Source organism: Spiribacter curvatus, from assembly GCF_000485905.1.
GTDB classification, from domain to species: Bacteria; Pseudomonadota; Gammaproteobacteria; order Nitrococcales; family Nitrococcaceae; genus Spiribacter; species Spiribacter curvatus.
The window spans coordinates 169798-226488 of sequence record NC_022664.1 but is presented as its reverse complement, the minus strand read 5'-3'; the positions used below and the strand labels follow the sequence as shown (position 1 = coordinate 226488).

55 protein-coding genes, 2 tRNA genes, 2 pseudogenes and 1 riboswitch (2 of these 60 cut by a window edge) are annotated in these 56691 nt (G+C 63.7%); of the genes and pseudogenes, 23 read left to right on the top strand and 36 right to left on the bottom strand.

Translation table 11 applies throughout. The annotated features are described in order from the left end of the window. On the bottom strand, positions 1–912 hold the start of the coding sequence (ppc, locus tag SPICUR_RS01115; RefSeq protein WP_023365181.1) for a phosphoenolpyruvate carboxylase. Its footprint begins 1785 nt before the window's first position; 912 of the gene's 2697 nt are visible here — the first part of the coding sequence; it begins with the start codon at positions 910–912; its stop codon lies off the left edge, out of view. 133 nt (positions 913–1045) lie between these two features. Between ppc and SPICUR_RS01110 the strand changes: the two genes are divergently transcribed. Genes SPICUR_RS01110 through SPICUR_RS01100 form a run of 3 tightly spaced genes read left to right on the top strand, consistent with a single transcriptional unit; the run spans position 1046 to position 3687 of the window. Beyond that, on the top strand, positions 1046–2425 hold the full coding sequence (locus tag SPICUR_RS01110; RefSeq protein ID WP_051373222.1) for an AmpG family muropeptide MFS transporter: 1380 nt from the start codon (positions 1046–1048) through the stop codon (positions 2423–2425). Positions 2426–2449: 24 nt separating this feature from the next. Continuing rightward, positions 2450–3412 (top strand): thioredoxin-disulfide reductase, encoded by a 963-nt coding sequence (trxB, locus tag SPICUR_RS01105; protein WP_023365177.1) that lies wholly within the window; start codon positions 2450–2452, stop codon positions 3410–3412. Between the two features lie 8 nt (positions 3413–3420). Further along, a complete protein-coding gene (locus SPICUR_RS01100) occupies positions 3421–3687 on the top strand; it encodes a glutathione S-transferase N-terminal domain-containing protein (RefSeq protein WP_148291300.1) in 267 nt (88 codons plus the stop codon). Here the strand turns inward: SPICUR_RS01100 and SPICUR_RS01095 are convergent. Next, positions 3684–4463: an exodeoxyribonuclease III gene (locus tag SPICUR_RS01095; protein WP_041381973.1), complete on the bottom strand. Its 780-nt coding sequence runs from the start codon at positions 4461–4463 to the stop codon at positions 3684–3686. The genes SPICUR_RS01100 and SPICUR_RS01095 overlap by 4 nt on opposite strands. Positions 4464–4498: 35 nt before the next feature. Here SPICUR_RS01095 and SPICUR_RS01090 point away from each other — a divergent pair, with 35 nt between their 5' ends. Further along, positions 4499–5041 (top strand): hypothetical protein, encoded by a 543-nt coding sequence (locus SPICUR_RS01090; protein WP_023365171.1) that lies wholly within the window; start codon positions 4499–4501, stop codon positions 5039–5041. Here the strand turns inward: SPICUR_RS01090 and SPICUR_RS01085 are convergent. The 5 genes from SPICUR_RS01085 to SPICUR_RS01065 all read right to left on the bottom strand — a co-directional run bounded on the left by SPICUR_RS01085 (position 5014) and on the right by SPICUR_RS01065 (position 10977). Then, the gene (locus SPICUR_RS01085; RefSeq protein WP_023365169.1) at positions 5014–5775 is read right to left on the bottom strand and encodes an ABC transporter ATP-binding protein; all 762 of its coding nucleotides are present in this window, start codon (positions 5773–5775) and stop codon (positions 5014–5016) included. The two genes, SPICUR_RS01090 and SPICUR_RS01085, sit on opposite strands and share 28 nt — an antisense overlap. Next, entirely contained in the window at positions 5772–6755 is a 984-nt protein-coding gene (locus SPICUR_RS01080) for a FecCD family ABC transporter permease (RefSeq protein WP_023365167.1), read from the bottom strand. The genes SPICUR_RS01085 and SPICUR_RS01080 overlap by 4 nt, the downstream gene beginning before the upstream one ends. Beyond that, complete coding sequence (locus SPICUR_RS01075) at positions 6752–7624, bottom strand: ABC transporter substrate-binding protein (protein ID WP_077176378.1); 873 nt, start codon at positions 7622–7624, stop codon at positions 6752–6754. Before SPICUR_RS01075 ends, SPICUR_RS01080 begins: the two co-directional genes overlap by 4 nt. Further along, positions 7618–9498: a TonB-dependent receptor plug domain-containing protein gene (locus tag SPICUR_RS01070; protein ID WP_023365163.1), complete on the bottom strand. Its 1881-nt coding sequence runs from the start codon at positions 9496–9498 to the stop codon at positions 7618–7620. Before SPICUR_RS01070 ends, SPICUR_RS01075 begins: the two co-directional genes overlap by 7 nt. Before the next feature lie 145 nt (positions 9499–9643). Continuing rightward, positions 9644–9835: riboswitch (cobalamin riboswitch) on the bottom strand. A 32-nt stretch (positions 9836–9867) separates the two neighbouring features. Next, on the bottom strand, positions 9868–10977 hold the full coding sequence (locus tag SPICUR_RS01065) for a Fic family protein (protein WP_237220340.1): 1110 nt from the start codon (positions 10975–10977) through the stop codon (positions 9868–9870). Between the two features lie 162 nt (positions 10978–11139). Between SPICUR_RS01065 and SPICUR_RS09680 the strand changes: the two genes are divergently transcribed. Then, a complete protein-coding gene (locus SPICUR_RS09680) occupies positions 11140–11313 on the top strand; it encodes an AbrB/MazE/SpoVT family DNA-binding domain-containing protein (protein ID WP_023365159.1) in 174 nt (57 codons plus the stop codon). Positions 11314–11394: 81 nt separating this feature from the next. Here the strand turns inward: SPICUR_RS09680 and trmB are convergent, their stop codons facing one another. From trmB to thiS, 3 genes are read right to left on the bottom strand one after another with little or no spacing between them, the layout of a single operon-like run. Beyond that, positions 11395–12078 carry a tRNA (guanosine(46)-N7)-methyltransferase TrmB gene (trmB, locus tag SPICUR_RS01055; RefSeq protein ID WP_023365157.1) on the bottom strand — a complete coding sequence of 228 codons (684 nt, stop codon included), beginning with the start codon at positions 12076–12078 and terminating at the stop codon, positions 11395–11397. Further along, positions 12075–12872 carry a thiazole synthase gene (locus SPICUR_RS01050; RefSeq protein ID WP_023365155.1) on the bottom strand — a complete coding sequence of 266 codons (798 nt, stop codon included), beginning with the start codon at positions 12870–12872 and terminating at the stop codon, positions 12075–12077. The genes trmB and SPICUR_RS01050 overlap by 4 nt, the downstream gene beginning before the upstream one ends. A 17-nt stretch (positions 12873–12889) precedes the next feature. After that, a complete protein-coding gene (gene thiS / locus SPICUR_RS01045) occupies positions 12890–13090 on the bottom strand; it encodes a sulfur carrier protein ThiS (RefSeq protein ID WP_041381970.1) in 201 nt (66 codons plus the stop codon). A gap of 107 nt (positions 13091–13197) precedes the next feature. Between thiS and SPICUR_RS01040 the strand changes: the two genes are divergently transcribed. Continuing rightward, positions 13198–13271 (top strand) — tRNA-Gly (locus tag SPICUR_RS01040). Here SPICUR_RS01040 and SPICUR_RS09675 read toward each other — a convergent pair. The 10 genes from SPICUR_RS09675 to SPICUR_RS00990 all read right to left on the bottom strand — a co-directional run bounded on the left by SPICUR_RS09675 (position 13260) and on the right by SPICUR_RS00990 (position 22388). After that, positions 13260–13529, bottom strand: coding sequence for a 2Fe-2S iron-sulfur cluster-binding protein (locus SPICUR_RS09675; protein ID WP_202951829.1), 270 nt, complete (start codon positions 13527–13529; stop codon positions 13260–13262). The genes SPICUR_RS01040 and SPICUR_RS09675 overlap by 12 nt on opposite strands. Continuing rightward, the gene (locus tag SPICUR_RS01035) at positions 13526–14668 is read right to left on the bottom strand and encodes an NAD(P)/FAD-dependent oxidoreductase (protein WP_023365151.1); all 1143 of its coding nucleotides are present in this window, start codon (positions 14666–14668) and stop codon (positions 13526–13528) included. Before SPICUR_RS01035 ends, SPICUR_RS09675 begins: the two co-directional genes overlap by 4 nt. Then, positions 14655–15929 (bottom strand): NAD(P)/FAD-dependent oxidoreductase, encoded by a 1275-nt coding sequence (locus SPICUR_RS09490; protein WP_023365149.1) that lies wholly within the window; start codon positions 15927–15929, stop codon positions 14655–14657. The genes SPICUR_RS01035 and SPICUR_RS09490 overlap by 14 nt, the downstream gene beginning before the upstream one ends. Further along, the gene (locus SPICUR_RS01020; RefSeq protein WP_023365147.1) at positions 15929–16645 is read right to left on the bottom strand and encodes an ABC transporter ATP-binding protein; all 717 of its coding nucleotides are present in this window, start codon (positions 16643–16645) and stop codon (positions 15929–15931) included. The genes SPICUR_RS09490 and SPICUR_RS01020 overlap by 1 nt, the downstream gene beginning before the upstream one ends. Beyond that, positions 16642–17418, bottom strand: coding sequence for an ABC transporter ATP-binding protein (locus SPICUR_RS01015; protein WP_023365145.1), 777 nt, complete (start codon positions 17416–17418; stop codon positions 16642–16644). The genes SPICUR_RS01020 and SPICUR_RS01015 overlap by 4 nt, the downstream gene beginning before the upstream one ends. 14 nt (positions 17419–17432) lie before the next feature. Beyond that, a complete protein-coding gene (locus tag SPICUR_RS01010) occupies positions 17433–18404 on the bottom strand; it encodes a branched-chain amino acid ABC transporter permease (protein WP_023365143.1) in 972 nt (323 codons plus the stop codon). A 3-nt stretch (positions 18405–18407) separates the two neighbouring features. Continuing rightward, positions 18408–19322, bottom strand: a complete 915-nt coding sequence (locus SPICUR_RS01005; RefSeq protein ID WP_023365141.1) for a branched-chain amino acid ABC transporter permease — start codon at positions 19320–19322, stop codon at positions 18408–18410. Positions 19323–19396: 74 nt separating this feature from the next. Beyond that, a complete protein-coding gene (locus SPICUR_RS01000) occupies positions 19397–20515 on the bottom strand; it encodes a branched-chain amino acid ABC transporter substrate-binding protein (protein WP_023365139.1) in 1119 nt (372 codons plus the stop codon). A 72-nt stretch (positions 20516–20587) separates the two neighbouring features. Next, positions 20588–21694 carry a cis-3-hydroxy-L-proline dehydratase gene (locus SPICUR_RS00995; RefSeq protein ID WP_023365137.1) on the bottom strand — a complete coding sequence of 369 codons (1107 nt, stop codon included), beginning with the start codon at positions 21692–21694 and terminating at the stop codon, positions 20588–20590. Positions 21695–21707: 13 nt separating this feature from the next. Beyond that, positions 21708–22388 (bottom strand): GntR family transcriptional regulator, encoded by a 681-nt coding sequence (locus tag SPICUR_RS00990; RefSeq protein ID WP_023365135.1) that lies wholly within the window; start codon positions 22386–22388, stop codon positions 21708–21710. A gap of 93 nt (positions 22389–22481) precedes the next feature. On the opposite strand from SPICUR_RS00990, the gene SPICUR_RS00985 reads away from it, so the two are divergent. The 5 genes from SPICUR_RS00985 to SPICUR_RS00965 are packed head-to-tail and all read left to right on the top strand — an operon-like array spanning position 22482 to position 27951. Beyond that, positions 22482–23378 carry a dihydrodipicolinate synthase family protein gene (locus SPICUR_RS00985; protein ID WP_023365133.1) on the top strand — a complete coding sequence of 299 codons (897 nt, stop codon included), beginning with the start codon at positions 22482–22484 and terminating at the stop codon, positions 23376–23378. Positions 23379–23381: 3 nt separating this feature from the next. Further along, positions 23382–24383, top strand: a complete 1002-nt coding sequence (locus SPICUR_RS00980; protein WP_023365131.1) for a 4-hydroxyproline epimerase — start codon at positions 23382–23384, stop codon at positions 24381–24383. 2 nt (positions 24384–24385) lie between these two features. Continuing rightward, positions 24386–25333, top strand: a complete 948-nt coding sequence (locus SPICUR_RS00975; protein ID WP_023365129.1) for a delta(1)-pyrroline-2-carboxylate reductase family protein — start codon at positions 24386–24388, stop codon at positions 25331–25333. Between the two features lie 12 nt (positions 25334–25345). Then, positions 25346–26923 carry an aldehyde dehydrogenase (NADP(+)) gene (locus SPICUR_RS00970; protein ID WP_023365127.1) on the top strand — a complete coding sequence of 526 codons (1578 nt, stop codon included), beginning with the start codon at positions 25346–25348 and terminating at the stop codon, positions 26921–26923. Next, positions 26920–27951 (top strand): proline racemase family protein, encoded by a 1032-nt coding sequence (locus SPICUR_RS00965; RefSeq protein WP_023365125.1) that lies wholly within the window; start codon positions 26920–26922, stop codon positions 27949–27951. The genes SPICUR_RS00970 and SPICUR_RS00965 overlap by 4 nt, the downstream gene beginning before the upstream one ends. On the opposite strand, the gene SPICUR_RS00960 is transcribed toward SPICUR_RS00965, so the two are convergent. The 4 genes from SPICUR_RS00960 to modA form a co-directional block, all read right to left on the bottom strand. Beyond that, the gene (locus SPICUR_RS00960) at positions 27952–28134 is read right to left on the bottom strand and encodes a hypothetical protein (RefSeq protein WP_023365123.1); all 183 of its coding nucleotides are present in this window, start codon (positions 28132–28134) and stop codon (positions 27952–27954) included. It abuts the gene before it with no gap. A gap of 90 nt (positions 28135–28224) precedes the next feature. Then, positions 28225–29304, bottom strand: coding sequence for a molybdenum ABC transporter ATP-binding protein (gene modC / locus SPICUR_RS00955; RefSeq protein WP_023365121.1), 1080 nt, complete (start codon positions 29302–29304; stop codon positions 28225–28227). Beyond that, on the bottom strand, positions 29301–29972 hold the full coding sequence (gene modB / locus SPICUR_RS00950) for a molybdate ABC transporter permease subunit (RefSeq protein WP_023365119.1): 672 nt from the start codon (positions 29970–29972) through the stop codon (positions 29301–29303). The genes modC and modB overlap by 4 nt, the downstream gene beginning before the upstream one ends. Next, on the bottom strand, positions 29969–30775 hold the full coding sequence (modA, locus tag SPICUR_RS00945) for a molybdate ABC transporter substrate-binding protein (protein ID WP_023365117.1): 807 nt from the start codon (positions 30773–30775) through the stop codon (positions 29969–29971). Before modA ends, modB begins: the two co-directional genes overlap by 4 nt. On the opposite strand from modA, the gene SPICUR_RS00940 reads away from it, so the two are divergent. From SPICUR_RS00940 to SPICUR_RS00930, 3 genes are read left to right on the top strand one after another with little or no spacing between them, the layout of a single operon-like run. Continuing rightward, positions 30774–32312, top strand: a complete 1539-nt coding sequence (locus tag SPICUR_RS00940; RefSeq protein WP_077176286.1) for an AsmA family protein — start codon at positions 30774–30776, stop codon at positions 32310–32312. The genes modA and SPICUR_RS00940 overlap by 2 nt on opposite strands. Further along, the gene (mutY, locus tag SPICUR_RS00935; RefSeq protein WP_023365113.1) at positions 32312–33379 is read left to right on the top strand and encodes an A/G-specific adenine glycosylase; all 1068 of its coding nucleotides are present in this window, start codon (positions 32312–32314) and stop codon (positions 33377–33379) included. The genes SPICUR_RS00940 and mutY overlap by 1 nt, the downstream gene beginning before the upstream one ends. Continuing rightward, positions 33376–33651: an oxidative damage protection protein gene (locus tag SPICUR_RS00930; protein WP_023365111.1), complete on the top strand. Its 276-nt coding sequence runs from the start codon at positions 33376–33378 to the stop codon at positions 33649–33651. Before mutY ends, SPICUR_RS00930 begins: the two co-directional genes overlap by 4 nt. Here SPICUR_RS00930 and SPICUR_RS00925 read toward each other — a convergent pair. After that, a complete protein-coding gene (locus SPICUR_RS00925) occupies positions 33636–34721 on the bottom strand; it encodes a tRNA-queuosine alpha-mannosyltransferase domain-containing protein (protein WP_023365109.1) in 1086 nt (361 codons plus the stop codon). The two genes, SPICUR_RS00930 and SPICUR_RS00925, sit on opposite strands and share 16 nt — an antisense overlap. Before the next feature lie 68 nt (positions 34722–34789). On the opposite strand from SPICUR_RS00925, the gene SPICUR_RS00920 reads away from it, so the two are divergent. Continuing rightward, positions 34790–34865 (top strand) — tRNA-Phe (locus SPICUR_RS00920). Between the two features lie 20 nt (positions 34866–34885). On the opposite strand, the gene SPICUR_RS00915 is transcribed toward SPICUR_RS00920, so the two are convergent. Beyond that, entirely contained in the window at positions 34886–35830 is a 945-nt protein-coding gene (locus SPICUR_RS00915) for a DMT family transporter (RefSeq protein ID WP_023365107.1), read from the bottom strand. Beyond that, on the bottom strand, positions 35821–36156 hold the full coding sequence (locus tag SPICUR_RS00910; RefSeq protein WP_257719858.1) for a methyltransferase family protein: 336 nt from the start codon (positions 36154–36156) through the stop codon (positions 35821–35823). The genes SPICUR_RS00915 and SPICUR_RS00910 overlap by 10 nt, the downstream gene beginning before the upstream one ends. A gap of 312 nt (positions 36157–36468) precedes the next feature. Here SPICUR_RS00910 and SPICUR_RS00905 point away from each other — a divergent pair, with 312 nt between their 5' ends. Continuing rightward, positions 36469–37104: a LysE family translocator gene (locus SPICUR_RS00905; protein ID WP_023365102.1), complete on the top strand. Its 636-nt coding sequence runs from the start codon at positions 36469–36471 to the stop codon at positions 37102–37104. Between the two features lie 6 nt (positions 37105–37110). Here the strand turns inward: SPICUR_RS00905 and SPICUR_RS10045 are convergent, their stop codons facing one another. Both SPICUR_RS10045 and SPICUR_RS10225 read right to left on the bottom strand, forming a co-directional pair. Continuing rightward, a complete protein-coding gene (locus tag SPICUR_RS10045) occupies positions 37111–37365 on the bottom strand; it encodes an Lrp/AsnC ligand binding domain-containing protein (RefSeq protein WP_023365100.1) in 255 nt (84 codons plus the stop codon). Positions 37366–37432: 67 nt separating this feature from the next. Further along, positions 37433–37546, bottom strand: a pseudogene (locus SPICUR_RS10225) (AsnC family transcriptional regulator); the annotation flags it as partial. Positions 37547–37661: 115 nt separating this feature from the next. Between SPICUR_RS10225 and putA the strand changes: the two are divergent. From putA to SPICUR_RS00870, 6 genes are all read left to right on the top strand, one after another. Then, a complete protein-coding gene (gene putA, locus SPICUR_RS00895) occupies positions 37662–41159 on the top strand; it encodes a bifunctional proline dehydrogenase/L-glutamate gamma-semialdehyde dehydrogenase PutA (protein WP_076742124.1) in 3498 nt (1165 codons plus the stop codon). Between the two features lie 587 nt (positions 41160–41746). Next, positions 41747–42208 carry a type II secretion system protein gene (locus tag SPICUR_RS00890; protein ID WP_023365094.1) on the top strand — a complete coding sequence of 154 codons (462 nt, stop codon included), beginning with the start codon at positions 41747–41749 and terminating at the stop codon, positions 42206–42208. Positions 42209–42237: 29 nt separating this feature from the next. Continuing rightward, positions 42238–42699: a type II secretion system protein gene (locus SPICUR_RS00885; protein WP_023365092.1), complete on the top strand. Its 462-nt coding sequence runs from the start codon at positions 42238–42240 to the stop codon at positions 42697–42699. A gap of 2 nt (positions 42700–42701) precedes the next feature. After that, on the top strand, positions 42702–44408 hold the full coding sequence (locus SPICUR_RS00880) for a hypothetical protein (protein ID WP_041381545.1): 1707 nt from the start codon (positions 42702–42704) through the stop codon (positions 44406–44408). A gap of 5 nt (positions 44409–44413) precedes the next feature. Beyond that, entirely contained in the window at positions 44414–45226 is an 813-nt protein-coding gene (locus SPICUR_RS00875; protein ID WP_023365088.1) for a prepilin peptidase, read from the top strand. Between the two features lie 120 nt (positions 45227–45346). Next, positions 45347–47221 carry a bifunctional diguanylate cyclase/phosphodiesterase gene (locus SPICUR_RS00870; protein ID WP_023365086.1) on the top strand — a complete coding sequence of 625 codons (1875 nt, stop codon included), beginning with the start codon at positions 45347–45349 and terminating at the stop codon, positions 47219–47221. A 23-nt stretch (positions 47222–47244) separates the two neighbouring features. Here SPICUR_RS00870 and SPICUR_RS00865 read toward each other — a convergent pair whose 3' ends face one another. From SPICUR_RS00865 to SPICUR_RS00835, 7 genes and pseudogenes are all read right to left on the bottom strand, one after another. Then, a complete protein-coding gene (locus SPICUR_RS00865) occupies positions 47245–48921 on the bottom strand; it encodes a sensor domain-containing diguanylate cyclase (protein ID WP_023365084.1) in 1677 nt (558 codons plus the stop codon). Continuing rightward, positions 48918–49928 (bottom strand): ABC transporter substrate-binding protein, encoded by a 1011-nt coding sequence (locus tag SPICUR_RS00860; protein WP_158499819.1) that lies wholly within the window; start codon positions 49926–49928, stop codon positions 48918–48920. The genes SPICUR_RS00865 and SPICUR_RS00860 overlap by 4 nt, the downstream gene beginning before the upstream one ends. 22 nt (positions 49929–49950) lie before the next feature. Beyond that, positions 49951–50670: pseudogene (locus SPICUR_RS00855) on the bottom strand (Crp/Fnr family transcriptional regulator). A 423-nt stretch (positions 50671–51093) separates the two neighbouring features. After that, on the bottom strand, positions 51094–52185 hold the full coding sequence (locus SPICUR_RS00850; protein WP_237220339.1) for a serine hydrolase domain-containing protein: 1092 nt from the start codon (positions 52183–52185) through the stop codon (positions 51094–51096). Between the two features lie 64 nt (positions 52186–52249). After that, on the bottom strand, positions 52250–53098 hold the full coding sequence (gene fghA / locus SPICUR_RS00845) for an S-formylglutathione hydrolase (protein ID WP_023365074.1): 849 nt from the start codon (positions 53096–53098) through the stop codon (positions 52250–52252). 9 nt (positions 53099–53107) lie between these two features. After that, complete coding sequence (locus SPICUR_RS00840) at positions 53108–54217, bottom strand: S-(hydroxymethyl)glutathione dehydrogenase/class III alcohol dehydrogenase (RefSeq protein ID WP_023365072.1); 1110 nt, start codon at positions 54215–54217, stop codon at positions 53108–53110. A 70-nt stretch (positions 54218–54287) separates the two neighbouring features. Next, complete coding sequence (locus tag SPICUR_RS00835) at positions 54288–55154, bottom strand: LysR family transcriptional regulator (protein ID WP_023365070.1); 867 nt, start codon at positions 55152–55154, stop codon at positions 54288–54290. Positions 55155–55280: 126 nt separating this feature from the next. On the opposite strand from SPICUR_RS00835, the gene SPICUR_RS00830 reads away from it, so the two are divergent. Beyond that, positions 55281–56691 carry the 5' portion of an aldehyde dehydrogenase family protein gene (locus SPICUR_RS00830; protein ID WP_023365068.1) on the top strand. It continues 41 nt past the right edge of the window, so the window shows 1411 of its 1452 coding nt (coding positions 1–1411); the start codon lies at positions 55281–55283; its stop codon lies off the right edge, out of view.

Genomic DNA, 56691 nt, shown 5'->3' with positions numbered 1-56691 from the left:
CTCGTCGCTGGCGCACTGCAGCGATAGCTCCTCGACCAATTCGTTGATCTGGCGCTCGTAGAGCTCGACCGCCTTCCAGCGATTGAGCAGGCAGACCTCACGAGTGACGGTGGAGGTCACGCGGGGGTTGCCGTCCCGGTCACCGCCCATCCAGGAGCCGAAATGGATGGGTGCTGCATCCAGTGCCAGCGGCTTACCGGTCTGGCGCTGGAGGTTGCGGTCGAGGCGGCGCAGGAAATGCGGCACCACGTCCCAGAGGGTCTGTTCGATCACGGCCAGTCCCCAACGGGCCTCATCCTGCGGAGCCGGCCGCCGGCGGCGGATTTCATCGGTCTCCCAGGCGGCGGTGATCTCGCGCTTGAGTGACTGATGGACCTCTTCGATCTCCTCCGGTGTCGGATCGAGCCGATCGCCATCCCCGAGCAGCTCGGCGATGTGATTGTATTTCTGCAGCAGCGAGCGGCGCATCACCTCGGTTGGATGGGCGGTCAGAACGAGCTCGATGTCGAGGCTCGCCACCGTTTCGTGGAGGGAGTCGTTGTTGCCGGAGGCCTCCATGCGCTTGAAGAACTCCTCCAGCGATCCGCGCAGCGGTCCGGTCTGGGTATCCCGCACCCAGGCCCGGCTGCGGCGGATGCGGTGATGCTGCTCGGCGATGTTGGCCAGATTGAGGAACTGCGAGAAGGCCCGCACCACCGGGACGATCATCTCATCGGGCAGCTCGCCGAGCCGCTTCTCGAGCGCCCGGGCCGCCGCCTCGTCACCGGCACGCGCGCTCTTCGCGAGCCCGCGGATCTCCTCCACGGTCTCATAGACATGCGCGCCGGACTGCTCATGGATTGTGCTACCCAGGAGCCCGCCCAACTGGCGGATGTCCTCGCGCAATGGCGCGTCGCTGCGGTTTTCACTCATATTGGCGATCCCTCCCTTGATCGCGGCATTCTGACCAAACCGGCAAACCCGATCAAGAAAGCCCCCGCCGCCCGCGCACCGATCCATCGCGGTTACCCTTGCTCCGCCCGGCGCCTTCCCCGAGGATGCGCTCATGGAGCAAACCACTCGAAGCGGGCGCTGGCGCGAGGCAATCACGGTCTACCGCCGGCCCAGTGTCCTCGCGATGCTGTTTCTCGGGTTCTCGGCCGGACTGCCGTTCATGCTCGTGTTCGCCACACTCAGCGCCTGGCTGCGGGAGATGGATGTCAGCCGCTCGGCCATTGGTTTTTTCAGCTGGGTCGGCATCACCTACTCGATCAAGTTCATCTGGTCGCCGGTCATCGACCGTGTCCCCCTGCCCGCACTGACCCGATACCTGGGCCGCCGCCGGGCCTGGATCCTGCTCGGACAGCTCGGCATCGCCACCGGCCTGACCGGGATGGCCTTCGCCGATCCGGCGGCGGGACTCCTGCCGGTGGCACTACTCGCGCTGCTGGTGGCGTTTTCTTCAGCGACACAGGATGTCGCCATAGACGCGTTCCGCATTGAATGCGATATCGACCGCTTCCAGGGCGCACTGGCCGCGGCTTACCAGCTCGGTTACCGCGTCGCCATCCTCGCCTCCTACACCGGAGCCCTCTATCTCGCTGATCTGCTCAACTGGCGGGCAGCCTACCTCACCATGGCCGCGTTGATGGGCATTGGTATGCTGACCGTCCTGCTGCGACCGGAACCCGTCCGCGAGATCGATCGGCTCCGACGTGGCGATGATGCACACGCTCGGGCATTCATCGCCCGGCACCCGCAGATGCCGGGATGGCTGCGACAGACAATCGCCTGGCTGCTGAGCGCCGTGGTCGCGCCGGTGCGCGAGTTTTTCAGCCGCTTCGGGCGCTTCGCCCTGGTGATGCTGGCGCTGGTGGCGAGTTTTCGAATCACCGATATCGCCATGGCCAGTATGGCCAATCCGCTCTACATCGACCTTGGCTACAGCAAGGCGGTGATCGCCAATGTCAGCGGTGCCTGGGGCCTGGGCATGACCATTGTGGGCGCTCTGCTGGGTGGATCACTGACAGCGCGCTTCGGCATCATGCGCCCGCTGCTGGGCGGTGCCTGTCTCGCCGCTGTCACCAATCTGCTGTTCGCGTGGATGGCCGGCCAGGGCGGCGCGACCTCCGCCCTGGTGCTCACCATCAGCGCCGACAACCTCTCCGGCGGCATCGCCGGCTCAGTGTTCATCGCCTGGCTGTCGAGCCTGACCAACACGAGCTACACCGCCACGCAGTACGCCCTTTTCAGCTCGCTCATGACGCTACCCGGCAAGTTTCTGAGCGGATTTGGCGGTATGGTGGTCGACGCCATCAACTATCCGACCTTCTTCGTCATCTCAGCGCTCATGGGACTACCGGCAGTGGGCCTGATCGTCATCATCATGCGCCGCGAATCCGCACGCGGCACCCTAGACGCTGTCACACGTGACGGTGGAAAATAGCGTTTTATCTTCAGGGAGCCCGTCATGTCCGAAGCGCGCCATTGCCGCTTGCTGATCCTCGGCTCGGGGCCGGCTGGCTATACCGCTGCCGTCTACGCCGCCCGTGCCAATCTCGAGCCGGTTCTTGTGACCGGGCTGGAGATGGGCGGTCAGTTGACCACCACAACCGATGTCGACAACTGGCCCGGCGACGTCTCCGGGCTGCAGGGCCCCGATCTCATGGAGCGGATGCGCCAGCACGCCGAGCGGTTCGGCACGGATATCGTCTTTGATCATATCCATACCGCCGAATTGGGCGAGCGTCCGGTGAGGCTGGTTGGTGACAGCGGCGAGTACACTGCCGACGCACTCGTGATCTCCACCGGCGCCTCAGCCATGTATCTGGGCCTCGACTCCGAGAGCCAGTTCATGGGCAAGGGCGTTTCCGCCTGCGCCACCTGTGATGGTTTCTTCTACCGCAACCAGGATGTTGCCGTGATCGGTGGCGGTAATACCGCGCTGGAAGAGGCGCTCTATCTGTCCAACATCGCCCGCCATGTCACGATCGTCCATCGCCGGGATCAGTTCCGTGGCGAAAAGATTCTGCACGACAAGGTCCAAAAGCGCGTTGAGTCGGGGAATATCAGTATTCGCTGGAACAGCACGCTCGACGAGGTTCTCGGGGATGAGACCGGTGTGACCGGGGCGAGGCTCAAGAGTACGGTGGATGGCCGGACCGACGATCTCGCGCTTACTGGCGTATTCATAGCCATCGGTCACCGCCCCAATACCGAGCTTTTCCAGGGCCAGCTCGACATGAGCGGTGGATATATCCGTGTACACAGCGGCCTGGATGGTAACGCGACGGCGACGAGTCAGCCGGGAGTATTCGCCTCGGGCGACGTCATGGACCACGTCTACCGTCAGGCCATCACCTCCGCCGGCAGCGGCTGCATGGCCGCGCTGGACGCGGAGCGCTACCTCGACACCCTCGAATCCAACGAGTGAGCATCATTATGGAAAAACCCACCCATCTCGCCCTCTACGAGCATGACCTCTGCGGCTTCTGCCAGATGGTCCGCCGCTCCACCCAGGATCTGGGTCTGGAGCTGGAGTCGCGCAATATCCTCCGTGAGCCTGATCGTCGTCAGGAGCTCATCGACGGTGGCGGCAAGGGCATGGTCCCGTGTCTGCGCCTTGAGTACCCGGACGGGCGTGTCGAGTGGCTCTACGAGTCCGCCGACATCGTCGACTACCTCAAGCGCCTCGACGCCGAGGGCTAACCCGGCCAGTCGTACTCGATGGTCAGCGGCGCGTGGTCGGAGAACCGGTCAGCGCGATGGACGCGGGCATCATGGACCCGCGCGCCAATACCCGGCGTGGTGATCTGATAGTCGATCCGCCATCCGGTGTTGTTGGCCCAGGCCTGTCCGCGGAATGACCACCAGGTGTATTCATCGGCGGCGGCATTGACCTGACGGAAGGCGTCGACGAAACCCGCCTCGCCGAGGAGCCGATCCATCCACTCGCGCTCATGGGGCAGAAAGCCCGAGTTCCTGCGGTTGGATCGCCAGTTCTTCAGATCCTGCCAGGTATGGGCGATGTTCCAGTCACCGCCGATGACGTATTCGCGCCCATCCGCCGCCATCGCTTTCAGCCGCTCGAGCAGCGGCTCCATGAACGCATCCTTGATACCCTGGCGATGCTCGCCGGAGCTCCCCGAGGGCATGTAGAACGAGACAACGCTTAGATTGCCGAAGCGGGCTTCCAGCCATCGGCCTTCGCGATCGATTTCCTCAATGCCAATGCCCTTATGGTAGGCGTCCGGCTCCTGCAGGCTATACACCGCCACACCGCTGTAGCCCTTGCGCTCGGCATCGGCAAAGGCGGCGTGATAGCCGGCCGGGAAGTACGGCCCGCCCTCAAGCTGCGCCTGCTGGGCCTTGGTTTCCTGAATACACAGGACATCCGGGCGCTCGGCGTCAAGCCAGTCGAAAAACCCTTTTCGCTGCGCGGCGCGGATACCATTGAGGTTCGCGGTCATGATGCTCAGTGTCATGGCGTCCAGCATAACCGACCATAAGGAGATGACCCATGCAAAGGAGCCGCGATCTCGATGAGGTCTGCTACCCGTTCATCCACGAAACCTCGCCACTGTGCGATTTCGAGGTCATCACCGACGAGCTCTGCGGCAATATCGGCGCGGCGCTCTCGAGCCTGCCCGCGGAAATGAACGACCTGCACGCCGATCTCGATGCGCTCCAGCCGCTTGCCTTCCATCTCAACGGCTCGATCCGCGGACGACTGGCCATCGAGGAGACCGATCTCGACTGGGCGAAGGCGCGTCTCGGCCACTACCGCGACGAAGCTGCCGGCCGCGCTGATGGGTTCGTGCTGCCGCGCGGTGACGTGCCTGTCCCATTCCTCAACCTGGCGCGCTCCGGGGCCAAGAAGGCGATCCGGCAGATGGTGCGCATCGAGGCGGCCGGCATCGCCGTGCCCGAACTCCTGCCGCGGTTCTGCAACATCCTCTGCAATCTGTTTTTTGCCATGATCCTGGTGATCAACCAGCGGCGGGGCGACACCGAGGTGGCGTTCGTCTCGAAAAGCTACGGGCCGAGGACGCGCAGCGACTGAAAGACCGGGCCGTGATCGGTGGACTGCAGAAAGGCCTCGATGTGAAAGATGCGGGCCAGGTTGTCCGGGGTGAGCACAGCGGTTGGCGGGCCGTCAGCAATGACTCGCTGCTCGCCGACCAGGATCAGTCGTGTGCAATGGCGCGCGGCCAGCCCCAGATCATGGATGGAGACCAACACCGACCGGCCACTGGCGGCGATCTCTGAAAAGGTCTCCATGGTGGTGATCTGATGCGCCGGATCAAGCCCCGCGATGGGCTCGTCGGCCATGATCATGGGGGTCTGCTGCGCCAGCGCCCGAGCGATCAGTGCCCGGGTGCGCTCACCGGCCGACAGCCGGGTGACCGCACGTTTTTCAAAGCCCGTCAGCCCCACCTGATGAATCGCATCGGCGACAGACCGACGGTCGTCGGGGCTTGGTCGCTGGCCCGGGCCTCGATAGGGCATGCGGCCGAGCATGACCAGCGACGCCACCTGAATCGGCCAGGCCACCGCCCGCTCCTGCGGCATCCACGCCACGGTGCGGGCGCGGCTGCGATCATCGAGCCGGGCCAGCGAGCATGCACCCCGGGAGGGGATCAGCCCAAGCGCCGCCCGCATCAGCGTGGTCTTGCCGGCACCGTTGGGGCCGATCAGCCCCACCAGCTCACCGGGTTCGATCGCCAGATTGACGTTGCTGATCACCGGCGTACCCGCCAGCGCCACCGAGAAATCCTCGAACGTCACCCGTGTCATGCCAGTTCCCGCCGCGTCTGGTAGATCAGATGCAAGAATAGCGGCGCACCGATCAGCGCGGTGACAACGCCGAGCTTGAGATCCGATTCGGGCAGTATCACGCGTACCAGGACATCGGCGAGCAGGACCATCGCGGCGCCGCCCAGGGCACTGGTCACCAGCAGTCGCCCGGGCATGGCGTCCACCCAGGGGCGAATCAGATGAGGCACGACCAGCCCCACGAAGCCAATGGTCCCGGCGACCGCGGTACTGGCACCCACCACCAGCGCCGAGCCCACAATCAGCTGCCAGCGCACCCGCCGGATCCGCATCCCCATGGCCTCGGCGGCGTCCTCGCCCAGCGTGATGGCATCCAACGGTCGCCCGAGAGTGAGCAGCAGCAACGCCCCCAGCGCCACGAACGGGAGTGCCAGCAGGACATGCTCCATGGAGCGGTCGGCGAGTGATCCCATCATCCAGAACACGATTTCGCTGGTGGCAAAGGGGTTCGGCGAGAGGTTGAGCACCAGCGAGACCATCGCACTGGCGAGTGCGGAGATCGCGATGCCGGCGAGAATGAGGCTGAGCGTGCCACCCTGGCGGCCAGCCAGCAGGGTAATCAGCACCACTCCCGCCAACGCCCCAGCCAGTGCGGCGAGGGGCAGTCCCAGCGGAAAGGCCGCCGCCAGACCGGACTGAATGGCCAGTACCGCTCCCAGGGCGGCGCTGCCGGAGATGCCCAGCAGACCGGGCTCGGCCAGGGGATTGCGGAGATAACCCTGCATGGCCGCCCCGGCGAGCCCCAGGCTGCCTCCTACCAGGACCGCCAGAATGGCCCGCGGCAGACGGATCTCGCGCATGACCAGTGCAAGGGGCGTGTCACCGCCGGCAACGAGGGCCTGCAGACTGTTGAGGGAATCAACCGGTGCAGGGCCGACCACCAGCGAGGCCGCAAACAGACCAGACAGTAACAACAGCAGGACGCCCAGCAGTCGACTCATTCCACCACCGCGGCCCGGGCCCCAGACAGTGCGGCGATCCGCGCCACTGCATCGAGCACATGCGGCGTGCCACACACCCACTCGGCATTGCCCAACCCGCGATGGACACCAAATCGGGCAATTTCATCGAGGACGGGATGCTGCATCACAGCCTGCGAACGCGAATAGCCGGGACCGCGACTGGCCGTAATCACCCGGTCCGGCGTTGCCAGCACCAGCCGCTCCAGCGGCAGGTAGGCCCCATTCTCAATCCCCATCTCTGCGGCCATATTACGAAGCCCCGCTGCCTCGACGATATCGCCAATGAGGGTGTCATCGCCGCGTGTATAGCCGTTGGGGAAGTAGAGAGCGGTATCGGTATCCGTCTCATCTCGCTCGAGGGCACGGATCGCCGCCAGCCGGCGATCGAACGCCTCGATATGCTGATCCGCCCGCTCGGGCCGACCCAGCACCTCGCCCATACGACGGAGATTGCGCCGCACATCGGCGAGCGAGGTCGCAGGGTCGAACACCACGACCGGGATGTCGAGCCGCCGCAGCATCGACACGGTCGTCCCGGCGCTGAAGCGCCCGGCAATCACCAGATCAGGCTCGAGGAGATGGATCTCCTCGGCCCGGCCATGGTTGACGGGATACTGCCCGGCCACATCCGCCATCGCCGAGTTGGCCGGATCCTGCGCCAGCGCCGATACCGAGATCAGCTGGTCCGGCCCAGCCACCAACATGGCGAGCTGGTCGGTGCACAGGTTCATGGAGACAACCCGCTGGGGCGGCTCAGCGGCCGTCGCTGCCGGCGCGACCGGCGTGGCGACGAGGCCGACCAGGATAAGCATCCCGATCAGCCCATGGCGTCTCAATACAGTCACCATGATGTGCGGATACCGACGAAGGCCGCCCGACCGCGAGTCGCGAAGCCCCATACCTCCTGGTAATCCTCATCGAGCGCATTGGTGACACGCGCAGTGAGATCAACGTGCTCGGTCAGGGCATGCTGGGCCGCGAGGTTGACGACGGTGAAGTCCGGGAGCTCAGTCTGCGGATATCCCTCGTTCCAGAACTCCTTGCCAAAAAGCCCTTCCACGTATCGGACATCACCCGAGAGTGTCGTGGCCGCATTGGGAAGGCGCCACTCGGCGCGGGCGCCAAGCTCATTGCGAGGCCGGCGTGTAACCGTTTCATCGTCCGAGTCCGTCGCATCCAGATAGGTGTAACTGCCCTGCAGATTGAGACTTTGCGTTGGGCTGGCAGATACCGTCAGCTCCACACCCCGGCGATCGCTTTCCCCATCACGATTCCCGTACTCCAACGGGTCTGGGAACGTCCCACTTTTAAAGACAATCTCGTCTTCTAGAACGTCACGGAAAACGGTTATATCAGCGGACCCATTGATGCCTGGGAGCGGTGCTTCGAGGCCGACGTCAAAACCTAGGTTCTTTTCTGCCTCAAGATCGCTGTTATAGGCCTCATCTGTGCCACCGGTGAATTCAAAGAAACTCGGATTGACAACGGCTCGACCGCCTGACGCATGCAGGCGTAATCCGTTATCCAGGAAATAGCTGCCCGCAATGTTCCAGGTGGTCGCATCTTCAAAGAGGTTGTTATCGTCGTAACGCAGCCCCGCCTGCACGCTCAGGGCGTCGGACAGCCACGTCTGATACTCGAGACCGAAGCTATCGTTTTCGCGATCCTTGGTCTCGCTTTCATCTCCGTCGACACGCCGCTCCAGCAGTAAGCTCAGAAGTTGATCGCTGCTCTCGATGCGGGCCTGATCGAGTGCAACCTGAACACGGTATTGCCCAACCTCAGTCGTCGTATCGCTCGCGAAGTCGTTATCGGTCTGATTAGCGGTGCGGTCGAAACGAAGCCGATGACTGACCGTTTCATCAGGCGTGCGATGCTGTAGATAGACACTCCCGGCCCGTTCGGTGAGATCCCTTTCCTTGTCTGGATCATCGACGACATAACCGTCGACGTTATCCGCACCAGGGGCGAAATCGGAATAGTCATCCGTGTTGTCGAATTCGTACCGCGCATCAGCAAACCGAAAGCTGAAGCCCGCTGTCGTTCTGGCCGTCAGATCCACCGATCCCTTGGTATTCAGCGATTTCCAGCGGGTGCCATCTTTCTCACCACCGCTGCCGCTGAAGTCATAACCTTCGTCATTCAGGTTGGACACGGACAGCGATAGCTCGCTGTTATCGGTACCGCGGGTGATGTACGCGCTCTGGCGGTCACCCTCACCGAACTCGGCCGATGCCCCAAAACCGACGCCATCGCCCGCTTCACGTGTAATGATGTTGATAACGCCCGTCGCCGCGTCCGTGCCATAGGGGACGGACTGCGGACCGCGTAGGATCTCAATGCGCTCGATATAACTCGTGTCCAGACCACGCAGGAAAAATTCGTTATCGCCCGAGGCCGCGCGGACGCCGTCGATCAGCACGAGCGTGTGGTTCCCCTCACCGCCGCGAATGCGAATCTGCCGATCATTCGGCCCCGTCCCGTTGATCGAAACCCCCGGCTGCGCTTCAAGCGCCTGCTGGACGGTGGCGTAGCCGCTGTCCTCGATCTGACGGCGGGTGATGACAGTGTTGGAGCGTCCGAACTCATCGGCAGTGACCGGCGAGATGCCGCCGGAGACGATGATTGGTTCAAGCTCGGTGGTCTGGCTGGTTTGCGCGTAGGCGTTCGTCGACACACCGGCGGCCAGCGCCAGTGCGGTCAGAGGGATCGCTTTGTTCATTTGATTGAGGCCCTTGGCGTTCGGGCGGGATGGCTCCCGCCGACAGACACACGGGGTCTGCGAAGGCCCTCATCGGACAGCCCACCGCAGACCGGCGACTGTCACCGCTGCGGTAGTGCCGCTTCCCTGGTGCGCCCCGCACCGGAAATGGGTGATCGCTCTGGCAGGTCTCCTGGCTCGCGGGTCAACGCTTGGCCCCACCTTCCCATCGCCGTCGCGACAGTGGCATATCAGGGCTTCGCTCTCCGCTCACAGTTGCGGGGGCAGCCGCAGTCTCGCACTGCGTTCCCTTTTAATCGGGTGCCGTAGCACCCAAACCAGAGTGCCGATAAGTCTGCAACAAATGGATCAAGCCTTCAATGCGGCCCTTCACAGGGGCTCTGCCCCCTCGTTGAGGATATTCAGGTAGCGGCGATAGACATAGACACGATCACGCTGACGGCCCGTGACCTCGTCGACGACCCCCATTTCTTCGAGGGCATCAACCGCCCGGCCAACGGTTGGCGCACTGAGTTCGCTACGAAGACGGAGGTCTTTTATGGATGCCACCGGACGCGAACGAAGTGCGTCGAAGACCCGGAGGGTATTGGCGGATGCCCGCCCAAGAGTCTGAATCTGTTGCGCATCCTCCCGGAACAGCCTCACCAGCCGGTCCGCCGTGTCGACAGCGCCCGTGGCGGTGACCTGAACCCCCTCCAGGAAGAAATCCAGCCATGCCTCCCAGTCCCCGTCGTAGCGCACGCCATCGAGGAGCTCGTAATAGGTCGTCCGGTGCTGCTTGAGGTACAAACTCAGATACAGAAGCGGCTCGCGCAGCACCCCGTCCTGATGCAGTGTTAGGGCAATCAGCAGACGACCGATGCGGCCATTGCCGTCGAGGAATGGATGGACCGTCTCGAACTGTACATGCGCGAGCGCAGCCTTGATCAGCGCCGAAAAAGGCAGCTCCTCCCCATGCAGAAACGCCTCCAGCGAGGCCATCACGTCCTGCACATACTCAGGCGGCGCAGGGACAAAACGGGCGTTTCCGGGCCGCGTCCCGCCGATCCAGTTCTGTGATCGGCGGAATGCTCCGGGCTGCATCCGGGCGCCACGACCGCGGGCGAGCAACAGCGCATGCATCTCGCACAAGAGCCGGTTGGATAAGGGGAACCCGCCTCTCAGCCGCTCGAGTCCGTGATTCATCGCCGCAATGTAGTTAGAGACCTCAACGACATCGTCAAACGGAACGCCGGGGACCTCGTCCAGCTCGAAGAGCAGCAGATCAGACAACGAAGACTGGGTACCTTCGATCTGGCTTGAGACAAGCGCTTCGCGGCGGATATACGCATAGAGAAACAGGTCGGGCTCCGGGAGGAGCTGAGTGATTGAATCCAGTCGACCGCAAGCCAGTAGTGCCTGCTCATGGCGTCGTGCGCGCGCCCCCGTGATCTCCGGTGCGGGATAAGGGGGCAACGGCTGCGGAACGAACGCGTTCACGATTAACACTAAACGGCGTTTTCGTTAATAGCCCACGCCACTAATAACGCGCTCGTTAATAGCGGCTCACTCGGTTGCACCTGTCGGCCGATTGACACGGCACTCCTCCAAACACATGCTCAAACATATGTCGTAAGGGGAGACTGATGAGTATGGAAAGCCATGTCCGACTCTTCCGGACGGGAAGCCGTTCTCCGCAAGGAAGGAGATCATCTGATCATTGAGCCGGTGACGAAAAAAGGGCTCATTGATGTACTCGCTGAGCTTGAAGACCTCGAAATGGAGTTTCCCGATGTGGATGAGCGGCTTCCCGCTGCCGAAAATGTGACGCTCTAGCGGTGGCTCAATCGTATCTGCTCGACACGAACATCATTTCTGCGCTTGTCCGTCATCCCCACGGCTCCCGGGTTGGGTTGATCATACATCCACCCGCTGCAGGATAAGGTCGAACACCTCATGCCCCTTGCGTCGGCCGCGGCGCTCGAAGCGGGTCTCGGGCCGATCACCGGCATCGGGCGCATAGCCCCCATACGGATTGTCCAGGCGCGGCTCGGCCTCGCTGAGTGAGCGCATCCATTCGGCATAGTCCGCCCAGTCGGTGGCCATATGCAGGAAGCCGCCCGGCTGCAGCCGGTCCGACACCCGGGCCAGCCATTCCGCCTGCACGATCCGGCGCTTGTGATGGCGCTTTTTGGTCCATGGGTCGGGGAAGAACAGCTGCACCCCCGCGAGCGATGCCGGGGCCAGCCCGTCGCGCAGCAGCTCACTGGCATCGGCCAGCAGCACCCGCAGGTTGGTCAGGCCTTCCGATTCGATACGCCGCAGCAGCCGGCCCGTGCCGGTGCGATACACCTCGACGCCCAGGTAATTGCGATCGGGATGCGCAGCGGCAATCTCCGCCAGGGCGTCACCATCGCCAAAACCGATGTCCAGCACCAGCGGCGCGGGGCGCTCGAAGCCCGCCGCCACATCGATCCTGCCGCCCGGCCAGTCGACGCAGTAGCGCGGATACAGCTCATCGAGCGCGCGCTGCTGGCCGGCGGTCAGGCGACCCTCGCGCCGGACAAAACTGCGGATCGGCCGGTAACCGGTCTTACTCACTGGCGGCCTTGCCAGAAGGTGCCCTCCAGCGGCGAGCTGGCCGAGGCAAACCGGCGCATCGGCATGCGCCCGGCCAGATAGGCTTCACGCCCCGCCTCGATCCCCTTGCGCATGGCCGAGGCCATCAGCACCGGCTCCTGCGCCGCGGCGACGGCGGTGTTGAGCAGCACGCCATCGGCGCCCAGCTCCATGGCCACCGCCGCATCCGAGGCGGTTCCCACGCCGGCATCGACGATGATCGGCACCGAGGCATTCTCGAGGATGGTCAGCAGATTGTAGCGGTTCTGAATGCCCAGCCCCGAGCCGATCGGCGAGGCCAGTGGCATCACCGCCACGCAGCCCATCTCCTCGAGCCGCCAGGCGATGATCGGGTCGTCACTGGTATACACCATCACCTTGAAGCCGTCGGCCACCAGGCGCTCGGCGGCCTCGAGCGTGGCGGGGATGTCGGGATAAAGGGTCTGGGGATCGCCCAGCACCTCGAGCTTGACTAGGTCGTGCCCATCCAGCAGCTCGCGGGCCAGGCGGCAGACGCGCACGGCATCATCGGCGGTATAACAGCCTGCGGTGTTGGGCAGGATGGTGAACTCGCTTGGCGGGACGACATCGAGCAGGTTCTCCTCGTCGGCATTCTGGCCGATGTTGGTGCGCCGGATCGCGACGGTCACGATCTCGGCCCCGCTGGCCCGAATGGCCTCGCCGGCCTGAGCCATGTCCCGGTATTTGCCGGTACCGATCAGCAGGCGGGACTGGTAGCTGTGCCCCGCGATGGTCAGTGGTTGCTGCTGCGTCATGCTTGCCTCTTGGTCATTCACCCACCGCCGATGGCGCGGATGATCTCGATGCGGTCGTGGTCGCGGAGCTGTCGGCTGGCATGCTCGCTGCGCGGCACGACGTCTTCATTCAGTTCGACGGCGATGCGCCGTTGGCCGACGTCCAGTGACGCGATGAGTCGCGCGAGCGTGCAATCGCCCGCCACGCGGGTTGGCTCGCCATTGACGAAGATGGTGATCGCGGGGGTCTGTGCTTCCATAGCAGGATTATACCGCAGAGCACTCGGGGAACGGCATAACGGGGGCTTGCCGAAATTGATCAAACCCGCATACTGGGAACCCTAACGCGGCTGTAGCTCAATGGTAGAGCGCTGCCCTCCCAAGGCAGTGATGCCGGTTCGATCCCGGTCAGCCGCTCCAGTCATCCCGCGTCTCGATCCTATCCCCCTTCCCCGGATAAGTCTGACAGGCCATGACCTCACGATCGTTGACCCGCAGCCGACAGCGCTGACACTGGCCGATGGCACAGAACCAGTCTGGCGACGGCGCATCTTCGCCATGGGTCAGCAGGGCGGCGAGAACGCTCATGCCACGCGGCACATCGACAGACTCGCCGTTCAGTTGAACGCTGATCCACTGCGCCGGCGCGGCCAACGGCCGAAAGCGCGGCCCGGTCACTGGAACCGTCCCGGATGCAACTGACCCGAGTAAGGATGGGTGTCCCCATCAGCGACACAGGCCGCCACCAGATCCCCCGTCACCGCTGCCAGCCCGTGCCCAGCACCCTCGTGGCCCGTGGCGACGATCACGCGCTCCGCTCCGGGGACCGGTCCGATCAGTGGATGACCGTCGGGGGAAAACGGTCGCAGACCCGCGTAGCCACGGATCACGCGCAGCCGCTGGAGATCAGGGACGATGCGCACGCAGTCGGCCAGCAGGCGCTGCACCGTCGTCATATCGACATCCATGTTGAACCCGGCGAACTCGCGCGAGCTCCCGCAGAGGATCGTGCCGCTGCGCGTGGCCTCGATAATCGCGGCGGTCTGGACCGCGGTCCCGTCCACCTCAGTGCTTTCCGCCGCCGCCTGATAGCCGAAATCGGCGATCTTGGAATTGACCTGGACATCGCCCCGCTCAAGCACGGCGATATGCCCCTTGCGCGGTTTGACCGGCACGGACAGACCCAGCGGTTCAAGTACCTCGTTAGTCCATACGCCGGTGCACAGGCAGACATGTCCCGCTTCGATCCGGTCACCGCTGGAGAGCGTCACGGTCACGCCATCATTCCGCGGCTCGAGGCCCTCGATCGCCTCGTAGAACCGATAGGTCACGCCGTGGTCGCGCAGCTGCCGGGCGATCTGATAGCAGGCGAGCATGGGCTGGACCTGGGCGTCGCCCGGCCAGTGCCCGACCGCCACGGTATCCGGACCGAGATGCGGTTCCAGTGCCGACCAGCCCCTCTCCAGAAAGCGGCAGTCGATCCCGCAGGCCTGCTGCTCGGCGACCAGGGCCTGCAGCCCCGCCGCTTCCTCACGGGAGCGCGCGACGACGGTGGACCCCTTGGGATCGAATTCGCAGTCATTGCCGTAGCGCTCGGCGAACCGATGCCAGGCGGCGAGGCTGCGATCGGAGAGATCGAGCATCAGCCCGGGGGACTTGTCCGAGCACAGCAGGTTGCCGTCACTGCTGCGTGACGTCCCCGGCGCAAGGCCGCCACGGTCCACGACCATGACGTCCAGCCCGCGCTCCCGCAACGCCAGCCCCACAAAGCTGCCAATGATCCCGCTGCCCACCACCAATGCATCAACCCGCATCATCGATCACCTCGGCAACGGATACCGGTCGCGAGAATGCACGCTGGTTGAGCGCTCCACGCGGTGTTGCCCCCGCCGCACAGATCCGGGCGGTGACCTGAGGCTCGCAGTAGCGGCCCTGACACGGGCCCATCCCACAGCGGGTCACGACCTTGACGGAGGAAAGATCGGCGAGGCCCAGCGACACCGCCTCATCGACCGCCTCCACCCGGGTGCCCTCGCAGGGGCAGATCACCGCATCGCGGCGGCGGCGTTCTGGGGACCGGGCGTGCTGGCGGTGCTCAAGCCCCCGGGCGAACCCGATCAGGAAGCGCCGGCGGCCACGCCGGCCCGGCCGCGGCGATGAGTGTCCCTGCTGATCGGCGATCACCGCCGGCGCGACCCGCTCGCCGGAGAGCTCGGCATGCCGCCAACCGCGGATGCCCTGCCCTTCGCCAATCACGTAGATGCCCGACTGGCTGGTGCGGCCGACCGCATCGGTGACCACCACCCAGTAGCCGCCGATCGGATCGTACTCGAGCCGGCAGCCAGCGGTCCTTGCAAGCTGGGTCTGGGGGACGAAGCGCTCACTCAGGCCCAGATGATCAAAGGGGATGGACGCGTTGGTATCGGTGACCAACTGGTTGTCGGTCACCTCAGCGACACCCACCCCATGACGGACCCTGACGCCAGCCTGCCAGAGGCGCCAGCGCGTTTGCAGGAACTCAAGGCTATTACCGGGAATGCCAAGCCCCCAGGGCGCGAGGCGCAGATAGTCACTCAGCCGCAGTCGGTCGACAACGTCCGTCACCCGGACGCCGGCCCGAACCAGGCCCGCAGCGACGACGGTCAGGAACGGTCCGCTGCCGGCGATCACCACCGATCCGGTGGGCACGATGCCCTGCCCCTTTAGCAGTGCCTGTAGTGCTCCGGCGCTGCTCGCACCGGCGGCGGGCAGACCGGGGATCGGATCGTGGATGTCATAGGCCCCGCAGGCGAGGACGATCGCCTCGAAATCCCTCGACTCGGCACCATCTCCGCCATCAAACCAGACTCGCCCGCCGGCCTCGGTGGAGAGCACCCGCGTGGCGGTCCGCAGCTCGACGCGGGGTGATGTGCGCGCCAGGGTCTCCAGCGCGGTGGATTGAGTCGTGGTGCGCACCCGATCGATATTGCCGCCGCTGCGGGGCTGTTCGTCGAACAGCGTCACCGCTGCACCACGTGCCACAAGCTCACGGGCCGCGGCGGCGCCCGCCGGGCCAGTCCCCACGATCGCGATCGACATCAGGCCCCCAGATACGCCTGGACGATGCTGTCGTCCTCCGCCAGCGCCGAGGCCTCACCCTGGTTATAGATCTCACCGTTTTCGAGCACGTAGGCATAATGGGCGATCTTCAGCGCCAGGCGGACATTCTGTTCGACCAGCAGGATGGTGGTGCCGGCTTCGTTGAGCTGCTTGACGATGCGCATGGTCTGGGTGACGAGCTTCGGCGCCAGCCCCATCGATGGCTCATCGAGCAGCAGCACACGCGGTCCGTGCATCAGCGCCCGGCCCAGGGCCAGCATCTGCTGCTCGCCGCCCGAGAGCAGTGAGCCATCCTGGTGTCGGCGCTCGGAGAGGATCGGGAAGCGCTCGAAGACATCCGCCATCCGATCACGCCGCACCGCGGGATCAGTCACGGTAAAGCTCCCCAGCTCGAGGTTCTCCTGCACGCTCAGCCCCTTGAGGATATGCCGGCCCTCCGGCACGTGAACGACGCCCTTGCGGGCGATCTCATGGGGCGGCAGGCGGGTTATGTCCTCGCCATCAAGCCAGACATGGCCAACCTGGGCACGGACCAGCCCGGAGATGGTCTTGAGCGTCGTGGTCTTGCCGGCGCCATTACTGCCGAGGACCGCGATGATCTGCCCGGGCGTCACCTCGATGTCGATGCCGCGGAGCGCCTGGATCTTGCCGTAGAACGACTCGACCTGCTCCACCCGAAGGACCGGCTCAGTCACAGCACCATCTCCTCGTCTTCCTGCCCCAGATAGGCCTCGATGACCCGCGGATTGTTCTTGATCTCCTCGGCATTGCCGTTGGCGATGATCCGGCCATAGTCGAGGACGTTGATGCGCTCCGAGACCTGCATCACCAGACCCATGTCATGCTCGATGAGCAGCACCGCAATGCCGCGCTCGTCGCGGATACGGCGGATCAGCTCGATGAGAGCGGCCTTTTCGGTCGCGTTCAGCCCCGCCGCCGGCTCGTCGAGCAGGATCAACCGCGGCTGGGTGGCCAGCGCCCGGGCAACCTCCACCAGGCGCTGATAGCCATAGGCCAGATTGGTGGCAAGGCGATCGGCGTACTCGTCGACACCCACAAAGCGCATGCAGTCATGGGCGACCTCGGCGATGTAGCGCTCCTCAGCTCGCTGTCCCGGGGTGCGCAGCACTGCTCCGAAGGCACCCGCCCGGGTGCGGCAGTGCATCCCGGCCATGACGTTTTCCATCACCGACATCTCCCGAAACAGGCGCACATTCTGAAAGGTACGGGCGATGCCGAGCTGGGTGACTTTGTGAGGCTTGCGCCGCAGCACGCGTTCGCCGTCGAACTCAATGCGTCCTTCCTGCGGCCGGTAAAACCCGGTGATGGAGTTGAAAAGCGAGGTCTTGCCGGCGCCATTGGGGCCGATCAGGCTCGCCAGCGAGTTGGCCTCGACGCCGAAGTCGACCTTATCGAGCACCGTGTTGCCGGCAAAACGCAGACTGACTTGTTCGAGATTGAGCAGCATCCGTGACTCCCGGATTAGTTGCGCCGTTCCGGCCAGATCCCGCTGGGTCGCAGCAGCATGATGAGCAGCATGATGACGGCGAACAGCAGCAGCCGCAGCTCACCGAGATCACGCAGTAGCTCCGGGCCCAGGATGATGATGAACGCGCCGAGGATTACCCCCGGGATCTTGCCCATGCCGCCCAGGATGACCGCCATGAGGATCAGCACCGACTGCTCGAAGCTGAAGCTCTCCGGCGAGATCGCCCCCAGGTTGACCGAAAAGAAAATCCCGCCAATAGCGCCGAATACCGAACCGGTGACATAGGCGGCGAGTTTGACGCGCACCCGGTTGATGCCCATCGCTTCGGCGGCATCCTCGTCATGACGGACATACAGCCACGCCCGACCCAGCCGCGAGTGATAGAGCCGATGACTGGCGATCACCGCGCAGACGGCGAGCAGCAGGAAGACGTAGTAGAAATCGACATAGCTATCGATCACGTAGCCGAACAGGCTCGGCTCGGGAATGTTTGACAGTCCGCTGGCGCGACCGGTGATCTCGAGGTTGCGGGCGCTGAAGCGAACGATCTCACCGAACCCGAGGGTGACGATTGCCAGATAATCACTGCGCAGTCGCAGCGTTGGCCCGCCGATGATCACCCCGGCGATGCAGGCCGCGATCAGCGCCGGTGGAATCGCCAGCCAGAAATTCCAGTCAAACTGCGCGGTAAGGATGCCGATGCTGTAGGCCCCGACCGCGAAGAATGCCGCGTAACCGAGGTCAAGCAAGCCGGCATAACCCACCACGATATTGAGCCCCAGCGCCAGCACCACATAGAGCAGCGCGTTGGTCATGATCGTGGTCGTGTAGCGCCCCATGATCAGGGGCAGGATCGCCATGACAAACACGATTGCGATCATCAACAGCATCTGCCGCCGCGGGCTCTCGAAAGTGGCGTAAAGACGGTCGATCAGACCGGTGGCTCGGCCAGTTGCGGTACTCATCAGCTACATCCGCTCCACTTCTGATTTGCCCAGCAGCCCAGTGGGCTTGAACACGAGCACGAGGATCAGGATCGAGAACGTGAACACGTCCTTCCACTCACTGCCGATAAACGGCACAAGCGTCCCGAACGATTCCAGCAGCCCCAGGATCAATCCACCGAGCATCGCCCCGGTGATGCTGCCGATCCCGCCGATGACCGCGGCGGTGAACGCCTTGAGCCCGATGAGAAAGCCCATGAAATACCAGATGCTGCCGTAATAGGCCCCGGCCATGGTGCCGGCCGCCGCCGCCAATCCGGAACCGATGAGAAAGGTGATAGCCACGACGCGTGTGACGTTGATCCCCAGCAGCCGGCACATGTCCTTGTCGATCGATACGGCGCGCATCGCCCGGCCATACATGGTGCGACTGACGAAAAGCTCCAGGGCGATCATCAGCAGGGCGGCGATCGCCACCAGGACAATGGCCTGGTGACTGATGAACAGCCGGCCGAACTCGAACCCGCCGAAGCCCAGATCAGTCCGAAAGGCGGTGTACTTACCGTCGGTCAGGCTCAGCGCACTGTTCTGCAGCACCAGCGAGACGGCCAGCGCCGTAATGAGGATAGAGAGTCGCGGCGCCGAGAGCATCGGCTGATAGGCGACCCGCTGAATGATCACGCCCAGACAGCCGACCGCGATCATGGAAACCAGAATGGCGATGCTCAGGCCGAACCAGCCGGCCCCGACCACCCCCGATATCAGCGACAGCACGCCAAAGCCGACGAATGCGCCCACCATGTAGACATCGCCGTGGGCGAAGTTGAGAAGCTTGATCACACCGAAAATCATGGTGTAGCCAAGCGCAATGAGCGCGTAAAAGGATCCCAGCACCAGGCCATTGACGATGGCCTGCAGGAATGTCTCAAAGGCCGGCATTCGGCGTCCCCCGTTGACCGAACTTGAAAGCAGCGGCGCGGGCCCGCTGTGAACCCGCGCCGCCGGTCACACCATCAGTTGTCGTAGAACGTCCAGGCGCCATCAGTCCCCTCGAGGATGATGAAGTTGCTGCGCGCCAGCGTTTTCTCGTCGGTGAAGCTGATCGGACCCGTCAGCCAGGACTGGCCATCGGTGGTCTCCAGGGCATCGATCACCGCCGCCGAATCGGTCGTTCCGGCCTTATCAATCGCCCAGGTGAGCAGCTTCAGCCCGTCGTAGTTGAGCGGCGCATAGGGGCCCGGATTCTGGTCGTACTCGGCCTGGTAGTCATCGATAAAGCTCGCCGCCTCAGGCAAGAACTCGGCCGTCGGGTTGGAGAATCCGAACACACCCTCGGCGGCACCGCCGGCGATGTCGAAGAGCTGCGGCGAGTTCGAGCCATCACCCACAGCGATCATGCCGCGGAAGCCGCCCTGACGCAGCTGACGGATCATCAGACCGCCATCGGCGTAGTAGGCCGTCCAGAATACAGCGTCAGCACCGCTCGAGCGGACGTTGCTGACCACGGCTGAGAAGTCCTGCTCGCCCTTGTTGACGGTCTCTCGGGTGGCTACCTCATGACCCATTGATTCCCAGCGCTCGACGGTGAGGTCGGCGAGATCCTGGGAATAGGAATCGCCCTGATCAATCACGGCGAGGCGCTCAACACCCTGGGCCTCGAAGAACTCGGCGGCCTTCTTCGACTGATCGGCCCCGGTGGAGTTGATCATGAAGGCGTTGCCGGGATTGGCCGGGATGAGCTGGGTGGAGTTGGACGCGGTGATCACGAAGGGCAGGCCCTCATCACCATAGGTATTGAGCGTCGGCATGGTGGCGCCGGAGCAATAGCCGCCGACGATACCGACCACATCCCGGGAGACGAGATTACCGGCAGCGTTCACCGACTGCTGCGGATCGCAGGCCGAATCACCGGTGACCAACTCGACCTCACGACCAAGCAGTCCTCCGTTCGCGTTGATCTCTTCGGCGGCGAGCTCGGCGGCATTGAACATGTCCTGCCCGTAGGTCGCCTCTGATCCGGTGGTGGGCACCTGAATGCCGATCAGGATGGTGTCTTCCTGGGCCTGTGCGGCCCCGCCCATACCCACGCCAAGGGCGAGGGTCGTGGCCAGTGCTGTGATTGCGGTTTTCATCGGATCTGCCTCCAGAAAATTGTATACACTTGATCAGATGTAGACGATCAGGCCGCTCCGCGCAAGCATTACCTACGTTGCGGTGCGCCATACCGGGGCACCTAACACCGCGTAATCGAGCGTGACGCCCAATCCCGGGGCAGCCGAAGCGACCAGCTGACCGTCCATGCGCTGCGGGGCACCGGGGGCGAAAGGCTGAGTGACGTAACTGTTGAAGTCAGTCACCGAGAACCGCGCCGCCTCCGGCGTCGAATGGGCCAGATGGGCAATAGCCGCCGTCGCCACATCACCTCCCCATGTGTCCTCCAGCGTCATGGCGATCCCCGATTCGACGCAGACATCGCGCATCCGATGGGCGCGGGTCAGCCCGCCGACCTTGCCGATCTTGATATTGACGACATCCATTGCCCCGTCGGCCAGTCCTTGCAATAACCACGCCATGCCATCGACGGACTCATCCAGCACGAACGGCCGGGCGGTCGCCCGGCGCACCTGCAGGCAGCTCGCGTACGCCGCGCAGGGCTGCTCGATGGTGACGTCCAGACCGGCAATGGCGGCGGCGACCCGCATCGCGGCATGCTGCGTCCAACCGGTATTGGCATCAGCGACCAGGGTGTCGCCACGACGCATGACCGCGGCGCAGGCGTGAATACGATCGATGTCGGTGTCTGGATCACCACCGACCTTGAGCTGGAAGCGGGTGTAGCCCTCGGCCTGGTACTGGCGGCAACGCTCCGCCATGTCATCCGGCGACGCCTGGGAGATCGCCCGGTAGAGCTCGATGGCATCCCCATAGCGGCCTCCGAGCAGGTGGCAGACTGGCTGTCCGGTGACCTTGCCAAGGATGTCCCAGCAGGCGATATCGAGCGGTGATTTCACATAGTTATGCCCGCGAAGGCACTGGTCGAGATGATGACTGACCTGCATCGGCCGGGTCGGATCCAGCCCCAGCAGCCCAGGCGCCAACTCCTGCAATCCGGTGCGTGCGCCGGCGGCGTAAGCGGGCAGATAGGCCGGCCCCAGCGGACAGATCTCACCCACGCCGGAGATCCCGGCGTCGGTCTCGATCTCCACAACGGTGCTGTCGAAGACATCGACGCTGTTGCCGCCTGACCAGGCATAACGGCCCTCGTGCAGGGGCAGATCGATCTGATAGATATTGATCGCGGTGATCTTCATGCGGGTTCCCCCATCAGTCCTGGTCGCGCCGCGCCGACAGGAACTCCAGCAGATCATCGCGGGCGGCGAGGATATGCTCGTTCAGCAATCGGGTGGCCTCGGCATTGTCACGCTCCTCACAGAGCGTGATCAGGCGATCATGCTCCTCACGGGCGCGGGCGTTGTTGTGGTCGGAGAGGTTGAGCTGGAGGCGCAGGTAGCGATCGGCATTGCGGTGCAGCTTATGGAGGATGTCCAGACTGCGGTGACGGCCGGCGGGCGTGTAGAGCGTCGCGTGCAGGCACCAGTTGTAGTGCCCCCAATGACGCTCGGCCGTCGGCTCAGCAAGGCTCTCGTCGAACTGCAGCAGAACCTGACGCGCGGCGGCAATCACCTCGGAGGTGATATGCGGCAGCGCCCGCTGGAGCAGATCCACCTCGATGAGCGCACGCAGGTCGAAGATCTCGCGGATTTCATCGAGCGACAGGACACTGACGGCGTAGCCCTTGTGGGCGGTCTGTGTCACCAGTCCTTCACCCTCGAGCTGCAGCAATGCCTCGCGCAGCGGGATACGGCTCACACCGAATTCGGCGGCGAGACTATCCTGTCGCAGCGCCACGCCTTCCGGGAATTCCAGGTTGAGGATGCGCTCGCGCATTTCGGTAACCAGCATGCCGGCCACGGTCTGGCGGCCACCGCTACTGTGCAGATTCATTTTTGTTGACCATCCCTATCCCGACGGATAACTTTATACAATATACGAAGACCGACGGAAAGACGGTCCCCCCATCCAAACAGGAGACAACCCATGACCCCCGACTGGCGCGGCATCTATCCGGCTGTAACAACTCAGTTCGATTCCGATCACCGCCTCGACCTCGAGGCCACGAAACGAGTCGTCGATAACCTCATCACCGACGGCGTTCATGGACTGGTCATGCTCGGTACCTGCGGTGAGAACACCTCGCTCTCCGATCAGGAAAAGCGCGACGTGATCGACGCCGCCTGCAAAGTCAGCAATGGCCGGGTCCCGGTGATCACGGGCATCGCGGAATACACCACAGCGCTAGCGAGCCAGTTCGCCCGCGATGCCGAGGCGATCGGTGCCGACGGCATCATGATCCTGCCGGCGATGGTGTACAAGGCAGACCGGCGCGAGATCGTCGAGCACATCAGCAGTGTCGCCGCGGCGTGCCAGCTGCCGGCGATGATCTACAACAACCCCGCCTCCTACGGGATCGACATCGACCCGGCGACACTCGTCGAGCTCTCGGCAACGCCCAACATCGTTGCCGTCAAGGAATCCTCCGAGGACCCGCGCCGCATCAATGACCTGATCAACCTCGCCCCGGAGGCGCTGGCGATCATGGCCGGTGTCGACGATGTGGCGCTGGAGTGCATGGTGGTGGGCGCCATCGGCTGGGTCTCCGGCTTTGCCAATGTCTATCCGCGCGAGAGCGTGGCGATCTATGATCATGTGCAGGCCGGCCGTATCGAGCCGGCGGTGCGGATCTATCGCTGGATGATGGACTCGCTGCACATGGACACCGACCCCAAGCTCGTGCAGATGATCAAGCTCGCCGAGCAGATCGCCGGCCGCGGCAGCGAGACAGTCCGCCCGCCACGTCTGCCGCTGGTGGGCGATGAGCGAAGCCGCGTGATCCGCATTATCGAAAAGGCCCTCGCCAACCGGCCGTCGGTCTGATCCATGGCGCGGCATACGTTCTTCTGCATCGACGGGCATACCTGCGGCAATCCGGTACGGGTTGTCGCTGGCGGTGGCCCGCGTCTGCGGGGCGAGAGCCTGAGCGATTATCGGCAGGACTTCCTCGCCCATCATGACTGGATCCGGCAGGGGCTCATGTTCGAGCCCCGCGGCCACGACATGATGTCGGGCTCGATCCTATACGCCCCGACGCGCCCGGACTGCGACCTCGGTGTGCTGTTCATCGAGACCTCGGGCTGCCTGCCGATGTGCGGCCATGGCACCATCGGGACGGTGACCACCGCCATCGAGGAGGGACTGGTATCGCCCCGCGAGCCCGGTCGGTTGAGCCTCGAAACCCCCGCTGGCCTCGTCGAGGTCAGCTACGAACAGCCCGATCGATTCGTGGAGTCGGTGAGCCTTCGCAATGTCCCCTCGTGGCTCGCCGCCACCGACGTCGAGGTGGATGTCCCCGGTCTGGGACCGTTGCGATGCGACATTGCCTACGGCGGCAACTTCTACGCCATCTTCGAGCCACAGCCCGGCTTCGAGGGCCTCGACAGTCTCGGTATTGACGACATCCTGCGTCTCTCCCCCGAGGTGCGTCGGCGGCTGAATGCGATCATCGAGCCCGTGCATCCGGACAACCCCACTATCTGCGGCGTCTCGCATGTGATGTGGACCGGACCGGCCCATGATCCGGAGGCCGATGCCCGCAACGCAGTGTTCTACGGCGATCGCGCCATCGATCGCTCGCCCTGTGGCACCGGCACCTCAGCCCGGATGGCTCAGCTCCACGGCCGTGACCGACTGGCGGTGGGCGACCGGTTCGTGCACGAGAGCGTGATCGGCAGCCTGTTCACCGGCAAGGTGACAGATACCGAGACGGTCGGACCGCACGCCGGGATCCGGCCGCAGATCACCGGCTGGGCGCGGGTCACCGGCTATAACACGATCTTCATCGATGATCGCGATCCCTTCGCCCACGGCTTTTCGGTGCACTGATCATGCAGTCCCTCAATCGCGAACAGACCCTCGAGCGGCTCGACTATCAGGCCGTCGCCGACGCCTGCGCCGGCGTGCTGGCAAGCGCCCGGGCGGGCCATACCCAGTGTCCACCACGCGGCGCCATGTCGCTGGCGGAGGGCGGCACATTATTGCTGATGCCAGCCACCGACGAGCGGATCGCGATCACCAAGCTGGTCACGGTCCATCCACACAACAGTCGCCATCAGCGCCCCACCATACAAGGGGAGATGGTGGTTCTGGATGCCGCCACCGGCGAGCGCCAGCTGCTCGTGGATGGTGGCGCGGTATCGGCGCGGCGCACTGCAGCGGTCTCACTGCTCGCCGCCCAGCACCTCGCCCCGCGCACCGACACGCCAATGCTGGTCTACGGCGCCGGCACACAGGCCCGGACACATCTAGAGGCCTTCCGCGATGGCCTGGGCGTACGCCACGCCTATCTGTATTCACGCACCCGATCGCGGGCCGAGGACCTCGCCACCGAGATGAACGCCACCGGCATGACCGTCACTGTCGTGGATGATCCCGCGACCGTCCTCGACCAGGTGCGTTTGATCGTCACGGCGACGACGGCGACTCAGCCGATCCTCCCGACCACGCTGAGCGACGACACCTTTGTCGCGGCGGTGGGGGCATTCCGGGCGCACATGATCGAGGTCCCGGCCGCGCTTGTGGAGCGGGGCCGGATCGTCATCGACAGTGCAGAAGGCGCCCGCGAGGAGGCCGGTGATCTGCTCAAGGCCGAGGCGTCGGGTCATTTCAACTGGGGTCAGGCGACGACGCTGGAAGCGGTGGTCCTCGACGACGCCCGACCGCGCGGCGATGGCCCCCTCATTTTCAAGAGTGTCGGTCAATCGCTCTGGGACCTGGCGGCCGGTCAGGTGCTGGTGGCCGCCATGCCGACACGCCCTCTTCCATCCAACCGGTAGCTGCTTATGACGATGACAACCGAACAATTTATTGCCGGTGCCCGCCGGGCGGCGGGTCGCGAGACCTTTCAGGCCGAGAACGCCGCCACTGGTGAGGCACTCGCCCCGACCTTCAGCGAGGCGACGCCCGAGGAGATCGATGCGGCCTGCCGGGCTGCTGCAGAGGCCGCTGCCCCCCTCGCTGACGCACCCCTCGCACAGCGTGCCAGCCTCCTCGAGGCGATCGCCGGTGAGCTCGACGCCCGGGCGGACGCCTTTGTCGAGCGCGCCGGCGTCGAGACTGGCCTGCCCGAGCCGCGCATCCGTGGCGAGCTCGGCCGAACCACCGGCCAGCTGCGGCTGTTCGCGCGGGTCGTGCGCGAGGGCGGTTTTCTGGGCGTGCGTATCGACCATGGCGATCCGGACCGCCAGCCCGCTCCGAAGCCGGATCTACGCCAGCGCAATATCCCACTCGGTCCAGTCGCGGTGTTCGGCGCGAGCAACTTCCCACTCGCGTTTTCGGTCTGCGGCGGCGACACCGCCTCGGCGCTGGCGGCGGGGTGCCCGGTGGTGGTCAAGGCGCATCCCGGGCATCCCGGCACCTCGGCGCTGGCCGCAGAAGCCGTGGAGGCGGCGGTAGCGGCCAGTGACCTGCCCGCCGGCGTTTTCTCGATGCTGCAGGGGGCTGGCTATGCCCTGGGAACGACGCTGGTCCAGCATCCGGCCATCGAGGCCGTCGGCTTCACCGGTTCGCAGCGCGGTGGATTGGCGCTCCAGCGGATCGCTGCTGAGCGCGATCGCCCGATCCCTGTCCATGCCGAAATGGGCAGCGTGAACCCGCTGTTCATTCTGCCCGGTGCCCTCGCCGACCGGCCCGAGACCATCGCTCAGGGCCTGGCAGGGTCGGTGGCGCTCGGTTGCGGGCAGTTCTGCACCAAACCCGGTTTGATCGTCGTGCGCCGTGGCAAGGGCTTTGACGCCTTCCGCGAGCAGTTGATCAACGCCATCGAGGCCATGGCACCGGCGGTGATGCTGCATAGCGGCATACTCTCCGCCTTCGAAGCGGGCTGTGAACGGCTTGCGGCGGCCGAGGGCGTGGCACGGCTGGCGGCGGGCGATAGCGCCGATCATCGCGCCCAGGCGATGGCCTTCATCACCGACGCCGATACGCTCAGCGCGCAGCCGGAACTGGCCGACGAGGTGTTCGGCCCAGCCGTGCTGGTCGTCATCGTGGATGACGCCACCGCGTTCGAGACCGCCGCGGCGGCGCTGGTCGGCCAGCTCACCGCCGGCGTGCACGCCCGGGATACCGAGCTCGCTGATTACAAGGCCCTGATCGAGCGGCTCCAGCAGCGCGCTGGCAGGGTGTTGTTCAACGGCTTCCCCACCGGCGTGGAAGTGGGCGAGGCCATGGTCCATGGCGGTCCCTACCCGGCGACCACCGACAGCCGCACCACCTCGGTGGGCACCCGCGCGATCGAACGGTTCCTGCGCCCGGTCGCCCTCCAGGACATGCCGGCAGCGGCCTTGCCCCCGGCCCTGCAGGACGACAACCCCCTCGGCCTGCCGCGCCGCGTCGATGGTGCCGACGAGCTGGGGACGGCGCATTGATCACCGAGGTACAACGTTACTGCTATACCGACCTGCATGCCGCCGGCGAGCCAGTCCGCATCCTCACCGGCGGCGGGCCGGCGCTTGCCGGTGATACGCTGCTCGACAAGCGCCGCGACGCCATAGCCCGGCATGATGCCGTCCGTCAGCACCTGATGCTCGAGCCCCGCGGCCATGCCGATATGTACGGCGTCTGGCCGACCACCGCCGACCACCCGGACTGCGCGCTGGCAGTGCTTTTCATGCACAACGAGGGTTATAGCACCATGTGCGGGCATGCCACGGTGGCGCTGGGCCGCTGGATGATCGATACGGGTCATGTGCATCCCACCCCGCCGGTCACGGACTTCCAGCTGCAGTGCCCCTGCGGCCCCGTCGCCGTGCGGGTGGACACCCCGGCGGACGGACCCATCGGCGCGGTCGCCTTCGACAGTGTCCCGGTGTTCGCGGGCGCAACGGGACAGGCACTCTCCGTGGCAGGCTTCGGCACGGTGGCCGTCGACATCGCCTACGGCGGCGCCTACTACGCCGTTCTCCCCGCTGCCCGGCTGGGGCTCGATCTCTATAACAGCCCCTACGAGACGCTCATCGGGGCAGCCCGGGCGATCATCGCCGCCGGTCGCGAACAGCTCGCGATCGACCATCCGGATGCGCCCGACCTCGGCTTTTTGTATGGCTGTCTCATCACTGATGGCCGCCCCCCGGCCGCGGCCAGCGAGACCCGCAATCTGTGTGTATTTGGCGGCGGCCAGGTCGATCGCAGCGCAACCGGCTCGGGAATCGCGGCGCGACTCGCCCTTGCCCATCATAATGGCGACATCGCCCCAGGCGAGACCTGCGCGGTGTCGGGCCTGAGTGGTATCCCGTTCCAAGGCGCGATCCGCGAGGTGCGTGACGATGGGCGGCTGATCGTTACGGTAACCGGGCACGGTCACTACAGCGGTTGTGGCGAGTTTCAGGTTGAGGCAGACGACCCATTACCGGAAGGGTTCGAGGTGCCAGCCAGGCTGGCGGATCAGAGGCACTGATCAGGCTGGTTTGAGGATCACCTGATCGGAATCGGTGCGCGCCATCCGGTAGGGCACGGCGCTGCAGGCAAAGCGGCGGATGATCCGCTGCGCCTGGGCGTGCGCCTCGCGTGTCGGGCCACTGATCACGATGTCCCGCCCCCGGTATTCAATCCGGCAGTTCTGACCCGGCATGCCTGCCATGGATGCGCCTCCACCTGTTTTGGTGCACTGCGAAACCGCGGAGTCTGACGCTCGGACCGCGGGGCGTAAAGCCCCGGTCATTAGCCTTTATCAATGATTGATGCTCAGCACTTCGGGTCGGATCAATGCATGGAGTCGCCGGCCGGGCTCCAGTCGCAGCGCGGCCACTGACTGGCGGGTCACTTGCGTCCATAGCGACGCCCGATGACCGATGCTGAGCTCCACACGCACAACCCCCTCACCGGTCTGTTTGAGCGACTCCACCCGCACCGGCAGACTGTTGAGTACGCTCGTCGCCGTGGGCGGCTCCAGCGTCAGCACAACGTCGCGGGCGGCCACCCGCAGCGCCACCTGATCGCCCGGATCGACGCTGATCCCGCTGACCCGCAGCCGGCCGGCATCGGTAGCGAGGATGGTCAGCCCCCAGTCGTTATCGCGCGCCACCACTCGGCCCGGCCAGATCACCGCCGGCTCGGTCTGCCCGAGAAAAGCCCAGTAATCCGGCGACGAGAACACGCTGCTGACCGAAGCATGGGTGATCATCCGTCCCTCGCGCATCAGCATGATCTGATCCGCCAGCGCCAGCACCTCATAACGGGAATGGGTGACGTATAAGAGCGCCACCCCGAATCGCTCGGGGATCGTTCGCAGCAACGGCATGATCTCTCGCTGGCGGGCCGTATCCAGTCCGGTCAGCGGTTCGTCGAGTAGCAGGATCCGCGGCCCGGCGAGCAGTGCCCGGCCCAGCGCCACCCGCTGCGACTCACCTCCCGAGAGTGCTGAGGGCGCCTGATCGAGCAACGCACGCAGTCCCAACCCATCAATCACCTCGGCCCGTCCCGGCCCCTCGCCCCGCCGACGACGCTCGGCATAGTCGAGGTTGCCGCGCACGCTCAGGTGCGGAAACAGCCGGGCGTCCTGGAACACGAGCCCCACCGGGCGCCGGTGCGGCGGCCGCGTACCCGAGCGGCTCTGCCACGACTCCCCGCCGTGGTGGATCCTGCCCCGACAGCCGGGTTCAAGCCCCGCCAGACAGCGCAGCAGGCTGGTCTTGCCACAGCCGGAATGGCCAAAGAGCGCCGTCACGCCAGGCGCCAGCCGGCCGTTCGCCACAAGCTGGAAACCCGGCCGATCCAGGCTCACGTCAAACTCGAGCCCCTCGGCAGTCAAACGCTGACCCCGATCCGATGCCGGCCATTCAGTGTGTAGATCGCCAGCAGCGCGATGAACGAAAACACCAGTAAACCGGCGGAGAGTGCATGGGCGGCGCCATATTCCAGCATCTCGACATGCTCATAGATCGCGATTGCGACCGCCCGTGTCTCGCCGGGGATACTGCCGCCCACCATCAGGATGGCACCGAACTCCCCCAGGGTATGCGCGAAACCAAGCACCGCCGCGGTCACAAAGCCTCGCCTTGCGAGAGGGCAGGCCACCGTCCGAAACGCATCCAGAGGGCTCGCGCCGAGCATGGCCGCGGTCTCCAGCGGCCGCTGCCCGATCGCGCTGAAGGCATCGCGCAGCGGCTGTACCACGAAGGGCAGCGAGTAGAGCACTGAGGTGATGACAAGCCCGGTGAAGCTAAAGGTCAGGGTCTCGCCGGTGACAGCGAACCACGGCCCCCCAACCGGCCCCTTGGGCCCGAGCAGAATGAGCATGTAAAAGCCCAGCACCGTAGGCGGCAGCACCAGTGGCAGGGCGACAATGGCATCCACCGGCATCCGCCAGCGACTCTGGCCCATCGCCAGCCACCAGGCGAGTGGTGTTCCCAGCACCAGCAATACGGCGACGGTGACGCTGGCGAGCTGCAGACTGATCCAAACGGGTGTGAGATTCAATGCGACGCATCCATGGGTCGATAGCCGAAGCGCTTGAGGATACGCGCAGCGGAAGGCCCCTGCATGAAAGCAAGGAACGCCGACGCCGCCTCGCGCGAGTCGGTGCGCTCGAGGATGACCGCATCCTGGCGGACCGGCGCATGCCATTGTGCGTCGATGGTCTGGTGAGCGCCGTCCGGGCGATTGTCGAGCCGGGTATAGGACGCCGCCACCAGGGCATGGCTGACATTGCCAGTAGCCAGATACTGGAATGCCTGACTAACGTTCTGCCCCTGGACGATACGGTCTCCCAGCGTCGACCAGAGGCCAGTGGCCTGCAGAGCCTGCCGCGCCGCACGGCCATAGGGGGCCAGCGCCGGATTGGCGATGGCAAGCCGACTCACCGAGGCGCGGCTGAGTCCCGCCAGCCCTTCCGCTGGCAGCGGGATGCCGGGTCGGGCCCAGAGCACCAGCTGACCCCGCGCATAGGTGATGCGACTGGCGGCGCGGGCAAGCCCCTGGTCCACCAGGCGTTGGGGACGGGCCTGATCCGCCGCCATCAACAGGTCATAGGGCGCGCCGTGGGTAATCTGTGTATAGAGCTGACCGGTGGCGCCGGCGCTGATCTGCAGCGTCTCGCCACCATCATCAGCGAAGGCCTCGGCAAGGGCCTCCAGCGGCGCAAGGAAATTCGAGGCGACGGCGACCTGCAGCGGCGCCGCGACCGCCGGCGCCGCAACGCCCAGCAGCACCCAGGCGAGCAGCCACTGCCGCGGTGGTCGGCGCCGCCGCATCCGCGGCCGACGCATCGCCCGATCGCTCATGATTTCCTTTAAGCGTTATGATCCCTGCCCAGCATATCAACAAGAGAGTCGTTTCATGAGAGTGCTATTCATCGCGCTCGGCAGCCTCATCGGGCTGATCGTCGTCGCCATTGCGGCCGTTGCACTGTTCTTTGACCCCAACGACTATCGCGATCAGATCACCACGGCTGTGGAGGATGAGCTGGGCCGGTCGTTCGCCATCGACGACGAGATCGGCTGGAGCCTTTTCCCGCGGCTTGCTATCGACCTGGGTGGCATTCGGCTGGGCAGTGGTGACGGCTTCGGCGACGAGCCACTCCTTACCGCCGAAGGCGTGAGCGCGGGGATGGCGGTCATGCCGCTGCTCTCTGGTGAGGTCGAACTGGAAACACTGCGCCTCGATGCTCCCACCATCCGCCTGATCCGCAACGAGACGGGTGACGCCAACTGGGCATTCGCCGACGCTGAGGGCCAGTCGGGGGATAACGACGGAGCCGGCGGTGACGGCGCCCTGCCGGACTGGCTCGCGGGTCTGAGCCTGGGCGGCATTGATTTGTCCGGTGGACGGATCCGCTATGCCGACGCCACCACCGGCGATCGCCTGCGTGTCGATCCGCTCACGCTCGACCTCGGCGCCATCGCCATCGGCCAGACGGCCCCCCTCACACTCGAGGCAATGATCGAGCGCGACGGCGAGCAGTGGGATGCGCGCATCAACGGCGATCTGATCGTTCGCAGCGACGGCACCCTTTCGTTGCGCGAGACCGACCTGCGCGCCAATGATCTGGCGATCACCGAGCTGGGTGCGGATATTGGGCCCAGCGCGGATGGCTGGCGTATTCATCCTCTCTCCGCCCGCTTCTACGAGGGCGAGTACGGCGGCGATATCCGCCTGGGCACCCAGCAGAACCGTATGCCGCTTGCATTCAACGAGGGGCTCAACGGCGTGGCGATGGGTCCATTGCTGGCCGCCATCACCGGGTTCGAGCGGCTGACAGGCACCGCCGGCATCAACGCCGAGGGCGAGCTGGCGCTCTCCGGCGGCGGACCACCGCTCGCCACCGTCAATGCCGATGGTGACTTCAGCATCCGCGATGGCGCCTTCAAGGGCGTGAACATCGCCCGGCTGATCCGGCAGGCGCTCGCCCGCCTCCAGGGCGAGACACCGCCGCCGGCGGACGAGACCCCGAGCACGGACTTCACCAGCCTCACCGGCAGTGTCGCGGTGCGCGACGGCGTGGCGCGGACCGATGACATTGCCATGGACTCCCCCGTGCTGCGTCTGCGCGGCGAGGGGCAGAGCGACCTGGTGGAACAGACGCTGGACTTCTCGCTCGACGTCGATGTGGTCAGCAGCCTCCAGGGCCAGGGCGGTCAGCCGCCTGAGGCACTGCGGGGCGTGTCCATCCCGCTGCAGATCGAGGGCAGCTGGCGTGATCCATCGATCCGCCTCGACATTGCCCGGGTGATCCAGCAGAGCCAGGGCACACAGATCCGCGAGCGGGTCGAGGAGGAGGTCGACAAGGTCCGCGACCGGCTGGAGGACCTGTTCAACTGATGACAACCGACGATCCATCGCCGATGGAGGGCTTTTCGGAGGCGGTACTCGCCTGGTTCGATCAATACGGCCGGCACGACCTGCCCTGGCAGCATCCGGCCACACCCTATCGGGTATGGATTTCGGAAGTCATGCTGCAACAGACGCAGGTGACGACCGTCATCCCCTTCTTCGAGCGGTTCATGGCGCGCTTCCCGGACGTAGCCACCCTCGCCGTGGCGGACCGGGACACAGTCCTCGCGCATTGGGCGGGGCTCGGTTACTACGCTCGGGCCCGCAACCTGCATGGCTGTGCGCAGCGGCTGATGACCGATTACGACGGCATCTTCCCCAACGATTACGCCGCCGTCGCCGATCTGCCGGGGATCGGGCCCTCCACGGCGGGAGCGATCCTTTCGCTCTCACGGGATGCGCCGCATGCCATCCTCGATGGCAACGTCAAGCGGGTGCTGGCACGGTACTTCGCGGTGCCGGGCTGGCCGGGGCGCAGTGCCGTGGCGCGCAGGCTCTGGACGTGCAGCGAGGCGGTCACCCCGCGTGAGCGGACCGGGGATTTCAATCAGGCGATGATGGACCTGGGAGCGACGGTATGCCTGCGTCGGCCACGCTGCGAGCAATGTCCCCTGCAGTCGGGCTGTCAGGCACTGGCGGCGGGCGAGACCGAGACCTATCCGGGCCGCAGGCCAAAGCGCGACAAGCCCCGGCGCCGTACCACCATGCTGATCATCCACGGGCGCGATGGCATCCTGCTCGAGCGGCGCCCGCCGACGGGCATCTGGGCGGGGCTCTGGTCACTCCCCGAGGTCCCGGAATCAGCGGACACAGCGGATCACTGGGTCCACGAACAGTATCGGCTGACCATCGAGCTCGATGCGGAGGCCCCGGCGCCGCTTCGCCATGAGTTCACGCATTTCAGTCTGGACATCCAGCCCATCCGCGCCCGCGTTACCGGCGATGGCGGTATCGCGGACGGCCATCGACGCTGGTATCACCCCCAAACCGATGAGGCACCCGGGCTGCCCGCTCCTGTACATCGCCTCATCCAGCAAGAGGAACCATTACAATGACCGACACCGACACCATCCACTGCGTCAAACTCGGCCGTGAGGGCCAGAAAATGAAGCGCCAGCCCTACCCCGGTGAACTGGGCGAGCGGATCATGGCGAACGTCAGCCAGGAGGGCTGGAAGATGTGGCTGGGCCACCAGACGATGCTCATCAACGAGTACCGGCTCTCGCCCATGGACCCGAAGGCGCGGACATTCCTGGAGCAGGAGATGGAGAAGTTCTTCTTCGGCGATGGCTCCGCCCCGCCGCCGGATTTTCAGCCCGAGGAGTGACCGGCTGACCGCGGTAACGCGCTGCGCCCCACTATCTGCGACCAGAGCGGTCGCAGCGCCTCAGTCGTGTAGGCGTCCACAGCTGGTGGTAACGGTGGGGCGCTGGTCAGCCATGCCGCCAGGCGATCGGCCAGGGCCGCCGCATCACCCGGCGGATAGCGGTACGCAGCCGGATACTGCTCGGGATAGACCAAGGCATCGGGGACGAGGGGTGTGGTGCCGGCCGCGGTGGCCTCGAGCATCCCCAGCCCCTGGAACTCGTGAATGGCGGTGCTGACGGCGATGCCGGCGCGGTGTAGCAGGGCGTCATACTCGCCGCGCGGGACACGGCCGTTGGCGATGACGCGATCGCCCAGGGCATCCACGACACGCGAAAGCGCTGGTGGCGGTGGATGGGGCCGGGGACCGAGCAGCGCCAGCCGAAACGCATGGCCGCTCTCGGCCAACCGGATGACGGCATCTGCGAACACGTCAGGCGCCTTGTCGTACTCCCAGCGATGATTCCACAGGATCAATCGCGCATCCCGCGATGTGCGACCCGGCGCAGGCGGAACGATTGGCACCGGCACAACCGCGGTTTTCGGGGCCAGACGCTCGACGATGCCCGCCGGCACGGCATCGGGCATGCGCCGAAGCAAGGCCGCGACGCCGTCGAGGAAACTGCTCCGATTCCACTCGGAATTGAACAGCAGCCGGTCGGCCGCCAATGCGCCATAGAGTTGCACGATCTGCGGCTCCACTGACGGTCGCTGCCCGGGCCCGACCGGATAGGCAAATTGGTTCTCATGGAAGTAATAATCGGTGGGTATCGCCGCGAGCGCCGGATGCAGCCCGCGCAGCGTTGCCAGATCCACCATCGAGGTCGCAAGAATGCGGTCTACCCCCTGGCTGGCGGTGGCGATCTCATCCAGCCACGATAGCGGATTACCCCGGATCCGCCATCTGAAGTGCCGCCCGGGCAGGGTCAGCAGGCGCCAGTCCGTGTCGGGGAAGGCCTGCTGCAGCCAGCCGGTCCACCAGGCGTGACTGTCCGCCTGATAGGCCGAGAGCAAGAGGATACGCTGTCTCATCCCGCCGATTATAGGCTCAGCGCCTTGACCTGTCCGGACGCATCGGTTTGAATACGACTCTCAATTGTGGCCGGGTAGCTCAGTCGGTAGAGCAGACGATTGAAAATCGTCGTGTCGGGAGTTCGATTCTCTCCCTGGCCACCATTCCCCAAGCATCTATCGCGCTAGTCGACCGGCCGGTTGAGTAGCAGCTGTCGCTCGATGGCCCGCTCGCGGGCATAAATCCCGATGCCCGAGGCCATGATGATGACGATGCCGATCATCGCCCAGGTGTCGGGCAGGTCATCGAATATCCAGTAGCCAAGCACGGCCGCGGTCACGATCTCGAGGTACTGAATGGGGGCGATGATGCCCGCCGGTGCCATGGATAGCGCAAAGCTCACGAATATATGAGCGACGGTCGAGGCGACCCCCACTCCGAGCAGGAGCCAGTAGACCAGCGGATCGGGCCACCGCACGGTGAGCGCCTCTACGCTCATCCAGTGCCCGGCCGCGAGTAACGGTAGGATCAGTAGGCTCGCGGCAACGGCGGTGTAGGCCTGCAGGGTAACCGGGTGCATGCGGCGGGCCATGGTGCGAGTGAGCAGCATATAGCAGGCAAAGGTGACGGCGGTGCCAAGCGGCAGGAACGCTGCCGGGCCTAGGGCGGCGAAGTTCGGCTGAATGACCAGCAGCGCACCGGCCAGGCCGACCAGGCATAGCACCAGGCGCTGAAAGCCCACCGGCTCGCCCAGAAACGCCGCACCGAGCAGGATCAGGATGAATGGCTCAACGAAGAAAATGGCCACCGCATCGGCCAGCGGCATCACCGCCAGGGCAGCCACGAAAAACCCCGTGGCAATCAGGATCAGGGCCGCCCTGGCGAACTGCAGCGCCACCTCACGGCCGGCGGGGCGATGCGCCCAGCCAAACACCCCACTCATTGGCATCAACAGCATGGCCTGAATCACAAAACGCGCCGCGACGATCTGCGCGACCACAATATGGCCAGCGCTGAGTTTCGCGAAGGTATCGATCATTGGCGCACAGACTGTGAACCCCACCATCAGCGCGATGCCGAGGGTAACCCGGTCCGGTCGCAGGCCTGTGCTTTTTTCGGCTACAGCCATCGCCGGACCCGACGGCAGTAGTCGCGATAGGTCTCGGCGAACTTCACGGCAAGGGCCTGCTCCTCGGACCGGATCTGCAACCGGGTGAGGGTGCGCATGAACACCGGCACCATCAGCACCCCGGCGGCGTTGCCAAGCCACAGCGCCCAGGCGAGCAGTAGCGCGGCGTCAGCGAGGTAGATCGGATTGCGAGAGATCGCGTAGGGCCCGGTAGTGACCAAATGGCTGGCGCGCTCCGGGTGCAGGGGATTAATCGTGGTCTTCTGTCGGGCAAACCACACGGCTGAGGTCAGCATGACCGCCCCTGCCAACGCAGTGAGCGCCAGGGCGGCCGTGCTCAGCCACGGTGCTTCACCCGCGCCGCGGGCACCAGCCAGTCGATCCCCCAGATGGCACCGGCGGCAAACAGCAGGATAATGGGCGGTGGCAGCCGGGTATTCAAGGCAGGAGCGCTCCTGTCACAGACAATGCAGGCATCCTAGCCGCAGCGGGCGGTCAACGCACGGATTGCGTGGCCTGCGGTACGGGGCGAACTCGTGGATAATGGGGGGTGATGAAAGTAGCGATGAGCCATCGACTGTGCCGATACCGACCCGCAATGTTGCACTGCCCCTGCCCCATGGCGGCTGAGTAGGCGGATGATGCAGTCCCTGTTCCCCATTCTCGGTGTATTCGCGGTGTTCTCGCCGGCACTGATGCTACCGGGCCCGGATTTCGTGGCGGTGGTGCGCAATACCATCGGCCGGGGTACCGGCGCGGGGGTGCTGACCGCCATGGGTGTGAGCATCGGCATCACGTTCTACGCGGCGCTGAGCGCGATCGGGCTGTCGACGCTCACCAGCCGGATCGACGGATTCGAGATCGTCGTCCGCGCCTGCGGGGCGCTCTTTCTGGGCTATCTCGGCATCCGGCTGCTATCAACGCGTGCGCCGATCCGGCATATCGAGCAGGAGCCGGCGAAGACTCCCGCCGGGCCCCGTAATCCTGTACTCCTGGGGCTGCTCGTCAATCTGACCAATCCCAAGGCGATCGTCTTTTTCGCCAGTATCTTCGGCAGCGCCATCAAACCGACGACGCCGTCGATCGTCATCGCTGCCATCATCGCCATTGTGGGGGTCTGCGCGATGCTCTGGTTCTCGACCATCAGTCTGGTGACCGCATCCACCGGGCTACTGGTCCGGCTTGAGGATCATCAGCACTGGATCGAACGACTCGCGGGGCTGGCGTTTCTGGGATTTGCGCTCAAGATCGCCTACGATCTGATCCTTGCCTGAGCCCGCTCATGGGCCGAGCTCCTTGACCGCCTCCATGGCCACATAGGTGCTCGTGGAGGCGACGTAGGGCAGACTCGAGATCGACTCGGCGAGCACCCGCCGATAGCTCGAGATACCTGGCGTGCGCACCTTGAGCAGATAATCGAACCCCCCCGCGATCAAATGACATTCCTCGATCTCCGGGATGCCCCGGGCGGCCTCGTTGAAATCCCGCAACGCTGACTCCCGGGTGTCGGAGAGCCGCACTTCGACAAACGCCACATGGGCGGCACCGATCCCGATCGGGTCGAGAATCGCCCGATAGCCCCGGATGCTTTTTTCCCAGCCGCTGAAGCCGTGCCTGGGTTGGCGTCTTGGAGCGGCCGATACGGCGGGCGAGCTCCGCCCGTCCGCCGTTCACCGACAGCACGCGAAGGATGGTGCGGTCCAGACGATCGAGCATAGCCGCTTTATCCGGTTCATCCGTCATTTTTTAACCCCTTAAAACAAATCAATCGCCTGGCTGATTGTGCTTTTTCAGGACAACCTACCATTTTTTCTCGTTTACTGTGATTGCCATGGATATACGAATCAGTGCACTCGACACCAATCGCCCCGTCGAGCTCCCGGCGGCCCTGACCCATGGCATGCGTCGGTCGGAAATCGCAACGCTGCAAAGGCTTGTGGATCGGGCTGACCTGAGTACCGAGCAGCGTCAGGCCATTGTTGCCAGCGCCGCCGATCTGGTGCGCGAGATCCGCCAGAGCGCCCGCCCCGGACTGATGGAGGTATTCCTCGCTGAGTACGGACTGTCTACTGACGAGGGCATCGCCCTGATGTGCCTGGCCGAGGCCCTGCTTCGCGTCCCCGATGCCCCCAGCATCGACGCGCTGATCGAGGACAAGATCCGGCCTTCCGACTGGGGGCAGCACATGGGGCATTCCAGCTCGAGCCTGGTGAATGCCTCGACCTGGGCGCTGATGCTGACCGGCCGTATCCTCGATAACCCGAGTCAGGGCGTGACCCGCAACCTGCGCAGCGCCGTCAAGCGTCTGGGCGAGCCGGTCATCCGCACCGCCGTGGGTCGTGCCATGCGCGAGATGGGCCGGCAGTTCGTGCTGGGGGAATCCATCGAGGCCGCGCTCAAACGCGCCCGCAGTCAGGAGAAAAAGGGCTTCACCTACTCCTACGACATGCTCGGCGAGGCGGCGCGGACGGCAGCGGACGCACAGACCTATTTCGAGTCCTACCGCGATGCGATCATCCGCATCAGTGGTGCGGCCCGATACAGCAGTGGCCGCGATAACCCGGGTATCTCGGTCAAGCTATCGGCCCTGCATCCGCGCTACGAACTGGCCCAGCGCGACCGCGTGCTGCACGAGCTGGTGCCGCGCGTCACCGCCCTCGCGCAACTGGCCGCGGAAAAGGGGCTCGGCTTTAACATCGACGCCGAGGAGTCGGACCGACTCAATCTGTCGCTCGAGGTCGCCGAGGCGGTGCTACAGGACCCCGCCACGGCTGGCTGGGATGGCTTCGGCATGGTGATCCAGGCCTACGGGCAGCGCGCGGCCGATACCGTGGACTGGCTCTATCAGCTGGCCCAACGCCTCGACCGGCGTATGACACTTCGACTGGTCAAGGGCGCATACTGGGATACCGAAATCAAACGCGCGCAGACACTGGGCGTTGATGGTTTCCCGGTCTTTACCCGCAAGGCGGGCAGCGATGTCAGTTATCTGGCGGTATCCCGCCAGCTGCTTGGCATGACTGACCGCCTCTATCCGCAGTTCGCCACCCATAACGCCCATTCAGTGGCGGCGGTCCTGGCGATGGCCGACGACCTGCAGGTGCCGGCCGAGGCATTCGAGTTCCAGCGCCTGCATGGCATGGGCGAGCGGCTGCACGACATCGTCATGCATCGTCACGGCACCCGCTGCCGGATCTATGCCCCCGTGGGCGAGCATCGCGATCTACTCGCCTATCTGGTGCGGCGGCTGCTTGAGAACGGCGCCAACTCGTCCTTCGTCAATCAGATCGTCGACGAGAACGTCGCCCCAGAAACCGTTGTTGCCTGTCCCTTCGAGGCCCTTGACGATGTGGTCCAACCGGTCAACCCAAAGCTCGCCAACGGCCCGGCGCTCTTCCTCCCGAGCCGCCGCAACGCCCGCGGCTTCGACCTCGGCGACCTGGCCGATCTCGACTGCATCGAGGGAGCCCGGCGGCCGTTCCGTGAGCGGCGCTTCCAGGCATCACCGATCACGGCCGACGGCGTACAAGCCGAGGCCGGTGGCGGGCACGATATGCCCAACCCAGCCGACCCCAACGATCTCGTCGGTCGCGTGCGGGATGCCACCGCGGCGGAAGTCGAGGCCGCCATCACCGCTGCCCGCCCATGGTCGGCCTCAGCCCGGGAGCGGGCCAGCATTCTTGAGCGGGCCGCCGAGCTCTACGAGCGCGACTTCGGTGAAATCCTCGCCATCGTCGCCCGCGAGGCGGGCAAGAATCTGCTGGACGCGGTTGGCGAGCTGCGTGAGGCGATCGATTTCCTCTACTACTACGCCCGCCAGTCCCGGCAGCTTGCGCCCACGCCACGGGGGCGTTTCGCCTGCATCTCGCCATGGAACTTCCCCCTCGCCATCTTCACCGGCCAGATTGCGGGCGCCCTGGCGGCGGGCAATGCGGTGCTCGCCAAGCCGGCTGAGCAGTCGCCGCTGACCGCCGCCAAGGGCGTTGCCCTGCTCCATGAGGCGGGGGTTCCCGTCCCGGCCCTGCAATTCCTGCCCGGCGACGGCACCACGGTGGGCGCAGCCCTTACGAGTGATGCACGCATCGATGGCGTCGCCTTCACCGGTGGCACTGACACCGCACGGGCGATCCATCGCAGCATGCGCCGGCATCTCGACCCCGGTGCGCCACTGATCGCGGAGACGGGCGGCCTCAATGCCATGATTGTCGATTCAACGGCCCTCCACGAGCAGGCCGTGCGCGATGTCATCGCCAGCGCGTTCCAGTCTGCCGGCCAGCGCTGCTCGGCGTTGCGCTGTCTCTACATCCAGGAGGATGTCCGTGAGGACTTCATGCGTATGCTCTCAGGCGCGATGGACGAGCTGCGGCTGGGTGATCCCTGGCGGCTGTCGACGGATCTGGGTCCGGTCATCGATGCCGACGCCGCGGCCGACATCCAGCGGCATGTCGATAATGCCCGGCATGACGGCCGGCTCATCAAGCAGATCGAGGCACCGGATACCGGTCATTTCGTCGGGCCGGCGGTGATCCATGTCGAGGGCATCGAGGCCCTCGAGCGCGAGATATTCGGACCTGTCCTGCATGTCGCAAGCTATCGCGCCGAGGCCCTCGACGAAGTCATCGAGGCGATCAATGCCCGCGGCTACGGCCTGACCTTCGGCGTGCATACCCGAATCGAGGACCGGGTCCAGCACATCGTCGATCGGGTCCATGCCGGCAATCTATACGTCAATCGCAACCAGATCGGTGCCATTGTCGGTAGTCAGCCCTTCGGCGGTGAAGGACTGTCTGGAACCGGTCCCAAGGCGGGCGGCCCGGACTACGTGACCCGATTCGGCCAGGCGACCGCGCCACAGACCGCGGTGGAACCGCCAACCCCATTGAGCGACCCGGACTCGGTTCAATCGGTACTCGATACGATACCGACCCCGGCCATGCCAGCTCAGGGCACGGACATGCCCGGGCCCACCGGCGAGTCCAATCGCCTCTATCACGTCCCCCGGTCGCCCCTGCTCTGCCTGGGCCCCGGTGCTGCGGCCGCGGCCGAGCAGCGTCGACAGGTGGAGGCGCTGGGGGGTGTCGGTGTCGAGGTTCTCGGGAAACTCAACCCTGACGCCCTCGAGACGCTGAACGGTTTCTCCGGCGTGCTCTGGTGGGGCGATCAGGACGGGGCCCGGGCGCTCGCCAATGCGCTGGCTCAGCGCGGCGGCGAGATCCTGCCGGTGATCACCGCCTGTCCGGATCGGGCACATGTCCATCATGAGCGTCATGTCTGCGTCGACGTGACCGCCTCCGGTGGCAATGCTCAGCTACTTGCCAGGGTGCAGTGATGGCCTGATCACTGCACCAAACTTTACTTCCCTTTGTAAGCCGCTCAGAATGCTGCGTTTTTCATCAGGGGGGTAATCAGGAATGGCGAATTCGCCAGATCACTACGGGACAGGCACACAACAAACGACCTTCGGCGATCCATGGGTGCTCGGCCTCAGTGCCGGGTTCATCCTGCTATTCGTTGGTCTGTCCATCTTCGACGTCGATCTGGTCAGTCAGCTCGTGGGCAGCGGGTTTAGGCCGAGGATCAAGTCGTGGCTGAGTTGCGACGCGCGAGAGCGCAGACGCTCCATCAATTCCCGCCGGCAACGTCCGGCGCCGTGGAGACTGCAGCGATCGCCGACCGGGCGGGTCCGTCAGTGGACGTCTGCCCCGCGACGATCGATTTCAATTTTAATTCAGGAGCCACTGGCAGTGTAACGGCAGTGAATTGTGATGGCTGCACGCCTTGTGACAAGTCCACGCCTTATACTCTAGTCCTGACCGCCTCAGATGGCGCGACGCGGGAAATCTGCCTCACAGGCGAAACAGGGCGGGTCGAGCGTTCCCCATGCGACGGCTGATCAGAAAACGACCGAGAATCCCAATGAATCGGTTCGATGGATTCACATTGATCGAGTTGGTTATCGCCCTTGTAATCATCGGGATCAGCGCGGCGACGATCGCGAGCCTACTGATCACCGCGCTGAATTTCTCGGCAAACAATCAAAGCTATGCGGAACGACTGCGCGCTGCTGAGAGCTGCTATGAGACATTGCTGGCCGTCCAGCAGCACAAAAAGGGTAATAAGGGCAATAAAGTAGGACTATGGAAGCCCCCTCAGCCGCAAAAGGGCTGTAGCTCGGGTGGGGTACAAGTGACCGACAAGGAACTTGCCGCGTGGACCACAGGCAAGACTTATAATCAATTGTTTACGTCCGGAGGAAACCAAGATATTTGCGTTGTGCAGGAACCGTCCTGCGAGATTGTAAAGATCGGTGAAACAAACGCCACTAAATTCACGATCCCCATACAGGGCAAAAACAGTCTGCAACTTATCGTTCCATAACTCATGAGCAGGATAGCGCCTTGAAAACCATGCGTTTTAGAAGCACCAAATGCCACAAGGGCTTCACGCTGATCGAGCTGGTTGTGACGCTCGCTGTGCTTGGGATACTCGCAAGCTTTATTGGACGGCCTTTGATTGATCTCATCGAGAATCGGACCGAGCTCGAGCAACAGACGGACCAACAGGCGAACATCGAATATGCCTTGGCACGGATCACTGACGAGGTTCGATTCCGCGGGTTGAAAATTAATTGCAACCCCGGTTCTATCAGTTTTGGTACGCCGCAACAAACCGTGTATCAAAGGAACACTGCAACCAATGAGCTCGTCGTCAATCAAACACCAATGGCGTCAACGGCATCAAGCTCTATCTTGGTCAACAACGTAACGCGTTTCGAATGCAAAACCATTCCACCAGCCCAGGCGTTACACGAGCTAGTTCTGGAGTCAGATGGCGCGGTCTACACCGTTAGAGCCTTCAAGAGGAACTAGGCATGCGCGAACAGATTTCACCAGAACCGCGAGATCGTCCCAACCAACTCGGATCCGTTCTCATCGTGGCAATGATATCGATCCTAAGTGTCGGGGCGATCGCAGCCGGCACCAATGCCGTACTGACGCAGGATACCGTCACCGCGAATGAAAAAACCCGCGCCCTTCAGGGCCTAAGCGTCGGTGATGCCGCACGACTTCAGTCAAATCCAAATAATCATAGCGCCTTGAGCACCAAGCTTTACAAGACCAGCGCCTCGCTAGGGGTCAGTGTCTTACCGGCTCCAGCCAGTAACACCTACAACGCCATCATTCGAGACGGCACAGCTGAATATGGCTATAGGTTTCAAACAGGAATTCCGTCTGTGACAAGCGTACAGGATCTCAAGGACGCTGCTCCCGGCATCGGTGAAGTTTGCGAGCTTCCGACAAGTGGCTCAATCGGCAATTCCATCGACCTCACTTGTGAATTGACTAACGACACGATATCCATCACAGAACCCTGGCAGATAAAAAATCTCGACGCGGATATAAAGCTGGAGATTTTACTAGAAGGCTCCGACCTGGAACTAAACGAGAACTTTGAGATTTATGGCAAAACAGTTGAGATATTAATTGAAGACATGATCAACTCGAATCTCAATTTTAAAGGAGTTTTCGCGGCTGTTGCGGACGAAAAAGAGGCGTACGTCGAGCTAGAGTCTTTAGAGAACGACAGCATCCAATTCAACGAAGGAGTTATCGTCTCAGGCGAAAAAGCAGAGATGAGAGCCGAAGATATCCTTAACATGGATTTCTCCATTAACGGCCCTCTTATCGTAAACGGACGTGATGATGCCGCTAACCTAGAGTTAGACTCACTGGAAAATGAGACCGCATCCATAACCGGTCCCGTCTATGTTAAAGGAGAAAAGGCCGAACTCAGAATCAATGAATCAATCAATACGACATTTGAATTCGATAATACGATTATCGTTGACGGCAACGAAAAGAAATCTTATGTAGAAATAAAATCTATTGAGAACGAAAGGATGGATATCAACGGTGGAATACTTGCAGCAGGGAGGGCGGCCGAAATAAAAATTGAAGACATGACGAATGTCGATCTAGTCTTTGGGGATACCGTGCAGTTTGTGTCTACTACAAACCCAAAGAAAAATGTGCGTTTTTCCATTAACTCTTTTACTAACAATCGCATTGACTTCGCAGGTTCCGTTATCGGTCATGGGCAGAAGGCCGAAATATTATTTAACGGATTCGAAAACGCTACAGCAAAGATCCAGAAAGAGCTTTACTTGTTTGCCGACAATAATGAGGCGGTTCTTCAGATCGGTGAGCTAATAAACGACCCGTTCGTTTTTGAGGAAGACACGTTCATTCATGGTCAACCGGCGAGATATCGGTTCAATAACCTCGAGAACACGGAAGTAGAGTTCAAGGAACATATCTATGTCGCACCAAATCAACTGGATGCGGAGGCCAAGGGAACCAACGGTGAACTCACTATAGATGGAGAGACTGAAGCCACGGATTACCAATCGCCCAATGCGTGCGATGACTTCGGAGCTGTAGAATGCGCGGATGAATCCAGTATCCGCATGGCGATCGATGCGGCAAAAACACAGTTGTCCCAACTATCCACGATTGAGGCCAATATCGATTATGCTGGGTTGGAAGGTGGAAACGGCGCTAACGTTATCAGGCATTGATTCTAATGGTTACACTTGCGAGTGCCTTTGTCGTCGGTGCCCTCATCGGCAGCTTCCTTAATGTCGTCATCTCGCGGATCCCCGCGCAGATTGAGCATGCCGATCGTCAGATGGACACCGTGGTGGACGAGGATCCGCCCCCCGGCATCGCCTGGCCGGGATCGCACTGCCCGCACTGCAAGCACCCGATTCGCATTCGGGACAACGTCCCGATCATCAGCTGGGTTCTGCTCCGCGGCCGTTGCCGGGACTGCCAGAATCCCATCTCAGCTCGCTACCCATTCACCGAGGCGCTGACTGCCATCGTCACAGCGCTCGTCGTCTGGCGTTTCGGCGTCGAACCGCTCGCCGGCGCCATACTGGTCATGAGCGGGCTGATGATCGCGATGGCGGTGATTGACTTCGAGACTCACCTGCTGCCGGACGTGATGACGCTGAGTGGCGTCTGGCTGGGGCTGCTGGTCAGCGTCGGCACCGACTTCATCACCCCGACCCTGGCCATCCTGGGCGCGGCGCTGGGGTATTCGTCACTCTGGCTGATCAACACCGCCTATCGGTTGCTCCGCGGCATCGACGGGCTCGGTTACGGGGATTTCAAGCTGTTTGCGCTCATCGGCGCCTGGGGTGGACCCGAGGCGCTGCTGGCAACCATGCTGATCGCGCCGATCGCCGCGCTGCTGATCGTGCTGATACAGGCGCCTTTCAAGGGCATCGACGGGCAGAGGGAAATGCCGTTCGGCCCCTACCTCGCCATTGCCGGGTGGGGGGCCATTGTCGCACCACCGGCGCTCGCGGTCTGGCTACCGCCCTGGACCTGACCGTCACCCCGCGTTCACACCAATCGTCAGCCGCGCTCGCGACGCGGTTAATGATCCACTCACCGAGTTGGGTTACCATCCCACCTTGCCGAATAGTCGCGCCATCAAGGTAACGCCCGCTTGCTCAGCTCCCTGAATACCTGTTGGTACTATCTGTGCAGTCTGCGCCGCGGTCAGTTGATCCTGGTACTGTTGATCTTCGTGCTCGGTTTCGGTGTCACCGCGCAGTTCTTCCTGAACTACCAGGCAGCCATCGACAACGAGGCGCAGGCGGTACGCGCAACGCTCGAGCGGAATGCCAAGCTGCTCGGCGAGCGCACGGGTGAAAGCGTCATGTCCGGCAACCTCCCCACAGTCCGTCGGGAGCTGCGGTTGCTCGAGACGATGCCACGCATCGGTCGTGTCACCGTCCACGATCGGGCTGGCGACATACTGCTTGTCGCCCGCAACACAGGCTACGAACTGGCGTTCATCGACACCGACCAGGCACGGCCCGAGGCGCTCGCCACCGGTTTGCACGGGCAATTCCCGGGCCTTGGTTATACCAGCCGGATCATGTTCAACGAGCGGACCGTCGGCACGCTCACCCTCTTCGCCAGCCAGTCACGCGTTCACGACACCATCACCAGTCGGTTCTGGCAGTTCATGCGGGAGTCATTCCTGCTCTGGTGTGCGCTTGCCGTGTTCGGGATCTATCTGATCGTTCAGACGCGCTTTGAGACACGTCTGCGACAGCAGTCATGGACCGATCCAGTCACCGGCGAGCTGTCGCGCTTCGGGCTCAATGAACTGTATGGCGATCACTACCGCTTCCGTCACTATGCGCTGGTGCTCATCGATCTCTACAACATGAAGGCCATCAACGCCGGGCACGGTATCGCAACCGGTGATCGCGTCCTCCAGATCGTGGCTCGGACGATGCGGGCAACGCTCGGGCCCCGGGCGGCGGTTGCCCGACTGGATGGCGATGACTTTGCGATCCTCGTCCCGGCGACTCAGTGGTCTTCCGTCAAGCAACTCGGCCAATCACTGAAAAGCGCGGTCCACGCGCTGCGCTTCGACGAGATCGATGACCTCGATAAAGTCAGTCTCTGTGGCGGTGCGGTGATCCTCGCGCCCACCGAATCGTTATCACAGCGCCTCTCCGAAGCGGATCTTGCGATGCGTCATGCAAAACACCGCGACTGGAAGTCCGTTGTCTGTGCTGATGCCGCGTTTATCGCGAATTCCCACAGTGCCGGCGCATTCGTCACCGATCTGCAGATTCGCCAGGGGCTGAGGAATGACGAGTTCGGGTATCACATCCAGCCGCTGGTCAACGTTGAGACAGGGGCGACGCTGGGTTATGAGTCCCTGATCCGCTGGACCCACGAGGGAGAGATCCGCTCACCGGCCATCTTCCTCGACCGCTTCCGCGAGGTCATCAAGGACGATGCGCTCTACCCATACGTTGTCGCCATGCGGCGCGCCCTCACCGAGCGGGCGATGCGCAACGACGTCGGTGTACTGAGCTACAACATCGGCCTCGAGGATCTGCAAAGGCTTGAGCGCCCCGAGCAGCTCTCCCGCGACTTCGGTGCCGACATACAGCACGCACCGCAGGTGATCATCGAGGTCACTGAGCGCGGCCTGCCTCAGCACCTGGGGGATGATCTGACCGGGCTCAAGGCGGCCTGGGACGGGTTACGCGGCGAGCGTACCGTGCTTGCGCTGGATGACTTCGGTGCCCTGGAGAGTAATCTCTATCGGCTGCGCGAGCTCGATATCGACTACGTCAAGATCGATAAGACGTTGATCAGTGCCGTGACTGACGATTTCAAATCACGGGCGATCGTTGAGTCCATCGCGAGCCTCTGCGGGGCGCTGAACATCCAGGTGGTGGCTGAGGGCATCGAATCCGAGACCCTGTGCCAGACCGTGCAGTCGCTGGGCATCGTTATTCAGCAGGGCTTTTATCTGGGACGCCCCCAGGCACCCGATTACTATCTGAACTAGGCTTCTCGCGCTTGCCGGACGTGTTATTCGGCACGATCCGAGGCAGCCACCACACAGTTGCGGCCACGCGCCTTCGCCGCGTAAAGGCGTTCATCCGCTCGCTGCACCAGCGTGTCGACGATGTCGCCGGATCTGAGTGTTGCGACACCCAGACTGACATGGATGGGCTGACCATGGTCGAAGGACGCACTCGCAATGGCGTTGCGGACGGACTCGGCGATCTCGGTCGCGCCCGCACGACCGGTGTGCGGCAGTAGCGCGAGGAATTCCTCACCCCCCCAGCGCGACAGGCTATCGGCCCGTCGTAACCGCGTCTGCACCAGACTGACCAGCGAACGGAGTACGGCATCCCCCACCGCATGGCCGAAGTTGTCATTGACGGTCTTGAAGTGGTCGATATCCATCAGGAATACCGACAGTGATACCCCCTGACGCTGGGCATCAGCCACGCTCGATTCCAGCTGCGGCGCAATACCGCCGCGATTGAGTGCATCCGTCAACGGATCATGGGTTGCCGCCCGCTCGAGCCGTTCCTCCAGCGCCCGTCTACGGGTAGAGTCAAGCAGCACACCGCGGAAAAGCTGGCCGGGAAGGGGGTCATCGACGGGTGATGCGTGCCCCCAGATCCAACGGATACCCGCACCCCTGTCGATCCTGAACTCGGCCTGCCAATCCTGAGCGGGACCCTGGTTGGCGATCTCTGTGGCCTGCCTGATGATCGTAAGATCCTCAGGAACGATGATCGACCAGAGCGTTTCATTCACGAACGCGAGACGCGCCTCGTCACTCAGCCCCTCGGGCCCGCCCAGCAGTGAGATGATACCGGCGCTGGCGAACGTAAACGCATCGTCCGCATCATCATAATGGCGATACTCATAGACGGCACCGGGTATCGTGTTGGCGATGCCCGCGAGCCGCTCCTGCTGCTTCGCCAGCGCCAGTCGTGTATCACTGAGCTCATCAATCGCCCGACTCAGTGTCTGGAGCTCCTGCGGCGTTTCCTTCGCAATCGGCTGTGTGCCTTTTCGGTCTTCGAATGCACCACTCGCCCGCCGATAGAGTGTCTCCAGGGGCGATACCACGCGCCGCTGGAGAATTGTCGCGAAAAGCCCCATCACCGCCAGCAGGATGCCCGCCGCCACCAGCGTGTCAAAGCGGGCGGATTGTCTTGCACTGGCGAGAAAGGGTTCGCCATCCACGCTGAGGAAAAGCTTCCCGCCACTGAGCCGATCGACGGCCTCGGCCGCCGGATTAACCGGACGGATGTGGGCCAACGCGACTGCCCGGGTGGTCTCAGCATTCCAGTGCGCTTCGGGGCGATGCTGCTCAACCGGTTCGTCAAACCAGTCAATCAACCCGCTGTCGGTGAGCTCAGCGGCCGGTTGACGCTGCCACGCACGTCGTGACGACATCACCACAACACCGTCAGCATCGAGCAATGCGATGCGATGAATCATCGGCTGGGCGGCAGTCGCAAAAATGAACCGGGACAACGATTCATCGGTGGCCGCACTTTCCAGCGCGTCGAGAACCGTGATCGCCCGATCAACGGCCGCCTGCCCGGCACTCTCGCGCGCCATCAGGTTATTCTGATACCCACTCAAGCCGGCCGTGAGACCAACGCCAATGATGATGACCGAGGTCATCAGGAGAATGAAGCGTACCGTCAGCGTCGTGGAGGGGCGAATGCCGGGATTCATCGCGATCCCAGCCGCTCGACAAACGTTCTATCGAGCATGGATGCCACATCAACCGCCGTGCCCTCTGGCTGATCGTAGAGTTCTGCGCGTATGTCCATCACTCTTCTCAGGCCGTCAATCAGGGTGCCATCCGTCGCCCATAGACCGAGCTGTTCTTCCACCGGCAGGACCTCGATGTACCCGTGCACTTGATCCACCGCCCGGGGAGAGAGTCCGGTATGCGCCGCGATGATGGCTCGCGCGGGTTCGGGACTCGCCTGGCTCCACCGCAGTGCGCGGTCATGGTCTTCAATCAGCGCCTCCAGGGCCCGTGGCTGGTTCTCAATGACGGCCTCTGCCGCCACCAGCACGTCGACCACCGCATTGGGCGCCATGCTCGTATCAAACACCACATGGGTGCCTGGCTGCTCGAGCACACCACTGGTAATCGGCGGATAGGTGATGGCGGCATCGATCCGGCCCTCCTCCAAGGCAGCTGCCATCTCACTCTGGGGCAGTGACACCATGGTCACATCATCGAACCCGAACCCGCCCTGCCTCGCTGCCGCGGCGAGGACCAGCATATTGACCGTGCCCGGCTCCAGACCGACCCGCTGGCCCTTTAACGCATCGAGCGTCTCGATATCCTTTCTTGCGATAATCACATCACCGCCGACAGAGCGATCAAGCGCGAGCACTGCTCTGGCGGACCGCCGTCCGCCGGCCTTGATATCCGCCAACTCCGCTAGCGTCGCACCAATCAGATCGACCTGGCCACGCTCAAAGGCTCGAACCGCATCCCGCTGCGACGCCACCTCAACGATTTCAAGATTGAGTGCATCAGAGTCGGCCGTATAACCCCGCTCATTGGCGACCGAGAAGTACGAATAGCCGATCCAAGGGCTCAGGCCAATGCGTAACTCAGGTTCTTCGGCCGGCTCACAGGCTGCGCTGACGACTGCTATGCAGAAGACGACGACCGCCATTCTGGCAGCGGATACCCATACTCCGAAGGGTCTTTCGGTCATAAAGACCAATCGGCTCAAACCTTCAGGTGCCATCCGAATGGGGAGAGAGCCGGTCATATTCCTTTTTTACGACCTCGTAGCATTCGCAGACCCGCGCTTCAAGGCCGGCTCAGTCCAGGATCACAATGCGCCCACGATGATAGGAAATCAAACCGGCCCGCTGTAGTTTCCCGGCCGATTCCGTCACACCCTCGCGACGGACACCCAGCATGTTCGCGATCAACTCCTGGGTCATGAACAACTCATTGGTCGGCAATCGATCGAGACTCAGCAAAAGCCACCGACATAGCTGCTGATCCAGGGTGTGATGGCGGTTGCATACCGCCGTTTGTGCCATCTGTGTGATCAGCGACTGCGTGTATCGCAGCATTAAACGCTGGAAATGCCCCGCCCCATGGAACTCATCCTTGAGCAGATTCCCCTTGAGGCGGTAGGCCGTGCCAGCGCTCTGCACGATCGCCCGGCCCGGCGTCGTCTCACCCCCCATGAAAAGCGAGATCCCAACGATGCCCTCGTTACCCACGACGGCGATCTCGGTCGAGCCGCCGTCCTCCATAACGTAGAGCAGAGAAACGATGGAGTCCGTCGGGAAGTAGACGTGGCGCATGGATTGCCCGTCCTCAACAATGGATGCCCCCAGGATCAGATCGACGCGCTCCAGACTGGGTGCAAGCCGTTCATATTCTTCGGGGGTAATAGCCGCTAGCAATTGATTTTGACGCGGGTCATGGGGCTGCGCCATAAGACAGACTCTTCTTACCTTTCAATCGCTTACCGTAGTTAAACCAGGCAACGGTCGTCAGGACGCTAGCGCACAAAGGCTCTGTTGTTATACCTCGAGCACGAGGCGTAATACGCCCTGTTGTAAAACCTGGAAATAGCCTAGTGCAGACTCACCCGCGAAGGCAAAACAAAGACATAAAACAGGGGCCTGCGGCCCCTGTTTTTATGTCTGGCGGAGAGGGTGGGATTGATTCGGCCCTACGGGCCTTACCCTTCGGGCGCCTCGCTGGTGCTCGGCGTCCCAACTGCCTACCGGCAGCTGGTCGAACCCGTCCTTCATTCTCAACCGGCCAGCAGCCTCGTCGATGCGATCCGACAGATTGCCGGTGAGACCAGCGATCGTGCACCCGAGCACGCCTGATCCTGGTCAGGGCGAGGAGGATTACTCTGAGTCTGTTGATCGGCTGGCTCTATCCGCTCTGACTGCCGGCGCGACCGAGCCTTGCGCGTCATCTCGGCACCGGCGCCGATCCTCGCGCCGCGCCTCGACAAGTCGGTTGATGAAACCATGCAGCGCATCACGATAGCCAGTCCGTCCGGAGGGGCGGTCGGGATCAGAGGTGATGACCGCCGTCATCGCCAGCGAGGGAATGACATAGAGCATCTGCCCGCCATACCCCCAGCCATAGTAGCCGTCCGCGCCAGCGAAATCGCGGATGAACCAGCCATATCCATAGCCGTCGTTGGTCCAGCGCGACCGCCCGCGAATCGTCCAGCTTGCCTCGACCCATCCATCGGCAAGCAGCCGTTCACCCCGGGCCGTGCGCCCGTCCCGGCGATAGAGCTCACCCAGTGCCAGCAACGCATCCGGCCGCATCGAGACCTGATTACCACCGAAGGCAATACCCTGAGGATCGTCCATCCAGTCGCTCACCTCGATCCCGGCATCCTCAAGCCACTCGTTGGCCAGGGCGTAGATCGACGTACCGGTGCGCCGCTGGAGCATGGCGGACAGGAGATGGGTATTACCGGTGGAGTAGCGCATCTGCCCGCCGGGCTCACCTTCCATGGGCTGGTCGAGAGCGCTTGCGACCCAGTCATCAGTGGCCACCCAGGCCCCGTAGTACTCACCCGAGGTCCGCTTGAGCCCCGCCTGCATCGACAGAAGATGGGCGATCGTGAGGGTGTCGAGGGCGGATGGCGGATCCACCGGTCGCGCGTCGGGGAGCACATCCATGACCCGCTCATCCACGCCCTCGATCACGCCGCGTTCGATGGCTGCGCCAACCACGGCGGCGATCAGCGTCTTGGAGGCGGATTTCACATTGGTGGGTGCGCCCGGCGAGACGCCGCGAAACCCTCTGGCTACCACCGATTCACCCGCAACGGCGATATGCAGCGTGCGGAGCGTCTCGAATGCCGCCGCCGATGACGCGGTGCGCTGCAGGGCCGATTGATCCGGTACGCAGTCGCCGGACTGGGCGCTGAAGCTGGCACTCGCCATTCCGATCACCAGCGCCAGCCGCAGGATCAATGCGCGGCCCCTGAGCCACATCGGCCCCCCGCCCCGTCGGCACTGATCACGACACCGCGGGCGCTCACCTGCATAGGTGGTCTGAGTGGAAACGCAGATGATCCTCGATGAAGCTGGCAATGAAGAAATACGAATGATCGTATCCCGGTTGATAGCGAAGCGTTAGATCGGCGCCCGCCTCGGCACAGGCCGCCTCCAGTGCCTCGGGGTGGAGCTGACCGGCCTCGAGGAAGTTATCCGCCCCGCCTTGATCGACCAGCATCGAGTGCGTCGTACCGTTCGAGCGGATCAGCTCGCTGGCATCCCACGCCTTCCAAGCCGCTCGATCATCGCCCAGGTAGGCGCCGAACGCCTTCTCGCCCCAGGCGCAGTTGATCGGGTGGCAGACCGGCGCGAACGCAGACACCGACTGATACCGCTCTGGGTGGTGGAGCGCACAGATCAGGGCCCCATGACCGCCCATTGAATGTCCCGCGATGGCCTCCTGGCTGTTCAGCGGAAAGACGTTGTGGACGAGATCCGGGAGCTCGTCGGTCACGTAGCTGTACATCTGGTAGTGCTGATCCCAGGGGGCCTGGGTGGCATCGACATAGAACCCGGCGCCCGAGCCGAAATCGTAGCTGTCATGTTCACCGGGCAGATCCGTGCCACGGGGGCTGGTATCGGGGCAGATGATGGCCATGCCCAGCTCCGCGGCGACGCGATGCGCGCCGGCCTTCTGCATGAAATTCTCATCCGTGCAGGTCAGCCCCGAGAGCCACCAGAGTAACGGCACGGTCTGTGTTTCAGCCTGCGGCGGGAGATAGATCCCGAAGACCATATCGCAGCCGAGGACCTGCGAGTGGTGGCGATAACGCCTGTACCAGCCGCCGAAGCTCCTGGTCTCGGAAACCAATTCCGTTGTATCGGTCATACTCGCGCCTCAGTAGTGCAGGACGGTGCGGATGCTCTCGCCGCGATGCAGCAGTTCGAACGCCTCATTGATCTGCTCGAAGGGCATATCGTGGGTAATAAACTCATCGATTTTGACCTTGCCGTTCATGTAATCGTCGACATACGTCGGCAGCTCGCTGCGCCCCTTCACGCCGCCAAAGGCAGACCCCTTCCAGACGCGGCCGGTGACCAGCTGCACCGGTCGTGTGCTGATTTCCTCGCCAGCGCCGGCCACGCCGATAATGATGGACTCGCCCCACCCCTTATGGCAGCACTCGAGCGCCGAGCGCATGACATTCACATTGCCGATGCACTCGAAGGAGTAATCAACACCGCCATCAGTGAGGTCGATGATCACCTGCTGGATCGAATCCTCATAATCATTCGGGTTGACGCAATCGGTGGCTCCGAACTGCCGGGCCAGGTCGAACTTGTCCGGATTGACGTCAATGGCGATGATCCGTTCCGCGCCGATCATCTGCGCGCCCTGGATCACTGCCAGGCCAATGGCGCCGAGGCCGAACACGGCAACGGTCGAACCCGGTTCGACCCTGGCGGTGTTATGAACGGCCCCGATGCCCGTCGTCACGCCGCAGCCGAGCAGACAGATCTTATCCAGCGGCGCCTGCTTAGAAACCTTCGCCAGGGAGACCTCCGGTAACACCGTGTACTCACTGAATGTCGAGCAGCCCATGTAGTGATTCAGCGCTTGACCATTCAGCGAGAGGCGCGAGGTCCCATCGGGCATCACGCCCTGCCCCTGCGTGGCCCGTACCGCGCTGCATAGGTTGGTCTTGCCCGAGCGGCAGAACTTGCACTGGCCACACTCGGCTGTATAGAGCGGAATGACATGGTCGCCCGGTCCCACACTGGTGACGCCCGGACCGACTTCCTGCACGACGCCGGCGCCCTCATGACCCAGCACCGACGGGAAGCGCCCCTCCGGATCCGCCCCGGAGAGTGTATAGGCGTCTGTATGGCAGACACTGGTGGCGGCGAGGCGAACAAGGACTTCGCCCTGTTTCGGGCCTTCCACATCGATTTCTTCAAGGACCAGGGACTGATTGGCCCCCATGGCGATCGCGGCACGTGATTTCATCGGGATCTCCAGGATTGGAATAGCGCATATTTTGATTAACACGTCAGTGTAAACGGCTGTTACGGAAACGTTAATGCATACCCCGAATCGCAGCCAGCAGGGCCGCCGCAGCCGGCCGGGGCGTCTCATTCCGTGGGCTGATCAAGCCGATATCGCGCGTGGCGCTATCACCCGCCAGGGGCCGGAAAACGAGGTCATCCCGCTCACCCACCAGCGCCAGCTCGGGTAACAGCGTCACACCCAGCCCTCCACGCACCATCGCCAGCAATGAAGTGATGTTGGGCACATGGAACCGCGCGGCGGCGAGAATCGCTAACGCCTCCGGGTCGCTGACCTGGCGGAACGTCCCGTTCGTGATGAGCGTATGCGGGCGGATCGCCTCCCAGGAACATGGCGCACTGACGGCCGCCAGTGGGTGATCGGATCGACAGACGAGCCCCATCCGATCCTCGGCCAGATGCTCGAATCGCAGATCGGCATCAAGCGCAATGCCGGTGCCAATACCAAAGTCCACACGTCGCTCGATAACGCGTTGCTGCACGCGCACGGCGGTGTCGTCCTCCACCGTCACCTCAACTCCGGGATGGGCTCGGGCGAAGCGCGCGAGAATCCCCGGCAGTTCCCGCCCCGCATAGGAGGGAATCGAGGCCAGTGACACCCGCCCCACCCGGCGCTCGGCACTATCGATGAGCGTCTGGCTCACCCGATCGTGGTGATCCACGAGCGCACGGATCTGCGGGTAGTGCTCGCTGCCGAAAGGCGTGAGTTGTGCATGCCGGCCCCGCTCGAACAGGGGTTGACCGAGCTGCTCTTCGAGATCGCGGATGGCCAGTGAGATCGCCGGCTGACTGCGGGCGGCATGGTCGGCCGCGGCGTGATAGCTGCCGGTCTCGGCCACCCACAGGAAGTAACGCAGCGGTTGGAGTTTAAGTGCCATGAACGGCGTCCTCTCAAAAAAAACACGGGCCTGATCGATTAGATTCTCTTATTAAATCATTTTTTAAATCAACTTTACTTTTATCCGGCAGCCGCAAATATTGGGGCCATGGAAAAAGGAGGAGACATGGCGGATACCCTGCACAAAAACTACATCGGCGGTGCCTGGCGCGCCGGTGTCGACACCATCGACAACCGCAACCCATCCGACCTGGGTGATAGCCTTGGGGCATTCGCCCAGGCCGATGCCGCGCAGACCCGGGAGGCGATCGACGCCGCGCGCCATGCCCAGCCAGCGTGGGCGCAGGCCGGTCTGGAGGCCCGATATACGGCGCTGCTGGCGATCGGCACGGAGCTCATGGCGCGTGCCGAAGCACTGGGTCGGGAGCTCTCGCGCGAGGAGGGCAAGCCACTCGCCGAAGGTAAGGGCGAGTTCTATCGCGCCGGTCAGTTCTTCCACTACTACGCCGCCGAGGTCCACCGCCAGATGGGCGACGTTGCCGACTCCGTGCGTCCGGGCATCGAGGTGCTCGCGCAGCGTGAACCAGTGGGCGTCGTCGGCGTCATCTCGCCCTGGAACTTCCCAATCGCCACTGCCGCATGGAAGATCGCGCCGGCACTGGCGTTCGGCAACGCGGTGGTCTGGAAGCCCGCCAACCTCGTCCCCGCGAGTGCCTGGTATTTCGCCGAGATCGTCTCGCGCCAGAATCTGCCCGCCGGTGTATTCAACCTCGTCATGGGCCGTGGCGGCGAAGTGGGCGACACCCTCGTCAGCGCTCCCGATATCGACGCCATCACCTTCACCGGGTCGGTGGAGACGGGGCGGCGAGTCGGACTGCGGGCCATGCAGAACCTCACCCGGGTGCAGATGGAGATGGGGTCGAAAAACCCGCTGGTGGTCCTCGACGATGCCGATCTCGACACCGCGGTCCAGTGCGCGTTCGTGGGCGGCTACTCGGGCAGCGGCCAGAAATGCACCGCCTCATCACGGCTGATCGTCGCCGATGGTATCCATGACCGCTTTGTCGAGGCCCTCAGCGAGCGGCTGGCCGCTGCCCGTGTGGGGCATGCGCTCGATCCGAGCACCGCGATCGGTCCGGTGGTGGACGCCGGTCAGCTGCAGAGCGATCTCGACTGGATCGAGACCGCCCGCCGCGAGGGCGCGGCAATCGCTGTGGGCGGCAGCGTGGCGAGCGCCGATACGGAGGGCTACTTCCTGCAGCCGACGCTATTCACCGGGACGCGCAACGACATGCGCATCAACCAGGAAGAGATGTTCGGGCCGATGGCCAGCGTCATTCGGGTCAGCGACGCGCACGAGGCGTTGCAAGTCGCCAATGACACCCGCTTCGGCCTCACCGCGGGGATCGTGACCGAGTCGCTATCGGCGGCCAACCATTTCCGTCGACAGGCCCGGTTCGGCTGCACGATGGTCAATCTGCCCACCGCCGGCACTGACTATCACGTGCCCTTCGGCGGTCGCGGCGAATCGAGCTATGGGCCGCGCGAACAGGGTCAGTACGCCCGCGAGTTCTACA

Bases quoted from the DNA above. Each gene is read 5' to 3' on its own strand.
- SPICUR_RS01000 (WP_023365139.1), bottom strand. From the start codon at position 20,515: ATGAAAACCGCAATCACAGCACTGGCCACGACCCTCGCCCTTGGCGTG.
- SPICUR_RS00970 (WP_023365127.1), top strand. From the start codon at position 25,346: ATGACAACCGAACAATTTATTGCCGGTGCCCGCCGGGCGGCGGGTCGC.
- SPICUR_RS00930 (WP_023365111.1), top strand. From the start codon at position 33,376: ATGACCGACACCGACACCATCCACTGCGTCAAACTCGGCCGTGAGGGC.
- SPICUR_RS01010 (WP_023365143.1), bottom strand. From the start codon at position 18,404: ATGAGTACCGCAACTGGCCGAGCCACCGGTCTGATCGACCGTCTTTAC.
- SPICUR_RS00960 (WP_023365123.1), bottom strand. From the start codon at position 28,134: ATGGCAGGCATGCCGGGTCAGAACTGCCGGATTGAATACCGGGGGCGG.
- SPICUR_RS09680 (WP_023365159.1), top strand. From the start codon at position 11,140: ATGTCCGACTCTTCCGGACGGGAAGCCGTTCTCCGCAAGGAAGGAGAT.
- SPICUR_RS00995 (WP_023365137.1), bottom strand. From the start codon at position 21,694: ATGAAGATCACCGCGATCAATATCTATCAGATCGATCTGCCCCTGCAC.
- trxB (WP_023365177.1), top strand. From the start codon at position 2,450: ATGTCCGAAGCGCGCCATTGCCGCTTGCTGATCCTCGGCTCGGGGCCG.
- SPICUR_RS00880 (WP_041381545.1), top strand. From the start codon at position 42,702: ATGCGCGAACAGATTTCACCAGAACCGCGAGATCGTCCCAACCAACTC.
- SPICUR_RS00840 (WP_023365072.1), bottom strand. From the start codon at position 54,217: ATGAAATCACGTGCCGCGATCGCCATGGGGGCCAATCAGTCCCTGGTC.
- SPICUR_RS00905 (WP_023365102.1), top strand. From the start codon at position 36,469: ATGATGCAGTCCCTGTTCCCCATTCTCGGTGTATTCGCGGTGTTCTCG.
- SPICUR_RS00860 (WP_158499819.1), bottom strand. From the start codon at position 49,928: ATGACCGAAAGACCCTTCGGAGTATGGGTATCCGCTGCCAGAATGGCG.
- mutY (WP_023365113.1), top strand. From the start codon at position 32,312: ATGACAACCGACGATCCATCGCCGATGGAGGGCTTTTCGGAGGCGGTA.
- SPICUR_RS01110 (WP_051373222.1), top strand. From the start codon at position 1,046: ATGGAGCAAACCACTCGAAGCGGGCGCTGGCGCGAGGCAATCACGGTC.
- SPICUR_RS00885 (WP_023365092.1), top strand. From the start codon at position 42,238: ATGCGTTTTAGAAGCACCAAATGCCACAAGGGCTTCACGCTGATCGAG.
- SPICUR_RS01100 (WP_148291300.1), top strand. From the start codon at position 3,421: ATGGAAAAACCCACCCATCTCGCCCTCTACGAGCATGACCTCTGCGGC.
- SPICUR_RS00985 (WP_023365133.1), top strand. From the start codon at position 22,482: ATGACCCCCGACTGGCGCGGCATCTATCCGGCTGTAACAACTCAGTTC.
- SPICUR_RS01075 (WP_077176378.1), bottom strand. From the start codon at position 7,624: ATGGTGACTGTATTGAGACGCCATGGGCTGATCGGGATGCTTATCCTG.
- SPICUR_RS01090 (WP_023365171.1), top strand. From the start codon at position 4,499: ATGCAAAGGAGCCGCGATCTCGATGAGGTCTGCTACCCGTTCATCCAC.
- SPICUR_RS01015 (WP_023365145.1), bottom strand. From the start codon at position 17,418: ATGCTGCTCAATCTCGAACAAGTCAGTCTGCGTTTTGCCGGCAACACG.
- SPICUR_RS00925 (WP_023365109.1), bottom strand. From the start codon at position 34,721: ATGAGACAGCGTATCCTCTTGCTCTCGGCCTATCAGGCGGACAGTCAC.
- SPICUR_RS01080 (WP_023365167.1), bottom strand. From the start codon at position 6,755: ATGAGTCGACTGCTGGGCGTCCTGCTGTTGTTACTGTCTGGTCTGTTT.
- SPICUR_RS01085 (WP_023365169.1), bottom strand. From the start codon at position 5,775: ATGACACGGGTGACGTTCGAGGATTTCTCGGTGGCGCTGGCGGGTACG.
- fghA (WP_023365074.1), bottom strand. From the start codon at position 53,098: ATGACCGATACAACGGAATTGGTTTCCGAGACCAGGAGCTTCGGCGGC.
- modA (WP_023365117.1), bottom strand. From the start codon at position 30,775: ATGAGCGATCGGGCGATGCGTCGGCCGCGGATGCGGCGGCGCCGACCA.
- SPICUR_RS00835 (WP_023365070.1), bottom strand. From the start codon at position 55,154: ATGGCACTTAAACTCCAACCGCTGCGTTACTTCCTGTGGGTGGCCGAG.
- SPICUR_RS00915 (WP_023365107.1), bottom strand. From the start codon at position 35,830: ATGGCTGTAGCCGAAAAAAGCACAGGCCTGCGACCGGACCGGGTTACC.
- putA (WP_076742124.1), top strand. From the start codon at position 37,662: ATGGATATACGAATCAGTGCACTCGACACCAATCGCCCCGTCGAGCTC.
- SPICUR_RS01050 (WP_023365155.1), bottom strand. From the start codon at position 12,872: ATGACGCAGCAGCAACCACTGACCATCGCGGGGCACAGCTACCAGTCC.
- SPICUR_RS01070 (WP_023365163.1), bottom strand. From the start codon at position 9,498: ATGAACAAAGCGATCCCTCTGACCGCACTGGCGCTGGCCGCCGGTGTG.
- SPICUR_RS00940 (WP_077176286.1), top strand. From the start codon at position 30,774: ATGATTTCCTTTAAGCGTTATGATCCCTGCCCAGCATATCAACAAGAG.
- SPICUR_RS00975 (WP_023365129.1), top strand. From the start codon at position 24,386: ATGCAGTCCCTCAATCGCGAACAGACCCTCGAGCGGCTCGACTATCAG.
- SPICUR_RS00890 (WP_023365094.1), top strand. From the start codon at position 41,747: ATGAATCGGTTCGATGGATTCACATTGATCGAGTTGGTTATCGCCCTT.
- SPICUR_RS01005 (WP_023365141.1), bottom strand. From the start codon at position 19,322: ATGCCGGCCTTTGAGACATTCCTGCAGGCCATCGTCAATGGCCTGGTG.
- SPICUR_RS01035 (WP_023365151.1), bottom strand. From the start codon at position 14,668: ATGATGCGGGTTGATGCATTGGTGGTGGGCAGCGGGATCATTGGCAGC.
- SPICUR_RS00865 (WP_023365084.1), bottom strand. From the start codon at position 48,921: ATGAATCCCGGCATTCGCCCCTCCACGACGCTGACGGTACGCTTCATT.
- SPICUR_RS09490 (WP_023365149.1), bottom strand. From the start codon at position 15,929: ATGTCGATCGCGATCGTGGGGACTGGCCCGGCGGGCGCCGCCGCGGCC.
- SPICUR_RS00980 (WP_023365131.1), top strand. From the start codon at position 23,382: ATGGCGCGGCATACGTTCTTCTGCATCGACGGGCATACCTGCGGCAAT.
- SPICUR_RS00990 (WP_023365135.1), bottom strand. From the start codon at position 22,388: ATGAATCTGCACAGTAGCGGTGGCCGCCAGACCGTGGCCGGCATGCTG.
- SPICUR_RS00875 (WP_023365088.1), top strand. From the start codon at position 44,414: ATGGTTACACTTGCGAGTGCCTTTGTCGTCGGTGCCCTCATCGGCAGC.
- SPICUR_RS01095 (WP_041381973.1), bottom strand. From the start codon at position 4,463: ATGACACTGAGCATCATGACCGCGAACCTCAATGGTATCCGCGCCGCG.